Source organism: Microcoleus sp. PH2017_28_MFU_U_A, from assembly GCF_020738035.1.
In the GTDB taxonomy this organism is placed as follows: domain Bacteria; phylum Cyanobacteriota; class Cyanobacteriia; order Cyanobacteriales; family Microcoleaceae; genus Microcoleus.
Map to the genome: position 1 here is coordinate 1 of NZ_JAEQCX010000054.1, position 43,705 is coordinate 43,705.

Here is a 43,705-nt window from a genome sequence, read left to right on the forward strand (position 1 = left end):
AACTACATACCTCATACCTCAATTAATTTTAATATTTGCCGGAAGAGCGCTGAAGCGCAACTACATACCTCATACCTCAATTAATTTTAATATTTGCCGAAAGAGCGCTTAAGCGCAACTACGTACCTGCTTTTTTTTCAAAAGGTGTATAGCAATCCTTAATGATTTGCGATCGCTATCCCAATCCTAAAATTACGATCTCGCAGCATATCGTACCAGCTAATACCTATCGCTCGATCGCATATTTCCTCACCACCGGCTGTAACGTGAAAGCGACATTGCCGCTGACTGTGATTTTCTCAATTAGCGATCGCCATCCCAGAGATTCCAGCGCTTCCATCAAATTCGATGTTTTAACCGGTTCAGAAAGTCCGCCGCGCAATTGAGCTAGATCCATTGGTGCTCCCGCCGTAGCCAACTGCTTGATTACATCTTTTTCTAATACCGAAAGTCGCTGAAATTGCTGCGATAAAATATGGTTAATTTGACCTAAAAATACGGTATTTTCTCTGATAAACTCTGAACTTTTACCATTAAATAACTCTAAAATCATTGCTGAAACAATCCTCAGGGCTAAAGGATGAGCGGCATAACAGTCAATTAATTCGTCCCATTGTTTTTCTTGAATTAAGCCTCTTTCTGTCAGAATTTCTCGCGCTGCCATATTGTCTAAACCTGTGAGTTTATAAGATCGAACGGGACGAGTTTGACCTTCCAACATAGCTATGTCTCTAGATTTTTCTGAACTGGTAAGCAATAAACAGCTTTGATGGTTGGATTCTCCTATTTGTCTGAACAGCCTTTCGTAATCTTCGTAGCCCGATCGATATTTGCCAGCAAAACCGCCCGTATCTAAGATCGTTTCCACGCCGTCAAGCACGATTAAACAGCGGTGCGCTTGCAAATATTCAATCAGAACGGAAATGCCGTCACTGAGGTTTTCTGGCAATTTTTTGCCCTGACAGTCGCAGATAAATTGAATTAAGCCGATCGCCAAATCTTGACAACTCGGCTGATTCGACAAACTCCGCCAGATGACAAAATCAAACTCGTTTTGAATTTGCTTGGCTAATTGCGCGCAAAGTGCAGTTTTACCAATTCCGCCCATCCCGAAGATCGCAACTAACCGACAGCGATCGCCCGAAATCCAGTTTTTCAAGAAACCCAGTTCTTCGCGGCGACCGAAAAACCCCGAAATATCCGGCAATTCGCTGCAATTTTGCGGGGTTTGAGGAGTGGGCGCGGGCGCGAGATTACCGGAAATATCCCCGGAAGTGCGATCGTCAGATTCGAGTCGCAGTCCAAAAGCTGCAAACAAACTCTCCATTTTGGCTGTGTCAGCGGGGGCTCGCCGGTTCAATATATTAGACACCGTATCCGTCGAGACGAAAGACGGAGAATTTCGATTAAGTCCAGGATCGGTTTGTTCAGAGATGGTTTGCAAGCTGGGGCGATCGGTAAATTTGAGATAAATCGCGTCCCAGATTTTCTTCCATCCTTTGTCTGTAAGTATTCTGCCGCGATCGCGCCTTGCTTTGGGTACATTCATTTGGATTTTAGATTTTAGATTTTAGATTTTAGATTTTAAATCGGGCTCTCTGTTAGCACGCGCACTCCGCTTGAGACGGCGGTTGGCGAGGGAAAACCTCGCGAGAGATGGGGTGTACGCCGGAATTAATCGGAATTTGCGATCGACTCGCCAGAAGCCGGAGTTAACAAACTGCGCCTCTTAAATTTTATAACGCCTGAAACCCTTTCCGAGCAAAGGCTTGACAAAAATATTTCTGACTCTTCCTTAACTCCTTGTTTAAGTCCCGCTTCTGGCGTTTCGGTTTTTTTGCGATTCTGCGAAAGTATCAACAGTTAAGCAAACAACGGCAAACAAACAAGGAATCAACCATGAAATTATTTACTTCTTCCTCCAAAATCTCCCTAGCTTTGTTAACTGCTTTCGCCGCCGCCAGCACAGTCGTAACTGCGAGTTTATCCAATATCAAACCAGCCGCAGCCGCGCAATTTTGCCAGTGCGTACACTACGCAAACAATCGTTTTCAACTGCGTCCTCCCTATGTTTGGAGTGCCAAAGATTACGGTTCAGTGTTGCAACGTAACGGCTTCCGTCAAGTTGGGCCTCAACCCGGTGCAGTCGTTGTTATGCAGTCTTCATTCCCCGGTGCCGATCGCACTCACGGACACATTGGAGTAGTTGAAAGAGTTAACGGTAACGGGACAATCGCCGTTCGAGGTAGCAACCAAGGAAATCGCGGTTTGTTCGGGGAATTCAACTGCAACAATGTCAACGTTACCCAGTTTGGAACTTCTGTTAACGGCCGCCGCGATGTCTCGTTTTGGGTGCGATGAAATAAATCCTAAGTTTCGGTATTTATCGAGATTCTTAACTCCTTGCTTAACTCCCGATTCTTCCGTAGCCCTTGCTTTTGGCTTGTGGGAAAGTATCAACAGTTAAGCAAGCAGCCACAAACAACCACAAACAAAAAAACCGGAATCAATACGGCAACGCACCCAATTCTCGCCCCATGCCTTAGTTCTCGGCTGCATCTATCTATTCACCAACGCTTTAACTTTTAGATTTTAGTTGAATACCCATACTCATCTATGAATTCAATCTAAAATCTAAAATCCAAAATCTAAAATCACTTGACAAGGAAGACAAACCATGATTTTTCAACACCAACTGCAAAAAGGATTCGGAAAACTAGCTATTGTCGGAACGCTGTCTGTAATGGCGATCGGCTCAAGCGCCGAAATGAGTTTAGCAATTCCCCTGAGACCAATTCTCCGCCGCGCTGTTGAAGGCATCTTGGGAATTCCATCTTATCCTCAAAATCTCCCAGAAAATCAACAGCAATTTCCCCAAGGAACTGCTGGTTCTCCTGAAAGTTTTCCCGGAAATGCTGCACCTCAATATCCCGGACAACCTAATGTTGTACCTCAATATCCCGGACAACCCAATCAACAGCCAATTTATCAACAACCAACATATCCACCTGCACCTGGATATCCGCAACCAGGTTATCCGGTTTATCCACAACCTTATCCTGCTCCTGTACCGGCATCTCCTCCGGCGCGACAAACCCAACCGATGATTATCAACAACTTTTGATAGTTGTTATTCCCTAGGGCAATCCCCGGTGGTTGCCCAAACTTCGGAATCAATTACCAATTACCAATTACTAATTACTAATTCCCAATTCCCAATTCCCAATTCCCAATTCCCAATTCCCAATTCCCAATTCCCAATTCCCAATTCCCAATTCCCAATTCCCAATTCCCAATTCCCATCCCAATTCCCAATTCCCAATTCCCAATTCCCAATTACCAATTACCAATTACCAATTACCAATTCCCAATTACCAATTACTAATTACTAATTCCCAATTACCAATTCCCAATTCCCAATTACTAATTACTAATTACCAATTATAAATTTATGAATACTCCTCCTGTTTCGTTTCCTGTTAAAGTGGTGTTAGTATCACTGGTAGTCAGCAATGCTGTATTATGTGTCAAACAAGCCCAGACACCAGTACCTGAATCTAATCAAGCAGAAAATACTGTTAAGTCTGGGTTTTAAATGATACGATTTTTCCAAAAGAATGGAGCTGCTTTGTCGGCTCCAAATTCCATTTTTGGTCAAATTATAATATAATTTATAAAAATTAGTGGTACTAACCGAGTTGGTAGTTTGTTTCCACTAGCCCGAAGTGTAAGGTGCGTCGCTATGAGATTGTTCATTGAATTTAGGGAGTTTTAATGGCTACGCACCCTACAAATACTTTATTCCTTCTTCCTTCTTCCTTCTTCCTTCTTCCTTCTTCCTTCTTCCTTCTTCTTATGAGTATCAGAATCTACGGAAACCGCCAAATAAAAACTCTGCCGGGACTGGCAACTCGCCCGACTCTGGCGCGAGTGAGAGAGGCTTTATTTAATATTTGGCAAGGGTCGATCGCAGATTGCAAATGGCTCGATATCTGTACCGGCAGCGGTTCGATGGGTGCAGAAGCCTTGTGTCGCGGGGCTTTGAGTGTCACCGGCATCGAACAGTCGGCAAATGCTTGTGCGATTATCCGCGAAAATTGGGAGCAAGTAGCAGACTCTTCGCAAACGTTCCAAATTCTGCGGGGAAATGCGATCGCCAAATTAGCCTCACTATCACCACAGCAATTCGATCGCATTTATTTCGATCCGCCCTACGCCAGCGACTTGTACGAACCTGTGTTGAACGCGATCGCCAGCCAAGAAATGCTAGCACCTGATGGCGAAATCGCGATCGAACACAGCCCGGAGCGATCGACCCAACCGATACCCGGCCTAGAAATTTGCCGCCAAAAAGTATATGGCAACACAGCATTAACCTTCTATACCCGCAGTTGCTGACAAGCGAATTTCACAGGTGGTACCCGCCACGTGATTTATCCGTGGAATCAATCCCAAATCGAAAATCGAAAATCCTCTCTTCCCCCGAATTTATCCGTGGGGTCTCGTCTCAAATCCGTGTGGAAGCGTCCCCAAGAGCGATCGCCACGATCCTCTTGGCGCGCCCCATAAAAGTTTTTCCCTTAGATACCATACAAATTTTTCTGAAGAAGTTAAACTTGCTCCGTAGCTTGTCAAAGCAAGTTTCCTGAGAAATCCTCGAAATAAATTAACTTTACGCTGAAAAAAAGATCTTTCAGTTGTAACATGAACTGCAAAGTGTGAGTGTGAATATTCCTAAAGGAGTGAATATGGTTCAGACACCTTCGCGCCATCGCGGCAGCGAGTTTTCGGCTACTAACTCGGTACAACCAGTCAAACGCGATACGATTTTGCTGGGAAATACCCTCTCCCTACCAAATACAAAACTTTTCGGCACCGACGGAATTCGCGGGAAAGTTGGAGAATTGCTGACTGCACCCCTAGCGCTGCAAGTTGGATTCTGGGCTGGGCAAGTTCTACGCCAAAATGCCCCCAACCAGGGCCCTGTGATTTTGGGACAAGACAGCAGAAATTCCAGCGATATGCTGGCAATGTCACTGTCGGCTGGTTTGACAGCCGCCGGTTTGGAAGTGTGGAATTTGGGCTTGTGTCCCACTCCCTGCGTTGCTTATCTGGCAAGCATTTCGCAGTCTGTGGGCGGAGTGATGATTTCGGCTAGCCACAATCCCCCAGAAGACAATGGGATTAAGTTTTTCGGCCCCAACGGGTCAAAGCTGTCTCAGCATTTGCAGGAACAAATCGAAGCGGGAATCCGAGGGGCTAAGGTTGCGGTTGCTAGCTTGGCTTTGGGGCATCACTACCACCGCCCGGAGTTGATTAAAGATTATGCTGATTCTCTCTCAGATTCGCTGCAACAGATGAATTTGCGGGGAATGCGGGTGGTTTTGGATTTGGCTTGGGGGGCTGCTGCTGGTTTGGCGCCGGCGGTGTTTGAGCAAATGGGGGCGGATGTGATCTGTTTGCACAATTCTCCTGATGGATCTCGCATTAATGTTAACTGCGGTTCTACTCATCTCGACAGTTTGCAAGCGGCGGTTTTGGAACACCAGGCTGATTTGGGATTTGCTTTTGACGGTGATGCCGATCGAGTTTTGGGTGTTGACAACAAAGGGCGATCGATTGACGGCGATTACATTCTTTATCTGTGGGGCCAGCAATTGCGCGCCTCCGAACAGTTACCGGATAATTTAATTATTTCTACTGTAATGGCTAACCTGGGCTTCGAGCGAGCTTGGGAAGAATTGGGGGGCAAACTAACTAGAACAAACGTCGGAGATCAGCACGTTCACGCTGAAATGCAGCGCACGGGTGCGATGTTGGGCGGCGAACAGTCGGGGCACATTCTTTGTCCGCATTTCGGTATTAGTGGCGATGGTTTGTTGACAGCTTTGCATATAGCTTCGCTGGTGCGTGAGTCCGGGGAATCTTTGTCACAATTGGTAAGTGACAGTTTCCAAACATATCCGCAGTTGTTGGTAAATGTACGGGTGGACGATCGCGAAAAACGCTTAAGATGGCACGAGTGCGAACCCATGCAAAAGGCGATCGATCGCGCTAAAACCGCAATGGGAGAACAGGGACGGATTTTGGTTCGCGCTTCTGGCACTGAACCGCTAATCAGAGTTATGGTAGAAGCTGCCAGCGCCGACTTAGCTAACTTCTGGACTGAAAATTTAGTCTTAGCCGTTCAGCAACACATCGCTATCTAACAGTTGACAGTTGACAGTTGACAGTTGACAGTTGGAAGAAGGAAGAAGGAAGAGGGAAGTGTCAACTTGAGTCTGAAATCCTGTGTATCTCTCTAGGTACGTTGTTGGGCTTTAGCCCTCTTTAGATATACGCCTAAAGAGGGCTAAAGCCCAACAACGTACCTACGGAGGGTGAGGGGGGATCTAGCTCTCGGCGATCGACATTAGGCTAAGACTAAGCTTGAGATTGAGTTGACACCAATGGCAAGAATCCTCTAGTAAAATATAGGGGATATTGAAACCACTTTCTCATGCTTATTCCCTCATCCTTATTACTTATAGACTAAACAACTAAATTCTTCTTTCTTCAATTCCCCATTTCTGATTTTATGAACAGCAAATCAATTAAAAATGGGCGGTTACACCAAACTTGGTTAAAAATTTTAATTGTCGTCATATTAATAACGGGGATATTTTTTAGATTTACAAACCTCGATCGCAAAGTCTACTCCTTCGACGAATCTATCACCTCGCTGCGAATTTCTGGCTACACCTGGACGGAAATGGTACAGCAAGATTTTCAAGGAAAAACAATTAGCGTTCAAGATTTGCAGCGGAAATACCAGCAGATAAATCCCGAAAAAAGTTGGTTGGATACAGTTAAAGGTTTAGCTACAGAAGAACCTCAACTACCGCCGCTATATTTTATTTTAGCCCGATTTTGGGTGCAGTGGTTCGGCCCGGAAGTGGCAACTGTCAGAAGTCTTTCAGCTTGGATGAGTTTGTTGATTTTTCCGAGCGTTTATTGGCTGTGCTGGGAATTATTTCGCTCTGCACGTGCGGGATGGATGGCTGTGACAATCATGGCTGTGTCGCCTTTTCACGTCTTGTACGCGCAAGAGGCAAGGCCGTACATGATGTTTGCTGTCCTCGTCTTGCTGTCGAATGCCATTCTGCTGCGGGCGTTAGCGAAGCCCGCCCCTACGGGGGCTGCGCCAACGAAGAGGATCGCCCTACAAAAATCTACCGCCACATTTAAATCTACATTTAAATCTACATTTAAATCTACATCGAAATTGAGCAAAGGCGTTTGGTTGATTTATGCGATCGCCCTAACTGTAGGACTGTATTGTAGTTTATTATTTTTTATAGTAATATTAGCCCACGGTATCTACGTAATTATAACTGAAAATTGGCGTGTTCGCCAAACATTAATTGCTTATTTACTAGCTTCAGCGGCAGCAACACTCATTTTCGCTCCTTGGATTTTCGTATTAGTTGATAACTCGCCCAGAATCGCTGCAACAGTAGGTTTGCCCCATCTTTCTCTTTCGGCCCTATCTTCACTTAAACCTTTGATTATTATCACCTGTAGAACTTTTATTGACACCCATTGGGCGGGTGGAATCATCAAATTAGGTTCGAGCAATACTACTGATTCAATCAGACTGATTGTAGCAGTTATATTAATATTAGCGATCGCACATTCAATCTACTTGCTTTGCTACTCAACTCCCAGACGAGTTTGGCTGTTTGTCTTGACAGCGATCGGAATTACAGCGATAGTATTGATAGCAGTGGGAGGCGTTGCCGATCGCTATCTAGTTCCCTATATTTTAGGAATCCAGCTAGCTGTTGCCTACCTGTTTACCGCTAAAATTGCCACCGCCCACAATCCCCGACAACAAAAACTCTGGCAGCTCGGTTTAATAGCCATAATATCGAGTGAAATAGTTTCTTGTGCCGTCAGCTCACAGTCACAACTTTGGTGGAACAAGTATCCTTCTAGCACTAAATACAATCCCGCAGTAGCGGCGATTGTCAATCAAGCCCAAAAACCTTTAGTGATTTGTCACGGAGGCAACAACCTCACCGGAAAAATACTGTCTGTCAGCTATTTGCTGAAGCCGCAAGTAGAGCTTTTGCTAGCAGTGAAACCCGAGCAAGTTAAAATTCCTGATGGTTTTAGCGATGTATTTCTCTACAGAAGCACCGAGCTATTGCGATTTGAATTAGAACAAGTGCAAAAATATAAAATTACACCAATTTACCCACCGGGCGATGTGTGGCTTTGGCGTTTAGAGAAATAATTAAAGTGGCAACTGCGAATGATGATTTCTGTTGTGATACCTACCTACAACCGCGAGCAACCCCTGCGAGAGACATTGGCTGACGCGATTCGGCAAAATTACCCGAATTTTGAAGTGCTGGTAATCGATCAAACTCGCACTCACGAATCGGAAACTCAAGTTTATTTAGAGGAATTGGCAACTGCGGGGAAAATTCGGTGGTTTCCGGTAGATTGGGCGAGTTTACCGGGAGCTCGAAATTATGCTGTGCGGCGCGCTGTGGGAGAGATTATTTTATTTATTGATGATGATGTACAATTGCCGGATGGTTTTTTAGCCGCTCATGCTGATAATTATTTAGCAAAACCGGATGTGGGATGTGTGGCGGGCAGGGTTTTTGACAGAATGAAACTGGGTAATTCTGGAGGCGATTTGGCGATCGACTTTTTGCCCCCAGAAGCCATGGATCCGGGCATTGCTTGGTATTTTATCGATTTGGTGCATACAGTCAAACCGCAGCAGGTACTCTCGGCTAGAGGCTGCAATATGTCGTTTCGCCGTCAGGTTTTTGCCGAGTGGGGTTTGACGTTTGACGAGCGGTTTGTAGGGAGTGCGGTGCGGGAGGAGTCGGATTTTTGTTTGAGATTGCGATCGACTGGCATGAAAATTTGGTACGATCCCAGTGCTTGTTTAGTTCACTTGGGGGAAGAAAGCGGCGGATGTCACGATGTCAGCACGCGATCGATCGAATATCAAACCACATTTTATCACAACCACTTCCTGATGGGATTGAAAAATTTAACCGTCTTTCAATGCCTGCGATTTTTTGCCAAACTCTTTGACTGCCACGTTTTGGGGCATCCACCTTGTCATAAAAGCCGATCGCCCCTAAAAATTATCACTAGATTTGCTTTTTATATCCTCGGTTTTATCAGTGCCCTCATAACACTCATCAAATCGCTCTGGAATGACGGACAAATTTACACAAATCAAGACAAAATCAACCCTAAATAATTTATGAATTAATTCGCAATGCCCGATGCCCGATGCCCAATGCCCCATTCCCAATGCCCCATTCCCAATGCCCCATTCCCCATTCCCAATAAATGAGAATCCTCGTTGCCAGCCACACCTATATAGTTGACATAAATCGGGAAAAATTCAAAATATTAGCCAACCTAGAACCCGAGATTGAAGTAACAATTGTAGTGCCGCGACGCTGGAAACCCGGAGGCGTACAAAATAAAATCATCGAAACCGAATTTTATCAAGAAGACTCATTTAAAATAGTTCCCATCTCCAATTTTAGTCAAAACAATCAAGGCTTGCTAACATTTGGTACAGATATAATTAGACTTTTACAGAAATTCAAACCGCAGATTATCCAAGTCGAACAAGGTTCAAAATCCCTAGCCTACAGCCAATTAATTATACTCAATAAATTACTCAAACTCCAAGCCAAAAATATATTATTTACCTGGTGGAATCTATCCTATGAATTGAAATGGCCTATTTCCCTATTAGAAAATTGCAATCTTCAGAATACCGACGGAATTATTGCCGGCAATTTAGATGGCTCTAAAATTTTGCACCAGCGGGGCTACACAGGTGCAATGGCAGTAATGCCCCAACTTGGAGTAGATGAAAAATTGTTTGTGCCTGCTGCTAAAGATATTGAGTTATCTAGAAAATTTGGCATTAAACCAACAGATTTTGTGGTAGGATTTGTAGGGCGATTTGTCGAAGAAAAAGGACTGCTAACTTTAGCTGAAGCATTAGCAGGATTGAAACAACTTTCTTGGAAGTGGTTGTTAGTAGGACAAGGAAAATTGCGATCGCACTTGGAAGAAAAATGTAGAGAATGGGGCATCAGCGATCGAATAATCTGGGTAGAAAGCGTTTCCCATGAAGAAATTCCACCTTACATTAACTTAATGAACTGTTTGGTATTGCCCTCGCAAACCAGCTATAAATTCAAAACTTTGACTACCGTGGGCTGGAAAGAACAATTCGGTCATGTTTTAATTGAAGCGATGGCTTGTAAAATCCCGGTTATCGGTTCCGATTGCGGCGAAATTCCCCACGTTATCGGCGATGCGGGGTTAGTCTTCCCAGAGGGAAATGCAGGGATTTTGCGCGATTGTTTGCAGCAATTGATGGAAGCGCGGGATTTTGCTGTTGATTTGGGCGATCGGGGTTATCATAAAGTTATGACAAGTTATACAAATCAAGCCTTAGCTGAGCAGTTATTGGACTTTTACAAACAACTTTTGTAGCAGAAGATAGAAGTCGTAGGGTGTGTCGCCATGAAAAATTCCTAACTACATATCAACAATCTCATAGCGACGCACCTGGGTTATTCAAGGATTCGTGCAAATAAACCAAACGCTTCTTTTGCCGCAAAACCTTTTAACAAGCGTATTACTTATTGGCAGCAAAGAAGTAGTAATCTGCTGTGTAATCCACGCGGGTAGTGCTATTTTGTTTTGAAGAATCGCATCCGGTAGCTGGGGCTTTGCCACCTTTAGTATTGACGCGCTGGATATAGGTAACTTTGCTAAATAAACCGTTACCTTCATTGCTTTTGGCACTTAGTAGCACCCAAGGAATGGTAGTGCGATCGGGCGAATCTACACGTTCTTTTACTTCGCCAACGACTTTACTCTTGTCTTTAGTATACTCCCAAGTTGGGCCACCGTAATGTTTGCCAACTAATGCGCCACTTGCATTAAATAAATCAGCTTCCGGTGCTTTTAATGTCCATTCAAATTGAGTGCGATCGCCAGTTTTGGGTTGACACACGTAAATTTGCACGCCTTTGGCTGACACTTCGGAGATTAAAGCATTACCAGCAGGCACTTGTAGCTTTGCCGGCACGTCAGGAAGCTTTTTATTCGTGTCGCTGGGAGTGGGCTTCTGTGCGACGGTTATGGCTGATGCTGTTGGCTGTAATGGCGATACTTCGGCGGTAGCGGCTGCATTGGTTGTCGGATAACTAATGGCGGCTAACATCGAAATTGCGATCGGCATAAATGAGAGAGATTGTTTAGCCATTTTTGATTCAACTCCTAAAGTTACTTAAAAATGAACAGTCATTTTTGGTATTCTGCATGATTAATCTTGCTCGATCGTATCACAACACCATTGGGTTAGCCCGATCAGATAAATTTTATCTCGCGTATGGGATACACAGACTCATGGGAAGAAGTCAAATTGTGCTAATACCAAGTATATTTAAGGTATATCGTGTCAAAATTCATCAACTCTTAGGAATAAAACTATTAAGTTCTTCCACTAGCAGATGCACTGTTGTTGAAGGATTATCACTTTCAGGATTAGGGCGATCGTATTCCATTAAAAGCCGTTTTGCGTGTTTAATCGCATCCTGTTGTTTGTTTTTCAGTTCCTCATAAATCGTTTCACTGTTTTTCTGATACTCGTATCCGAGCAACTTCGTCAACATATTTTGATAATCCTTGCGAGAAATTCCAGTATTATAAAAATGGAAGTGTAGTAAATACCAAAGTTCAAAAGCATCATTGGAGTACGCTACTTTAATGCCGTTATTTTTTGCAAGAGTCATAGCTGCATTAAAATTTTGCGCGTCGTTAGAATTTTTACCGTTAATATCGCGATCGAAGACACACCAAAATCGATCGCTTTCGTCGTATTCTGAGTCATTTTTTAACTCAATAGCTTTTTCTACTAAACTCCTCGTGTTTTTCCCTTCTCCCTTGATATCAAGCTTGATTACCTTTGTGTCTACCGCGAAACTTCTAAAATAGTTGGGTTCTGTTTTTTCACCTTCGCACACGATTAAAAACCATCTTCTATTTTTAACTTTTCTTTTAGAGTAATCAATAGTTCTTCTGGACGAACTTTTTTTAGGCATAGAGTTCACCTAGAAGTTCTTTGAAATTACCAACAAAAGGGATAGCACCATACTTTCCGATGATGTAATCGTGTTCAAATGAGGCATTTTTTCCTACTTTATACTCTACTAAAGAGTACAAATCAGTAGCGCCCTTATTGTCTTTCTCGGTAAACCATATTTGATCTCGGCGAAAAGTCTTGCTGCTAAGCAGATTTGTGTCATGTGTCGTGAATATAAGCTGTGCGTTGTGGGGATTAGTCTCGTTAGAATTGAATAAGCAGATTAATTCACGAGTAATCAACGGATGTAGTCGGGCATCAAGTTCATCTATGAATAAAATCTTTCCTGTCCTCAAAGTATCGAGAAGCAGCCCTGCTAATGCAAACAATTTGTTTGTTCCCTCAGACTCATGCTTTTCAATATCGAATATTTCTATAGCAGTCTGCTTACCGTCAGCATCATATTTCCGATGAACTGTTTTCACGGCTGGTTTGCTTTCAGAAATAGGATATAAACTACCGTAGGAATTACCATATAATGCTGTATTATTGGAAATAATAAATACAGGTTGATTTGTGATTTGGATATCAGCAATACCCAAGTCTAATTTTTTAATGAATTCAATAATATCATGCCTGTGGCGATCGTTCTCAAAAGACTCTAAAGTTTCCTTGCGGTATTGCCTATCTTGCAAGCCTGATATCAATTGCAAAGTTTTACTGAACCACAGCAGGATTTTGCCAGAAAGTTTACCATTAAATTGTGCGACAACAGAAAGAAATAAAGCATTGTTTCTAGTTTTATCGCTAATACCTTGCCCTTCCGGGAAATCATCTAATATAAAGCTGTCAAAATCCCGTTCAAAAAGCATTGTTTCTGAATCTTCATCACTTTGAAACAACCACTCAGCAACAACCTGTTCAGAATTAATCTCAAAACCATATCTAAAATTTTTGCCTTCTAGCAAGAAAACTATTTCAAAGAATGATGGCTCTTTTTCTGTCTCTGTGCTTAGCCTGAATGCTTCAATATCGATCGCCTCTGAAACTTGCGTTTCTTTGGATGAGTTGAGGACAAACCACTTCATAAAGTTAACAGCAGCAACAAGATTGCTTTTGCCGCTGGCATTTGCTCCATAAATAGCAGCACTTTTTAGCAATTTTAATCTATGATTGATTTCAAATACATTATTTTCGTCAAGCTCTCGATCGTCCTCCGTAATTGACGAAGCTACCATGCTGAGTGTGACAGTTTCTTTAAAAGATTTGTAGTTGCCGACGCTGAATCCAATCAGCATAACTTGCCTCCGATCGCCTAAATTAGTATAAAGTGCAAATCTTGCAATTTTTTATATAATAACACAACCAGCTACCGCAATTAAGACCAAGGGCTAATCATGCGAATCCTTCAAATTATCCCCTCAATTTCCCTCGTCTACGGTGGCCCAAGTCAAATGGTATTGGGGCTTTCTGCCGCCCTCGCTTCCCAAGGTATTGATGTCACAATTATAACTACAGATTCTAACGGAGATATCGGTCAAGATCCTTTAGATGTGCCGTTAAATCTACCAATCAAACAAAACGGCTATGAGATTATTTATTTCCGCTGTTCTCCGTTTCGCAGATATAAGTTTTCTCTGAGTTTATTGCAGTGGTTAAATCAAAATGCGCGGCAATTTGACCTCGCTCACATTCACGCTTTGTTCTCGCCAGTAACTTCTTTCGCTGCGACAATTGCCAGAGGGCACAAGTTACCGTATATTATCCGGCCCTGCGGTATGCTTGACCCCGCAGATTTGCAGAAGAAAAAGCTTTTAAAACAGGTTTATGCTACACTTTTAGAACGACCTAATTTAGCAGGTGCGGCAGCAATTCATTTTACTAGCAAACAAGAAGCTAAAATTTCAGAAAGGTTTGGTTTGGATAGCACAGGCAAGATGCCTGTGCCACAAGATTGTTTACTATTAGATAGCACAGGCAAGATGTCTGTTCCAAAAGATTTGATAATTCCATTGGGGGTGACGGCAGATGCTTACCCTGAAATATTGCCTGATTCGGAAATACCAATCATCTTATTTATGTCGCGAATCGAACCTAAAAAAGGATTAGAATTGCTAATTCCGGCACTGGAAAGTATTTTAGAAGATGGTCTAAAATTTAACTTTATTTTAGCAGGTTCTAATCCCCAAGATGCCGATTACGAAGCCAAAATTAAAGTCAAAATAAAAAAATCAATTTTAGAAAGATTTACTACAATAACGGGTTTTGTTAGCGGTGATTCAAAAGCTGAGATGTTGAGAAAAGCTGACTTATTTGTGTTGCCTTCTTATTACGAAAACTTTGGTATTGCCGTAGCAGAAGCGATGGCTGCGGGTGTACCTGTGGTTATTTCCGATCGCGTTTATATCTGGGATGACATTCAGCAAGCGGAGGCTGGGTGGGTGGTGCCTCTGGAGGTAGGGGCGATCGCCCGTGCGATCGAATCAGCCCTCCTCGCACCACAGGAAAGGCAGCGCAGGGGCTTTAACGGGCAAGCTTATGCTAAAAAATATTATAACTGGGAGGCGATCGCCCGAAAAACCATCGAAGCTTACCAGCACATTTTGTCATCTATTAACGAATCCGACTAAAATTTACCTTTTACTTCTTCTCCGGCGGCGAGTTTTTGTGCTGCTATCAGAATCTGTCGGCGATATTTTTTCATCGCTGCTTTGCAGTAATGTTATTGCTATTTCACCTACAATACTTGTCAACAAAACTCTTTAATCCAGCTTGATATCCTGCTCCTACCGCCTGAAATCTCCACTCTCCATTCTTTCTATACAAACGACCAAATTCTAGAGCCGTTTCTAGTGTAAAACTCTCTGTTAATTCATACCGGACAAGTTCGATTCCGGTATCCAAATTGACAATTTTGATGAAACTATTTCTGATATTCCTAAAACTTGCATTGATTTTATCTGCTTCGTGAATAGTCACAACAAAAGTTATTTCCACAATTTCAGGATTAACTTTTTCTAAGATAATGCCGTAAATAGTCTTATTTTCTTTAGCTGGGTTGTTTTCAGGAATCGATTGCAGTACCGAACCGTCAGAGGATTGCAGATTATTGTAAAAGATAAAAAAATTATCGTCAGGTAATTTGCCGTCCGAACCTAGCATAAATGCAGAGACATCAATGTCATAGCTTTGTCCTGCCTCCGTTACCTGCCAACCGAGGGCGATCGCCATTTTTTTTAAATCCGGTGCTTCTTGAGAGAGATTAAATCTCTCACCCTTACTTAATTGCATAGCCATCTGCTTATTTGTCAAACATAAAAATTTATCTTATTTATTTTAATAGTAAGTGGGACGAGAACTTTTCGTGTTTAATAAAACTTAATATTTTTATAATATAGTAGTCTTCCCATCATTTGGATATTTTTTGTAGTTGCTCTTAAAGATCCAGGTTGCCCCGATAGATAGGTGGTAGGCACGCACCATCCACTACCGCTACCAATCTTCATCAATCATTTAGGATTGCTATAAATCTTTAATGATCGCAGATATCTTTTTGGCAAGATGTCTATTAAATTTAGGTACGTAGTTGCGATGAAAGCGCTCTTTTTGGATCTCGGAAAGAGCGCTGAAGCGCAACTACGTACCTGCTGCTAAAACTAGCATAATAAAATGCTAACTATTAATTATAGAATAGATTGTTTTTTGCAATAGGTCTAATAGTCTAATTTTAATTTCTCCCTACAAAGGTTCCGGCCTTAAACCAATTATTTCTAGTAAGTAAAAACCGGGTTCGATCGCAAGCCCGGTTTCTATAATTTAACTTAATTTGACATTACTTTTCAGCATTTGCCGAACTAGGTGGGAGGGTAACGAAATTGCCAAAAGCTCCAACCGTTTGATAGCTTTTTTTACCTAGTTGAGTTGTGTAAATGCTGACAACGCCAAAGTTCTGACGTTCCGTTGTATTGTCGAGCAAGTGTTCGATCGAGCCGCGCTGGGAAGTCAGGAAAGTCTCTGCAACGCCACTCAAAGCTTTGGGTACGCGGGAATCATTACGCACGGTGTTTTTAAACTCGGTTTCGAGCACGCCGGAAGCATAAGTTAGGTATTTATCTCTCGGAGGATTTGTAAAGGCCATTCCGGCGACTAGCACGCTGAGGGCGATCGCAATTTTTCCGATATTCCCGAAAAAATTAGAAGTTGGTTTGTGAGTATTCATTGCTTTATCAATAATCATTTTTTTCTTGCCCCGATTGAGTTATAAGCTTATCTAGATTTAAACTACACCTTCTGAGAAACAGATTTCAGAAAAAAGAGGACAGTTTGTAGATTGGAGGGAAGTTGCAAATGCAGGCTATGGCTTTTGGGGACGATCGCACTCTAATATAATTCCGAGGTAGCGGGATGGGAGATCCGCAGCCTGTCTTCCTTTTACTTTCCTCCCTCCCCCAAATCCGGTAAATTTTCAAAGACTTACGCAAACAGTGGTTGAAGGCGCTAATGACAGCCGCAAGGTACTTGCGGCACATCCTCAACTTATTTTTGCTTAGATTTTTGTCGATCGATCTCCCGCTGCAACTCCTCAATCTGACGGCGCAAAGCCTCCGTCTCGCTGTTAGATGTTTGGGACTTCACATCAACCGCACCCTCAGCTACAGCCCGCTTGTAGTTACCCAGCTTAATTTGCCGGTATTCCTCGGAAGCCGCCCAATCTCGCAAATACCGCAGCCTTTCCACCGGGAAAGGGTGACTCAGCATCACGCCTTGGCCACCGTTGTAAAGTAAAAATTTATACACTTGGTTGAGATTGTCGCGATCGAGTTCTTGATAGTTGTCAGACTGGCGGATAAATTCTTGCAAACTGCATTGATCTGCATATTTACTGCTAACTCCCGCAAGTTTCATCATCGTCTTCATCACATTGTTCAAATCATCCGTCACCAACAAAGCTGCTCTATCTGCCGATAATTCAGCCTTCCGCCGCCACTCATAAAAAGCAAAAATTAAACCACTACCGACAATGTTTCCCAGCCCAAAAGTCATCTCGCCAATTGTTGATGCGATGCTCATCGCCCACATCGCCATTTGATTTAAAGTTGGATGACCGCATTTGATGTGTCCCAACTCGTGAGCCAGGACTACTTTGATTTCTGACTCATCCAGCAAATCTAAAAGACCTGTGTTTAAAACTATATAGGGTTGATTTTTCCCGAGGGCATAGCTGTTAACAGCGGGATTCTGAGACACAAACAAACCCGGTTCTGGAAAAATATCTAAATCCTGCACGCACTCCCGAAATATATGATAAATGCTGGCATATTGGCGCGGGCCGACTTGTATGCTATTTCCCATTAGGTAAACGAACTGCGGTCGTTCGTAGACAAACTCTACAAATTTGCTGGCAATTAAGTCAAATCCAGGTACGCTGCGTAATGCGGCCTCGGCCTGGCGATCGAGGGGATGCTGAAAAGCTTCGCTAGAAATTCCTGTATAAGTAGGCATAGTTGTTGCAAAAGTTACATCTAAAATATCTCAGTGTTGCCGATCGCTGCGACTGCTAGCTGGCGGCTGACTTATCCATCCTATTGTGACAAATATTGAACTCTTGTGGAACAGGCCGGAGAGCCTATTCAAATTAAGTTAAAATGGTTTTTCTGCTACAGACGCGATCGACAAGCGTCTTTCGCTGTGTCTGTTAATCAAAAATAGGAACGTGCAAAAATGGCTATCCTGCGACTCGAAAACGGTAGAACCTATACTCAACTGAGCGATATTACCCGCGAACTTGCTCCTTTGAACATTCAACTCAATAGTTGGCCGGTGGGTGACAACCCAGAAATTCGGGAATTGCTGGCTCTCGATGCGATCGACGACAATCAAAAAGAGCAAGTGCTACAAGCCCTCGACGGCTACTTTCAGCAACTCAAGGAAAGCGCAGGCTATCAATCCCGCGACTTAATTGTACTACACCCAGACATTCCAAGCCTCGACACTCTGCTCTCCAAATTCGACAAGTGTCACATTCACGCTGACGATGAAGTCCGCTACATTGTAGCAGGAGAAGGAATTTTCGGTTTTGTGCGTCCCGACGGTAGTCAAGTAGAAGTGACTGTACAGCCCGAAGAATTTATCAACGTACCAGCGAATACGGAACACTGGTTTTATTTGACAGCAGCCCGGAAAGTTAAAGCTGTGCGCTATTTTACCACCACGGTCGGTTGGACACCGGAATATACGGATACTCAAATTCGATCGCAATTAGCTACTGTTTAAATATGCCAGCTAAAGATAAGTTTCACGAACTCGTCAAAACTGCCCTCGAAAATCAGGGTTGGACAATTACCGATGACCCTTATCATATCGATCTCGGATTTGTTGATTTTTATATCGATCTGGGTGCAGAACAGTTATTAGCAGCTACAAAGGATAATGAAAAAATTGCGATTGAAATCAAAACGTTTTTGGCACCATCGACGATTTCAGAGTTTCATACCGCAGTGGGACAATTTATCAACTATCGGATTGCATTAGAATTTGACGATCCAGAGAGAACTCTTTACCTGGCAATTCCATTAGGTATTCACAGAAAATTTTTCAAATACTCATTTATTCAAACGGTAATTGAACGCAATCAAATTCCACTTTTAGTTTACGACACCGAAAAACAGGAGATTTCTGAATGGATAAAGTAAGTTTGTATCGTCAATATATTCAGGAATTGCTAACTGAACGATCTCAGAGGCGATCGCCTCACGATCCAGTTTCCAGCGAGACAATTTTCGATTTAGTCAGCGATCGCTATCAACTGGTTCATGTGGGTTGGAAAGATAGTAACACTCGAATTTATGGCTGCATAATTCATGTAGACATTAAAGATGGGAAAATTTGGGTACAGCATGACGGAACTGAAGAGGCGATCGCCAATCAATTAATAGCACGAGGCGTCCCATCCCAGGAAATTGTGCTAGCCTATCATGCACCTCATGTCCGACAATACACCGAATTTGCAGTTGGTTGATCTGAGATGTTACATCAACAGCAACAGGGAAGATGCCTGTTCCACAAGAAATTTAATCTTTTTGGAACAGGCATCTTGCCTGTTCATAAAAGGCTAATTGACATTGTGCAAAATCTTAGTTAATCCTACCTCAAACTTTGTGATTTGAAGATTGCAATATACTCAAAGCAACCGCCTCCGCTACCTTAATCCCATCAATCCCCGCCGACAGAATTCCACCCGCATATCCCGCACCTTCCCCCGCAGGATAAAGCCCTTCAGTATTCAAACTCTGATAATCGTCTTTGCGCTTGATCCGAATTGGTGAAGAAGTCCGCGTTTCCACTCCAGTCAAAACCGCATCATCCATCGCAAATCCTTTAATTTGTTTGTCAAAAGCCGGAAGTGCTTCGCGGATGGCTGCGATCGCAAAATCCGGCAAACTTTCGCTCAAATCAGTCATCACAACTCCGGGCGTATAAGAAGGCTGCACAGCGCCTAGGGCGATCGAAGGGCGATTCGCCAAAAAATCTCCCACAAGCTGCCCAGGGGCGTTGTAAGTGCCACCTCCTAACTCAAATGCCCGTTCTTCTAGGCGACGCTGAAACTCAATTCCCGCCAACGGATGACCCGGATAATCTTCCGGCGTGATACCCACCACAATCCCGCTGTTAGCATTGCGTTCGTTGCGAGAATATTGACTCATCCCATTCGTCACAAGTCGCCCCGGTTCCGACGCCGCCGCCACTACCAAACCGCCGGGACACATACAGAAACTGTAGACAGAACGACCATTTGCACAGTGGTGAACCAGTTTGTAATCGGCGGCACCTAAAAGCTTGTGGCCCGCCCGATCGCCAAAACGACAGCGATCGATCGCACTTTGGGGATGTTCCACCCGAAAACCAATCGAAAAAGGCTTAGCCTCAATGTAAACACCGCGCGAGAATAACATCTCAAAAGTATCGCGGGCGCTGTGTCCCACCGCCAGAACTACATAATTACTAGCAATATATTCTCCGCTGGCTGTAGTAATTCCCTGCACTTTGCCATTTTCGATATGAATATCTTCCACACGAGTTTGAAACCGAATCTCACCGCCTAAGGATTCAATTTGGGCGCGAATACTTTGGACAATTCCCACCAATTTAAACGTACCAATATGCGGCTTATTAATATATAAAATTTCCGGTGAAGCGCCCGCATTTACAAGTTCTGTCAGCACCTTGCGCCCGTAATGCTGAGGATCTTTAACTTGGCTGTAAAGTTTCCCATCCGAAAAAGTTCCCGCACCGCCTTCGCCAAACTGGGCGTTAGATTCTGGGTTGAATTCAGTTTTTTTCTTCCAAAATCCAAAGGTGTCAGCCGTGCGATCGCGCACAGCTTTGCCACGTTCCAAAAGGATCGGGCGAAACCCCATTTGTGCCAGCATCAGCCCTGCAAACATACCGCACGGCCCCGTACCGATCACAATGGGCCGAACTGTCGTCAAATTGCTGGGGGCTTGGGCTACATAGCGATAACTCGTGTCTGGCGTCACCATGACATGAGGGTCTTTTTTGAAGCGTTGCAGAAGTTCGTTTTCCTGTGTTGTCTCGACATCCACAATATAGACAAGAACAATTTCGGCTTTTTTGCGAGCGTCGTAGCTGCGTTTGAAGATGGTATAGCTGAGCAATTCTGCGGGGGGAATTTGCAGCTTTTTGAGAAGGGCGCTGGCGATCGCATCTTCAGGATGATCGAGGGGAAGTTTTATTTCGGTTATTCGTAACATATAGGGCAAAGAAGTTCGGCAACGGATTGGGTAATGGATTTAACTGAGATGTTGTAACATTCTCAAAAACAGGCAAGATGCCTGTTCCACAAAAACTCAATTTTATTGTGGAACGGACCGGAGAGCCCGTAACATTCTCAAAACAGGCAAGATGCCTGTTCCACAAAAACTCAATTTTATTGTGGAACGGGCCGGAGAACCCGTTTCTAAACAGATTTAAACTGTAGATTGCAGAAGCGTTATAATAAACAAAAAATTAAGTTTTGTAAAGACCCTTGACTGCAACATTTACACCAAAAAACAGCCAAACCTGGCACGCTCTCAACCCCCTGTGGGAAGGAGCAGAAGACGCAGTACAGAAGGGTTTACCCCACACCAAGCTAGCACCGGCATGGCAAATACTGCTCCTCGGCGACGGTTCCCCCACCCGTCACCTGCAACTGCTGACAGGGGAACCCACAGAAGTAGATGTGATCGATATGTCCTTAGTGGGTGAGGATGCAGACGGCGCGCCGCCACAAATTGTCGCGGTTCCCGGGCCGCGCCTGCGCCGCCAAGTGTGGCTGCGGACTGCTTCGGGACAGCGCCTCGCCTACGCGACTTCTTGGTGGGAAGCGAGTCACGTAGATGAATATTTGGAAAATAAATCTTTGCCAATTTGGGCAAGTTTAGCGCGCCTGCGGACTGAATTGTATCGCGATGTGCAAGGCATTTATTGCGGTGAGTCGGTGGCCTTGGAGTCGGCTTTTCAAGAGTCGGGGCCTTTTTGGGGGCGACACTATTTGTTTTGGCATCACGGGAAGCCGCTGACACTGATTTATGAGGTGTTTTCGCCTTATTTGACTAAGTATTTGGGGCCGATGGAGTTGTAATATTGTAGGCGATCGCAGGTGCATCTGGGTTTGTCAAATATATTTGTAGGGGCGAAGCATGACCGCGGTCAATATGAGATTATAACTAATAACTTATCTGCGGTCATGCTTCGCCCTCTTCAAAAACCAAATGCACCGGAGCGTGATGACTTTAGTCCGCATCTATCCGAGGACTAAAGTCATCACGCTTGGGAGCATCTCAATTTTGCAAAAAGCATTTTTTTTATTATAGTGCGAGCGTCCCCGCTCGCGATTTGTAGCATACGCGAGCGGGGACGCTCGCACTATAAATGCAAAACTGAGATGCTCCCCTCACTACGAACCTGAATGCGGACTAAAGTCCTCACTACGAGCCTGAATGCGGACTGAAGTCCTCACTACGAACCTGAATGCGGACTGAAGTCCTCACTACGAACCTGCAATTTTTTGCCGGAACTTCACTCGCAAACCGTCACGCGGGTGTGGAGTCGGTACTCGGATTAAATTCAAATCTTGATCCGGTAACAAATCCCATTCGCACTCTCGAACCATCCTCGCCGCAAACAGTTTCATCTCTAACCGCGCGAATTCTTTCCCCAAACATTCCCGCAAACCGCCGCCGAAGGGCACGTAACTGAAAGGTTTAGCATTTGTCGATCGCTCCAAACTAAATCGATCGGGGTCAAAGCGATCGGGTTCGGGATAAACTGAGCTATCCTGATGCGTCTGATTGATTTCGTAAAGCACGCTCCAACCCTGGGGAATTTCGTAGCCGCCGAACTCGCAAGCCTGAATTACCCGCCGAAAACCGCCTCCCACCGGCGGAACCAACCGCAGCACTTCTCGCATCACCTGCTCCAAATAAGTCATTTGTTTGAGCTGTTCCAAGTCTAGCGGTTCAGTTGCCGAAAACTGCTGTTGTTCCGCGCGAACTTTTGCCATCACATCGGGGTTTTGAGCTAGGAGAAGGCAAAAAGAGGCGATCGCCGAAGTCAAAGTCTCGTGTCCCGCAAACAACAGCAGCAGCACTTGATCTTTCAACTCCTCCAAACTCAAATTGTTTCCGTCATCGTCGCGAGCCGAAATCAGCAAACTCAAAGCATCATTCCCTTCTCCCATATCTTGTTGGCGATCGCGAATAATCTTTTCAAGTTCTGATAACAGTAACTTTCGGCACTTTTTCGCCTTTCCAAACTTAGTCCACGGCACATCTAAAGCAATCGAAAATAAACCCTCGCACCAAGTTTCAAAATAATGTCCCAGCGCCGTCTCCGAACCAGCATCAATCCCAACTAACAACTTACTAGCAACATCAAAAGTATAATTTCTCAGTTCGGGATACCACGCAAACTCGCTCATCTGCGTCCATCTTTCCAAGTAGCGCCCAGTGATATCTTCCATCCCGCCGATGTAGCCCGCCAGAGCTCGCGGTTGAAACGCTTGGTACAGCAGCTTGCGCCGATTTTGATGTTCCGAACCCGTTTGCAGCGCCAAGGAAAGCGGCCCTAAAAGCGCTTTCATGCTCGGAGGCCAACTCATAACAAAATATTGATTTTCATGGCTTAAAACAAACAAATTCGCCTCTGAGCCGGACACAAACACGGTAGGCTGTCCGAAGATGCTGGTTTTGAAAATTGGCCCGTACTGCTGGTGTCGTTTTTTGGCGAATTGGGAATCTTGCAAAAAGTTGAGGGTATCGCCAATTAGCGGTAAACTGAAAGTGCCTGGAGGTAATGCCATTTTAGATTTTAGATTTCAGATTTTAGATTGTTCATATCATATTAACTGAATTTACGCAACTGTATAAAGGTACGTTGTTGCGCTTCAGCGCTTTTATACATATGAAAGAGCGGGTGCATCTGGCGCAAGGAAGAGGGCGAAGCATGATCGCATATAAGTTATTAGTTATCATCTCATATTCACCGAGGTCATGCTATAGCCCATACGGATATATTCGCCTTGCGCCAGATGCACCCGAAAGAGCGCTGAAGCGCAACTACGTACCTAAGAGTTAACCCTATAGAACCTATTTAATTTTCTCTTCTTTGAATCGGAATCTTGATCGTAAATTCAGTGCCTTTCCCCACCACAGAGAAACACTTGATTTCACCTTTGTGTTTTTCGACAATAATAGAATGAGAAATCGCCAAACCCATTCCCGTCCCCGAACCGATCGGTTTTGTAGTATAGAACGGATCAAATATCCGCTGCTTGACTTGATCGGTGATACCTGCACCGTTATCAGCAATTCTAATCGCAGCAAAATTACCTTCTACCTCTGTAGAAATGCGGATAATTGCTGAATTTGGAAGCGGTTCTTGTAAAGCGTCAATTGCATTCGCTATAATATTCATAAACACCTGATTCAATTGTCCGGCGTAACACTCTACCAGCGGCAATTGTCCGTATTCTTTAACGACTTGAATTGCTGGGCGATGGTACTCCGTACCCGCTGCGCTAACGGGCTGAACTTTCAGACGGTGTTCTAAAATCATTAAGGTGCTGTCGATGCCTTCATGAATGTTAACTTTTTTCATCTCAGATTCATCGAGGCGAGAGAAATTTCGCAAACTCCGCACAATATCCCGGATGCGAGTGGCTCCCACCTGCATCGAAGACAGCATTTTGGGCAAGTCGTCTAGCAAGAAATCTAGTTCTAAAACGTCTATTTCGTCCTGAATAGCTTGAGGTGGTTCTGGATATTCATCTCGATACATTTGCAGCATTTTCATCAGGTTTGTGGTGTATTCTTCTGTGTAGGTAAGATTGCCAAAAATAAAGCTGACTGGGTTATTGATTTCGTGGGCAATTCCTGCTACCATCTGACCGAGACTCGACATTTTTTCTGCTTGCACGAGCTGGGTTTGAGCAAGCTTAAGTTCGCACAGAGTTGCTTCTAGTTGGGCAGTTTGTTCTCGCGCCATTCGGGCTGAATCGACGCTTTGGGTGTAGAGTTCGGATTGGCTGATGGCGATCGACAATTGATCGCCAATTGCCGATAGCAAATCCACTTCGTCTTGTGTCCACCTCCGCATCTCGCGACAAGCCACGCAGCCCACAACACCAATTAAACCCCCTGCACTTTTGACCGGCAAATCCAAGACAGACTTGTAACCCAACTGCAAAAAGAACTCTCTTTCTATGGGATCGCTCAAATTTGCAACATCATCTATTTGGTAGATTTCCGATTGGGCTATTTTTTGGGCCAGACTCCCCGTTACGTCAGCAGGATAATAACCCACAAGCGAGAACAAGTCATCATTTTTAGCTTCGTGGACGACATCCCAAGCGGGTATCTCGACATCGGATACATACCAAATAAACAAGCAGCGATCGAGTTGTAGCAAGTCGCGAATTTGGTGTACAGTTGTTGCCAATATAGTATCTAAATCGAGAGAAGCGCGGATTTGACTGCCTAACTGGTTGAGCAATTTTTGCTTCATGGCTGCTGATGAAGCTTCGGCGGCGACGAGGCGAGATGTTTCGTAAAGTTCGGCTTGATTAATGGCGATCGCCAATTGATTGCCCACAGCCACTAACAGTTCCACTTCCTCATCGCTCCAACACCGGATGCTGCTAGAAGCGCTACAGCAAATTACCCCTATTTTACCTGAAGATGTCTGAATGGGAATGTCCAGCATAGACTGTAATCCTATACACATGAAAAAATTCCGCTCTACTGGATCGGTAACATTTTTAAAATCATCCACCCGAATTATTTCAATATTGGCAATTCGCTCGGCTTTAGAACCAGTCAAGTTAGCCGGAAATACACCCAGCAAGGAAGGTAGTTCATCATTTTTTGCCTCGTATTCTACATTCCAAAATGCTGATGTTTCGTTGGTTATATACCAGATAAATATGCACCGTTCGAGCAGCAGCAATTCACGTATTTGCTGCACAGTTGTGGCCAAAATAGTGTCTAAATCGAGAGATTTGCGGATGTTGCTAGCTAGTTGGTTAAGCAGCGCTTCCTGCTCTGCTAATTTGCGGAATCTCGCTTCCGACTCTTGCAACTGTCTTTGAGCTTCTTTTTGTTTCGTTACGTCCAAACCCAAACCGATTAAGCCGATCGCATTACCGCAATCATCTTTGACCTGAGTTTTAATTATCTCCAACTGGTGGTATTCACCGTCAACCAACTGGAGCAATTCTTCAGAATAACAGGGAGGATCTTGGCTCCAGGCTTGTGCATCTGATACCATGCAGTTAGCAGATGCTTCTAATCCAAAAACTTCGGAATAGTGAGAGGCTGCTAAGAACTTCTCTTCGGGAATAGCTACATCTTCGCAGAAAGTTTTGTTGGCTAATAACATCCGCCCGCTAGCATTTGCCATCCACACCCAGATGGGAGCATTGTCAATAATTCCCCTCAAAGTTTGCTTTTGGGCGGCGAGAGCAAGTTCTGTTTGTTTGCGCTTGATTCCCAGGGCGATCGAATCGGCAATTGACGCAAAAGAAATCAGTGTAGATTCCGTCAACTCCTGGCGAGCAAACATGGCGATTACTCCCACCAACTGATTGTCAACAATCAACGGATATCCAGCAAAAGCCACCATTCCTTCTCGTTTCGCCCATTCTTTGTCGCTGACTCGGGCATCTTCTTGCACAGAATTAGTGAGGTGAGGTTGTCGATCCCGGGCGATTAAACCAATCTTGAACTCGCCGACCGCAATGCGGCTGTGAGCGCCGTCAATGTGAGTATAAATCCCCGCACTTGCTTGCAATTCCAAGACATTTCCCTCTTCATTGAGCGTCCAAATCCGAGCAAACGCAGCATCCAGATGGCGCACAACTGCATCGGTACATTTTTGCAAAGTTGCAGGTAAAGTGCGGTTTTCAGTCAGAGCAATTCCCACATCTGCTGTGAATGAAGAAAGTTTCAATTGTTCTGCTAAAGCTTGTTCTGCGAATTTGCGATCTGTAACGTCGGCAGCAACACCGAGACGCTGCTGGATTTTGCCCGACTCTGTTCTGCTAAATACAATATCGCGACTGACTAACCAGCGCCAACTATTTTGTCTGTCGAGTACCCGATATTCGTACTCAACCACCTCGCCGTCGGGAGCATTTTCTATTTGCTGGATATATCTGGGAAATTTAGCTAAATCTTCAGGGTGGATAATTGTCGGCAACAGATTGCTGCCCATTTCTTGAACTTCTGCCACTGTATAGCCCAGGAGGTCGGTGATTTCGCGGTTGGCATACACATTTCGCTGCTCGATTTCGTCGTAAACATAGAGAATATTCGGACTGGTATTGGCAATGCGCTCAACAAAGTGCTGACTAGCTTGCAGCGCTGCTTCTGCAAGTTTTCGAGCCGTAATGTCGGTGGAATTACCAATAATTCGGTAGATGCTGCCAGAGGTATCGTGCAGGGGCGTCAGAGTTACGATAAACCAATTTTCTACACCTGCCAATTCGGCGCTATTTTCGTAAGAAATCGAGCTGTCTGCGGCCAAACAATCGAGGTATCTTTGCCGAAAATTTGCTGCTACTGCTGGGGGAAACACTTCTTCGGGAGTTTTGCCTTTGACATCAGCACTCAAAATGCCTGTAGATGCTTCTGTAGCTGCATTCCAGCCTGCATAGCGGAACTCTCCGGCGGCGACATCTACCACGAAAATAACTTGATTCGATCCGTTATAGATGCTGTTTAAAAATTCTTCTTGTTCGCGCAATTGTGCTTCGGCTTGTTTGCGTTTTGTAATGTCGGTAGCACTTCCCACAATGCGACAAATTTTCCCAAATTCGTCTCGCAGCGGAGTCAGAGTTGTGATAAAGCAGACTTCTTGAGTCTCAAGACTAACAGATTCTTCGTAAGAAAGAGAGCTATTTTTTAGCAGGCATTCTCTTAATTTCTGCCGGAAAAACGCTGCCGTAGATGCTGGGAAAAGTTCTTCTGGAGTTTTGCCGCATCCTTCCTCCTTGCTGATGTTACTGAGTAACTCTGCTGCTCGATTCCAGCCGGCGTAGCGAAATTCTTCGTCTGCGCCGACATCTAGTACGAAAATACTGTAGTTCACACTGTCGTAGATGCTGCTCAGAAATTCTTTTTGCTGCCACATTTCTGCCTCGGCGCGGCGGGCTGGGGTAATGTCGGAGTGGATGCCAACCCACTCGCGAACGCTGCCATCTGCATTCAATACGGGTATACCGCGCACGGTCATATACCTGTACTCGCCGTCGTGCCGCAGCAAGCGGTGTTCTATTGCGAATAAGGTGCGATCGGCAAGTGCCTCAGACCACATCCTGGCAGTATATTCTCTGTCGTCGGGATGGATGTTATTGAGCCACCCCCATCCTTTAATTTCGTCGTAAGTCGCTCCCGTAAATGCACTCCATCCTGTTTGTTCGGCGACAACTTCGCCTGCGGCGGTAGTATCCCAAATAATTTGGGAGGTGGCTTCAGTTAAACACCGATATTTTTGCTCGCTTTCTTGGAGAGCTTTTTCGGCTTGTTTGCGATCGCCAATATCAGAAATAGTGCCAATCATTCTCACCGGAGCATTATTTTCATCTCTTTCTACGACTTTCCCCCGCGCCAAAATCCATTTAAATTCGCCGGATTTAGCTAACATTCTATGCTCAACAGCATAGCCATTTTCTGGATTTTCCAAATAGGCATTTAATTTCTGGTTCAATACCAGTAAATCGTCGGGATAAACTAGCTGTGACAAACCGATCGCATTTGCTTGTAGTTCGTCTGGTTCGTAGCCCAACAAAGCACTGTACTCGTGGTTGCAATACATTTCGTCAGTAACTATATTCCAATCCCACATTCCGCTGTCGGAACCCCAAAGAGCTAGCTGCAACCGCTCTTCGCTGCGCCGCAGGGCGGCTTCTACCTGTTTGCGATCGCTAATATCGCGAGCAACTCCCACCACGCCCGTGATGTTTCCAGAGCGATCGCGCAAAGGGCTTTTGGTAGAAAGAAATGTCAGGATGTTGCCCTCACTATCTTTTACTAATTCTTCGATGCTTTCCTCAATCCCAGATTGCCAGATCCGGCGGTCATTTTCCGCCAGCATATTTGCAATCTCCAGTGGAAATAATTCGGCATCATTTTTGCCAAAAATTTCTGATTTTGGCTTGCCAATCATGCCCGCAACCGTAGAATTGACCAATAGGTAGCGGCCCTGAATATCTTTGACAAAAATGCTGTCGCCTGTACTTTCGATGACGTTTTCAAAGAGGATGTTACTTTCTTGTAGTGCTGCTTCTATTGCTTTCCGATCGCTGATGTCGCGTGATATACCAATGATGCCGATCGCATTTCCTTCCGAGTCGTACCAAGGGCATTTTGCTGTCAGAAATGTTTGCATTTGTCCATTTATATGGAGATTTTCTTCCTGATTGAAATGTATTCTTGATGCTAGAATTTCGATGTCTGAATCTATCATTCTTTTGGCTATTTCAGCGGGAAATAATTCTGTATCGTCTTTGCCTATAATTGCCTCAATAGGTTTTTCAAAAAAATTAGCTAGGGCAGAATTTCCGATCGCGTAGCGGCCTTGAATATCCTTGACAAAAATGACATCCGGCGTGCTTTCAATCACGGAACGCAAGATTGAATTGCTGTGCTGGAGCGACTCTTGGGCGAGTTTGCGATCGGTAACGTCGCGGGCGACAGCATAGATCAATTCTTCTTCGCAGAAAGGGCTAGCAGTCCAGGCTATCCACTTGTAAGACCCCTCGCGACACAGCCAGCGGTTTTCAAACCCAACGATATTATTCCCCGCAGCAATCCTTTCAGCTTGTTTTAGAGTAGCTTCGCGATCGCCTGGATGGACGAATTCAATGAAGAGTTTGCCCACCATTTCGGCTGGGGAATAGCCGAGGATTTTTTCGGCTGCTGGGTTGATGTGCTTAATATAACCGTCAAAAGCAACTACGCAGAGCATATCTGGCGACAGGCTAAAAAATCGATCGCCCTGGTTGAACTTGCTCTCTTGGCGATCGTTGTAGGCCCAGACAGCAGAGGCGTGCGATCGCGCGGACACCACCAACATGACAATATTGGCTACAGCCAAACATCCCAGGGCGAGTTGGCTCTTGCACAAACCATCGCCTCCGCCTGTTACCAGCAACCCGTTTAATACAAGCAGTACCACACTCGCAACTGAGAATACACTGCCTGAGGCGATCGTCGCGAGGCTGATTGTTTGTTCATACTGCATACTGCATTCTGCCTTCTGTCTGCTGGTGACTGCTGCCGTTAATTTTATCAATAATAGTTGCAGGAATTTAAACAATTTAGTGTTTTGTGATTCTTCTATATGAACTAGATCTTTCATTTTTTTGAATAAGTTTAATTTTTGATGAGTTAAGACTTAAAAACAACTCTAAAGATGTTAAAATACTTTCAACAGTTGACAGTTGACAGTTGACAGTTGACAGTTGACTATTTGAGAGCTACCTCTACCCTTAAGTCCGAGGATTGGAGTAATGAATAGTCTGATTTTAATTTCTCCCGAGCAGGCTTGGGGCTTTCAACCAATTCTTTCGGGTAAATTTTTTCTAGCTGGCGAAATCAAGCATTGGCATTTTTTCCTTATTTTATGCAACACAACCATAAAATTAAGTGTATTTACGGAATTAGCGAGTAATATTTTTTTAGCTGCGGTGCGGCTTTTATCATTTTTTGTAAGGGCATAAAGGGTTTATCTTTAATAATGGACTAGATATTGCTGTTGGTCATTGGACATTTGGCCTAATCTAGCTAGTCCAGCACGCAAAATTTAATTATCTAGAGTGCGCCTGAAGCACATTACCGCGTAAGAGTATCTTGTCAAACCACTTTTTGCGTAAGTTATGACCCGGTTTGATGTACTAAAATACTGCGGGGAACTCTCTGACTGCTGGTTGAAAAACCCGCACTCTCCGTCAAATTCAACCAAATTTCATACTACCTATTAATTGTGAAGTTAAAATGAAGATCGACTGTTGATTTATGAAAAAAAAATAAAAAGATGTTGGTAGGAGTTGTTAGTTAAACTCCTATGTTCCCGGGTAATTGGGAATTGGGAATGGATCCGTTGTACTTCGCGAGTGTTGCAAATTGCTATAACCGGACATTCTCCATACCGAAGGCAGAATCCAGTGTTAAGTGTTTAATTTGGATTTTGATTTTTTTAACTGTATTAATACAAGTTCACAAAACTCTTGCTACAATTATCAATCTGGTATTAATATCGTGTCCGGTTGATTACCATCACAAAAACGGTTTGTAGTGCGGACTTCAGTCCGCAGTATAAAGCGGACTGAAGTCCGCACTACAAACCTTGGTACAATCCATGTGTAGGCTTAATTCTGGGATTTGGTTAGAATTGTATCCCATCAAACCACCACAATCAAATTGGTTGGATGAGGCATTTAGTCCGATGCTGCCAAAGGCTCGGGGTTAATTTAGCTAGCTAGATAATATCACATTTATTGCGATTCATCCCCAGGCGATAGGGGCGCATTCGCAGCAGACAAAGCAGATTGGCGACCTAATTGCTGTTGCCGAATGCGCTCCAAATTCCCCGCCGGAATAGCAGCTATCAGTTGCCGCGTGTAAGCTTGCTGCGGTTGGCGGTAAATGCGCTCGGCTGTGCCAATTTCCTCGATTTTACCTTTGTTCATGACGATCGCGCGATCGCTCATAAACTTGACCACGCTCAAATCGTGAGAAATAAAAATATAAGTCAGTCCAAACTCTGTTTGCAACTCCTTGAGCAAATTTAAAACTTGCGCCTGCACCGATACATCCAATGCAGAAACCGATTCATCGCAAATAATAAACTTAGGATTCAAAGCCAAAGCTCTAGCAATACAAATTCGCTGCCGCTGTCCCCCGGAAAATTCGTGGGGGTAGCGCCGCATAAAATCGGGATTTAAACCCACTCTATCCAACAAATAAGCGGCGCGATCGCGCTTTTCTTTCGGGTTTTTGCCAAAGCTGTGAATCACCATCGGTTCCATCACCGCTTCCCCAACACTCAGGCGCGGATCGAGAGAACTATAAGGGTCTTGAAAGATAATTTGCAAATCGCGCCGCAGCCGGCGCAATTGGCGATCGTACTCTTTTTTGAGCCGATAATTAGCCATCCACTGCCCTCGGGAACTACTTTTGGTAGGAGGGGTAATTTCTTGACCTTCAAAAAACACTTTGCCGCTGGATATCGGAATTAATTGCAGCAATGCTCTCGCTAAAGTTGATTTACCGCAGCCAGATTCGCCGACTAAACCCAAAGTTTCGCCCGGGTAAACCTCAAAAGAAATATCGTTTACCGCCATAAACAAGCGTTTAGTTTCGCCAAACATTCCTTGCACCGGAAAACCGACTCGCAAGTTATTAACAGCTAGCAAAGGCTCGGAAATATTCGGCAGCCGAGGGGGTTTTCCGGTGGGAAAAGTGGAAAGTCCGCCGCTGCTGTCGCCGTCTAAATCGACATTTTTCTCGACAATTACCAATTCGCCGCTAGCATTTGTGGTGACTTCCATAAAATCGGAAACTGTCGGTAAGCGGCGCATTTGGCGTTCGAGAGTTGGGCGGCAAGCTAAGAGACCTTTTGTGTAAGGATGTTGGGGATTGCTGAAAATTTGCTCGATCGCACCGCATTCAACAATTTTACCTCGGTACATCACCGCCACCGTATCGGCAATTTCAGCAATGACGCCTAAATCGTGGGTAATAAAAATCATTGCCATGCCTCTAGAGTCCCGCAACTCGCGCAGCAAAGCTAAGATTGTTGCTTGCACGGTTACGTCTAAGGCCGTTGTCGGTTCGTCAGCAATTAATAAAGTGGGATTGCAAGAAATGGCCATCGCAATCATCACGCGCTGGATTTGACCGCCGGAGAGTTCGTGGGGATAGCGATCGAGCATAGCTTGTTTTTGGCCGTTGACTTGTGGCATGAAATCGCGATCGTCCTGGGCACCTGCTTCTTGCCGCAAAGCCAAACAGCGCTGCCGCAGTTCCTCGTCCCCCGGTAGCAGCTTCACCTCTTGCAATAGCGAAGCAGCTTTGCGCCGCGCTGCTGTCTGGGATATCTTTTGGTGGAGACAAATGGCTTCTGTGAGTTGAAAGCCGATCGTAAAAACGGGATTTAGCGAACTCATCGGCTCTTGAAAAATCGTCGCAATCTGGCTTCCCCGGTAGGTTTGTTTTTCCCTATCCGGCATTTCCAGCAGATTCACAGGCTGCTTGGTAACGCCGTCTGCTGTCGGAGAAAACCAAATTTCGCCCTGGATTTTCGTTAACGAACTTGACAGCAAACCCATAACAGCGAGGGATGTTACCGATTTTCCCGAACCCGACTCTCCGACAATTCCCAGAGTTTGCCCTCGCTTCACCTCAAAGGAAATGCCGTCAACAGCTTTGACTGTTGCGGACGCATTGTCTGCGTCCGCAGATTGAAATTCAACCCGCAGGTTGCGAACTTCTAGGACGGTTTCACTCATGGAAGTCTATGGCAAAAGTTAAAAGGAGATTAAGTGGATTGTAGCAGGGCCTGTTAAAGACAGAAGGCAGCGGGAAACTCTTAAATTTTCAGTTTTAAATTTTAAATTCTTTAACTGATGGTGATTTTCACGCTTAGTAAAAAAAATACAGATGCTACGGTAGGGACACTGCACTCCCTCCGCTACGCTTCGCCCAAGGCGTGTCAACTTAAGGCTGAAACCCTTGAGAAATATGGGTTTTATGCCAAGTCTAGATCCCCCTAAATCCCCCTTAAGAAGGGGGACTTTGAGTAACTTCTTGTCCCCCCCTTCTTAAGGGGGAGTAGGGGGCAAGCTAAGGGGGGATCTAAGTTTAATGGTCAAACAGCCATCTGTGACTGGGTTTGACCTGGTTGTTGACACCAATGTGCACGGCGCGGTGTCCCTACTATATTTCATAGAATTGAAAACTGCCTATAACAACACCCAAAACTCAAAACCCAGAACTACTTAACTGCCGAATGCGGGGGAAGAATTTTCCTCAATAACCGATGACTTGAGTGCCAGCAGGCAGTGCAGTGGTCTCGGAGACCTTTTTAAACACGGTTGCCTGGTCGTTTAAGGAATTCGGTCTTGGCAGTCCGGGATTGGTGCCTTCCACCTGAAGGCGCATTTGACCTTCGGGAGTCAACTCAAAAACAGTCTCAACGGTTTCGGTCTTGTTGAGGCTGACATCCAGGTGCATCGGTTTTGCAGCGAGATTAACTTTATACCTCGTTTCTTTGGCGCAGGGGGCTCCGTCGGGGCATTTACCCATCATGAACAATTTGCCTTCTGGGGCAAAGACGAAGGTGAAAGACTGACCGGAGGGGATTGTACCTTGCCATTGACCTAGAAGTTGCTTGTCGATATTGCTAGCGGCGGGGGCTGCTGCTTCGGCAATTGTTGGTGCTGCTGCGGATGCTGGGCCTTGCGCGCCGTTGAAGCTGCTGGCGAGGATGCCGAAGCAAATGCCACCTGCGATCGCTTTGCCAATCATTTTTGAATTAGACATGAGACCGATCTCAAAATTGGTTGTTTGTTCTGTACACTGTAGCTATAAAACCGTACTTTGTTTAATTTAAATCTCTTTGGGTAAAATAAAATATATTGAGGTAAAATGGCATAAAAACCGCTGCAATTTCGGGAATCTGCCGAAAAAGTCGATTCCAATGTGTTCGAGCGCGATGATTGTGATGGTTCGCCGGTGCGCGATCGATCGCTTTTCTGTAGATGAAAGCAATTGCGCTGTTTTCGCAGCGGCGGATGTCTAAGATTCTGGTTGAGATTCTGGTTGAGATTCTGGTTGAGATTCCGGCGTAGCTTTCTGTTCTTTTCGATCTCGTTTTGTTCGCTCCAATGCCTCTGCGTAAGACCAAGCCACGCTCACAATCAAAGCTTTCCCAATACCGTCCAAATTTTTTTGTACATCGTCGTTATCCGGCGCTTGGGCTTTTGGGTTGCCATCGTTCGTCATATTTTTGTTTTCTCCCGGGCTGGTTTTTCTGGCGACTTTTTGCAATGTGCGATCGATACCCACAAATTATAATTTTTACGAGAAAAAATTGGTTGAAAGCCTCTCCCTTTGAGGGAGAAATTAAAATCAGACTATTCATTATTCCAATTCTCTGACTTAAGGGTAGAGGTCGCTCCTAAACTGTCAGCAGTCAGCAGTCAAAATTCAACTGTCAACTGTCAACTGTCAACTGTCAACTGTTGAATGCACCCTACTTATCTCTGAGGGTATGACCTTGATTACTAGGAATAATATCATAAAAACGCTGATTGGATGAGCTAATCAGAAAGAAACCTTAACTTCGCTGGTCGTTCGCAGCACTGACTCCTGCTGAAACCTGCGCTTGTAATTTTCGATAATTTCCTGAATAGCTCGATTTTTTTCCTGGCTACTTTCATAAATCAAAATAACTATTTTAGAGTTTTCTCGAATCAATATTCCGCCCTGGTTGAGAAACTGCCCGGAACCGTCTAATACAGTTAGCCCTTCCCGAAAACGAGGGGTAATAACTTCCTTGACAAACTCCTGCCATTCTGACTCAGAAATTGTCTCGCCTCCGGGTTTAGTTAAGCCAAAATACAGTTCATCTTTGAGGAAGGTTTTTGGACTGGCGTTAGTATCGGAAGTTTCGGAAATTTGAGCGCGGGCAATTGTCCCCGGACAAATCGGCACGAGCAACAGCAGGCCTGCCAAGCAAAGACTGTTAAGATGTTTGTTCTTCATGTCATTATTTTCTATAAATAAAACAAGTAGTAGGGTGCGCCAGTGCGATAAATCTTTAACTACCGACTATGAGACTATTGGTACTGAGGCACCGCCCGAGCGATCGCACAATACCGATGCTACCGTTCGCGATATAATTTAACATAAAATGTGCAGATTAGTTTGTATAGCCTTTCTTAAAAAGATTCGCGGACGTAGTTGGGCTTCAGCCCTCTTTGTTTATTATTATATAAGCTGTCAGTCATACCTCATCTTTCTGAAAACCTCTATACTGCGGACTTAAGTCCGCACTACAAACCTTTTTTGTGATGGCGATCGATCGCAAATGATACCAGTCAACTAGCTTTTTCAAGCACAAATATCACCTTAACAGCAGCCAAATACTTATACCTCTTACTACAGTCATAACTTAGTTAAAAGCAGAAATAGTATTTTTCAGCACAGGGTTAGACTATTTTCAATCGATCGTGTTATACAGGCCAAATTTTCATTTCAAGCGATCGCCAGTTTTGACATCAAACCAGTGCAGCAACTGAGCCGGAAAAACCAGCTCGACAATTTCGGAACTCCATTGGCGGTCATTTGGGAGCAAAGCGCGCACCGTTACTGACTCCAAACCTTTAACTCGGACGCTAACTAAATTTTGCATTCCCAAGTTTTCTACTAAATAAACCTCACCTTTAATTGCCTCTGGATCTGGCTTCTTCCTGGCCTCTACATCTGCAAAGCTGAGGTGTTCCGGGCGAATTCCCAAGACAATCTCTGGTGGGACTGTCGGCAGATTTGGTAGCGGAACTCCAGAATCGCCCAACATCGCAAAATTTCCCTGGCATTTAAGCACTAGCAAATTCATTTGCGGGCTGCCTACAAAACCCGCTACAAACTGATTTGCCGGACGGTTATAAATTAAGTGTGGCGGGTCTAATTGCTGGATGCTGCCGCTGTTGAGAACTGCGACTTTTGTAGAAAGTGTCATTGCTTCGGTTTGGTCGTGGGTAACGTACACTACAGGGGCTTTTTGGGATGAAAACAATTGTTTGAGTTCTGCCCTCACTTTTTCTCGCAATAAGGCGTCGAGATTGCTTAAAGGTTCGTCGAGCAAAAATACTGCTGGTTGGCGCACTAAGGCGCGTCCGAGGGCTACTCGCTGCCGCTGTCCGCCTGATAGTTTACCCGGTTTGCGATCGACTAATTCGGTCAATCCGAGGGATGCTGCAACTTCTGTCACTAAGCGATCGATTTCGCTGTCGGATATTTTTCGGAGTTTGAGGCTGGATGCCATATTGTCGTACACTGTCATGTGCGGATACAGCGCGTAACTTTGAAAAACCATTGCAATATCCCGATCGCCCGGTCTGAGATATGTCACATCGCGATCGCCAATTCTAATCTCGCCTCTAGTCGGCTGTTCCAACCCTGCAATCAACCGCAGCGTGGTAGATTTGCCACACCCGGAGGGCCCCAGCAAGGTCAGAAATTCGCCCTCGCTGACATCTAAGCTAATGTCTTTTACTGGTACAACTTTGGGGCTGTAGGTTTTATTGAGGTTTTTTAGTTGCAGTTTTGCCATGATTTTTTATTGGTTATTGGTTATTGGTTATTGGTTATTGGTTATTCGTCACTAGGAATCAACTTAGGAATGATAATTAAATAACTTACAATCTTTATTGTTCTTGTGGAATGGGCGTCCCGCCCGTTCTTTCTGGACGGGCGGGACGCCCATTCCACAAACTTGTGTAAATTATTTAATTCGCGATCCTTAACTATTTGACTGTTTTATTGACAAATTCACCACTCAAAACTCTCCTTACTATCCCTTGACAGCCCCGGCTGTTAAACCCTGAACGATGCGCCGTTGGAACACCAAAACCAGCAAAACCAAGGGTAAGGTTCCTAAAACTGTGGCTGCTGCGATCGGGCCGTAGGGAATCTCAAAGACTGATGCACCGCTGAGTTGAGCCGTGGCGACGGGAATTGTTTTTAGAGATTCGCGAGTCATAAATGTCAGTGCGAAAATAAACTCGTTCCAAGCTGAAATAAATGTCAAAATTCCGGTTGTGACTAAGGCGGGAAATGTCATCGGTAGCACGATTTGCCACAGCATTTGAAAGGTGTTGTAACCGTCAACTTTAGCTGCATCTTCTAAATCTTTTGGCAGTTGCTGAAAGAAACTCCGCATTACCAAAATTGTCAGCGGCAGATTGATGGCGGTGTAAGGGATAATTAAGGCTAAATAATTATTTCCTAAATCCAAAGCTTTGACTATTTCCAACAGTCCTAAAAATAACAACACCGCCGGAAATAGCGTCACAATTGTCACACTTGCCAGAATAATTCTCTCGCCCCACAGCCGCAATCTGGCTAATGCGTAAGCTGCGGGAGCACCTACTGCTAAACACAGCAGTGTGGAAGTAATGGAAACAAAAGCGCTATTTAAAATGTAAAGTGCAAACGGACGGCGCTGGAATAAGGACAGGTAATGATCGAAGGTAATTCGTGCGGGAATGTAGACGTTGGGAATTGCTGAGATATCGCCGTTTACTTTGAATGATGTCAGCACCTGCCAGATGATGGGTGCGAGGAAATAGGCGACAATTAATATCGCTGATAGGGGCAAGATTAATTGCCGGATGTTAAAGGGTTTTGTGGTAGGTTGTTCGCGGGCGATCGACATAGTTTATACCAATGAAAGGAACGTTTCATTCAGTTGACAGTTGACAGTTGACAGTTGACAGCTACCTCTACCTGGAAGGAAGAAGATTGAAGCAATGAATAGTCTGATTTTAATTTCTCCCTCAACGTATCTGATTCATTAACTACCACCAACCTAAAATCCCCAATCCCAAATCTAAACTTGAGTGGTGCGGGCTCTCGATAATAGGTAACTGGCGATCGCAACTGCGGCCACTAACAGCAAAAAAGTACACACCACCAAAGCCGCCCCGTACCCAAAGTCTAAATACCTCATCACCGTGCTGTAAATGTAGATAGAAACCGTCTCAGTCGCCCCAGCCGGCCCCCCTCCCGTCATCACCTGAATCAAGTCAAAAATGCCGAAAGCTTGGGCAAATCGAAACAGCAAAGCAATCACAATTTGGGGCATCAGCAGCGGCAAGGTAATTTGACGGAAACTCTGCCAACTACTGGCGCCGTCAATGGCGTGGGCTTCATACAAATCACCGGAAATCGATTGCAATCCCGCTAACAAAAGCAGACTGACAAACGGCGTAGTTTTCCAAACATCGGCTGTAATCACTGCCATCATTGCCAAAGTCGGATCTCCCAACCAGCTAATGCTCTTTTGAATCAATCCCAAGCGCAGTAAAATGTCGTTAATTACGCCGTATTGATCGTTAAAAATCCACGCCCAAGCTACACCCATCAATGCAGTAGGTAGCGCCCAAGGCAGCAGGGAAATTGTCCGCACAATGCCGCGCCCCGTGAAAGATTGATTTAAGACTAAGGCAATGCCCATGCCGAGAATTAATTCCAGCACAACAGAGGCAAAAGTAAAGACTGTGGTGTTGCTTAAAGTTTGCCAGAAACGCCCGTCGCCTAACATTCGACTGTAGTTAGCAAAGCCGGAAAAAACCAGTTTCAATTCAGTACCGAGGTTTTGGGTGAATAAACTCAGCCAAAACGCGCGCAAGATTGGGTAAGCAAATACTAGCAGCAGAATTATCAATGCTGGTGCTACTAATATCCATCCGGTTCTTTGTTCGCGCTGTCGCATCTTGTCTGATTGCATATTTTTTAGCCCTAATTTATCCCTCATTTACGGCTTTAGGACTGTCAACTGTCAACTGTCAACTGTCAACTGTCAACTGTTCAAGAAGCTTTTGGTTGTTTCAAACTTCCTAATAAATTGCGAGTTTCGCTAGCCGCCGCTTTCATTGCTTGTTCCGCAGTCATTCTCCCAGTAAAAGCTGAACTCAAATAGCGCTGCAAAATATCAGAAGCTTGAGCGTATTGTGCAATGGGCGGGCGCAAGGCTGGGCGTTCCACTACTTTTAAAAGTTGCGGGTAGTGGGGATATTTGGCGACTATTTCTTTGTCGGTAAATAGGGATTTGTAACTGGGAATTAAACCTGTTTCTAAAATAAATTTGCGCTGGGTTGCCTCGCTGGTGAGGTATTTAATTGCTTTCCAGGCTTGTTCTGGATGTTTTGATGTTTTGGATATTCCCCAGCCCCAGCCGCCCAAGCAAGAACCGCCTGTTTTACCGATACTGCTGAGCATTGGCTCGATCGCAATTTTGCCTCTCACTTTAGATCCCTCGGCATTTGCTAGCTTCCAAACATAGGGCCAGTTTCGCAAAAACAGCGCTTTGCCGTTTTGAAACAACAGCCTGGTTTCTTCTTCGCCGTAGGTAGTAACACCCGCTGGAGAGATGCCGGAGGCGATCGTATTTTTGAGAAATTCCACTGCTTTAATGGCCTCGGGTTTATCTAACCCAACTTCAAAAGTTTGAGGATTAGCCCAGAAGCCGCCGAAACCCGAGAGCACTTCGACAAACATCGCAGATACTCCCTCATATTGTTTACCTTGCCACAGATAACCCCAAGTTGCTTTTCCTTGTTGCTGTAAGTTTTGAGAGATTTTTACCATCTCTTCAAAATTTTTCGGTGCTGGAATTCCGGCTTGTTTTAAAATGTCTTTGCGGTAATAAAGCATTCCGGCATCCGAAGCGTGGGGAATTCGGTAAAGTTTGCCCCGATACCTTCCGCCTTCAACGTTACCGGGGATGAATTTTGCAAGTTGTTCGGGGGGAATTTTGTCGGTTAAATCCCTTACCCAACCTGCGGCGGCAAATTTGGGAACCCAAACGATATCCATGTTGATGATGTCGTAGGGCGATTCGCCTAAAAGAAAGGCAGATGTGTAAAGATTTTCTACGAGATTTGTGTCAAAGGGGCCTTCGACGAGGTTGATGCGAATATCGCGGTTTTTCTGTTCAAATTCTTTGACAAACGGTTTCCAGTTGGCAATGTCTTGGCCTTGCATTAACATGGTGAGCACAACTGGCTGCTGAGTCAGTGCGGGCAGAATAAATAACAGCAAGACGGCTGCTAATGTGACAGCGAATAAGGCTACAAGACGGGGGCGCTTTTGCCTTCGCTGGGGCGGGGAATTTATTTTGGGCATTGGCTTTTGAGATATGACTGTGCGATCGCCTTACTGATCTCATAACTCGCTTTCTTTCGTTTCGCGGGATTTACCGAGTTTGTGCAATGAAAATTTAAGTAAACTTTAGCTTACTTAATAATTGTTGAGTGAAAATTACAAATTTTGAGGTCACGAGTTCGATCGCAAGTTAAGTCAACATCTATCTACAGGCAGATGTTGAGATGAGTGTCTAATATCGTTGACGCTAGCATTGATATGATTCAATCGTTGGGGCGGTGCGTGAGTCATAGTCTCGAAGTGTGGATGTAAAGATTTCTCGCCCTCACGCACCCTACCAAGAAATCATTGGGAGCATCTCAGTTTTGCAAGAAGCATTTTTTATGGTAGTGCGAGCGTCCCCGCTCGCGTGCTTGTACAAGCACGCGAGCGGGGACGCTCGCACTGTAAATGCAAAACTGAGATGCTCCCTAAATCATTCTTCTTCCCTCGGAATTCTTCCTGATGACCAATGACTAATGACTAATAACGTTCGCGAGCGGGACGCTCGCACTAATGACTAATGACTAATGACTTCACAGACAAAAAACACCGCTCCTCAAAATAGGAGAACGGTGTATAGGGGGTGTTATGGGTTGTTGTCTGAAACTAACCCTAACAAATCGCCATTTGCTCCGGGTAGGCCTTGTGATGGTTAAAAAATTGGCACAAACCCAAACACCTACCGGGATCGCGATCGACATTTACGATTAGCCCAACCATTCCACAACAGAATCTTCCTTAGTGTTGGTGCGACGTTCAGGGGTTTCGCGCTCGAATTTCATGTGGACAGCGCGGTTTTGTTCGCCGTCTGCTGCTACTGCAAAAATCGGATAGTCGATCAAGCCGTCTTGGAAAGACATCTGGAAGCGGAAAGTGCCGTCAGCATTCAGTTTGATTGGCTGTCCGCCTACGTAGACGGTAGCATCGGGTTCGGTGGCGCCGTAGACGATCAGTTCGGCATCAGCAACTAACCAGAACTGGCGGGGGCGCATCGGGGCGGCAAAGCCAACTCCCGACATACCGACACCGGAGGACATACCGAAACCGGACATGGTGAGGCCGGACATACCCACACCTGACGCAGTGAGGCCGGACATACCCACACCTGACGCAGTGAGGCCGGACATACCCACACCTGACGCAGTGAGGGCAGACATACCCACACCTGATGCAGTGAGGGCAGACATTCCTGCCCCAGCCCACATTCCAACACCGGAGGGGAATACGTAGGAACTCAAAGCTTGTTCGTGGATTGCGGATTGCTGGATCGAACCTGCAACGTGCTGCATGGAACCGAACATCGAACCTGCTACGCGCATCGATTCTGCCGATTCTGCCATGCCGAAGATTTGTTGGTAGATGGCGTTGCCGGTGCTGTAACCGACGCCGTTGGTTGCTTGTGCGATTTTCTTGGCCGGGGGAACCAGTTCGGCGAAGGTTTGGCCGCGCAAGTCTTCTTCCCAGTCGAGGGTGATGAATTGGTCTTCAATCCAGTCGCTGGGATAGATGGGTGGGACTCGGACTTCTGCCGATCGCGCCAACACCAACCAACGGCCGTCTGCACAGCGGTAGCCAATGTCGATCGCATAATCGCGATCGCTTACGGGGATTGGCACGTACCATTCCCGCGCCAGTTCGTCGCAGGGATATTCTTGAATGCTGTGGGGGCTTTGGATGTCGAGGTTAACATCTGTAACGTCGTAGATCCGCAGGGCGAGTTGCTGTCCGCCTTGGCGGCGCATTTCTTGTTTGCGATCGTTCGGGATATCCCAGTAGGTGTAAGCCCATTCTGGATCGCGGGGCATCAAAACAACCCGGCTTTCGCCGTAACCGTTGGGCAAATCTGCTAAACCTTCATCTACAGACGCCAAAGAACCGCCTGTTCTATCTTCTTGACCTAGTTCAAACTTTGCTGCTTCCACTGCTTCTTGTGCCTCTAGTTTGCGAGATGGACTGTATGAAAACTTGTTGCGCTGAATTTCTTGAATTGATGCCAGAAGTTGCGATTTCCGCATCCGGCTGTAGCGAGAGACTCCACATTCGCTAGCAACTCTGCGGAGTTGTCGCAAAGTCATCTCTTCTAATGGTGGGCGTTCTTTTGCCATGAGTTTGTTCTCCACTAATTTGGATGGCGGGTTAGATTTTTCGATTCAACACTAATGTGTTGATTTTTTGAGTTAGAAACTCTTTTAAATACAATTACGATCGAGCTTCTGAATCTCTCCAACCTTTGAAGCCTTGCTGGTTTTTACCTTGTCTTGTCCCCAATTGCGATCGGGGTTTTTGACTTATTGGCTTCTGCGCGCACCGTCCGATCTAAATAAAGCTTTATCTATCGATTCTTGATTGACAAGATCGATTTTGCGAGTGCGATCGGTGCTGCTAGCAACGCTGTGCCGGCAGCACACGCGCTATCTGACTCCCAAAGTTGCTCAATCAAAGCATTTCTTTGGGATCGCTTTGTCATGACTTAATGTTGCAGACAACTCCCGGTCTGGTCAAGGGGTCTTTTGCCTTAATCATGGGTACTTATACGCATTTTCGGGGATTCGGGGATCAATATGTCAGGGAATATTGATATTTTAGAGCGTCAGGGGATCGATGTTCGGACAAATATCAGGGTTTGATGACATATTCTGGGACGGGGCTGGTGATGGGTTTGGAGGGTTTGGTGGGTGAGGGCGGCCAGAAACCGGGTTTCTACGAGATTTTACGCATCCTCACGAGATATTCGTGAGAAACCCGGTTTCTAAATCCCGCGCGCAAACTTACGATCTCCATCCATCTGCTCAACCTCAGCAATAATTTCCTTCACTATCTCCGCATCGGGCGATCGCAAATGCTGTAAAATCTTCAAAGATTGCTGTAAATAATTCAAAGCTTGGTCAAAATCTCCCTGCGCTGCTAACAACTGTCCAAGCATTGCGAAAGTAGCAGTTTTCCCTTGAACATCGCCAATTTTTTCCTTAAGTTCGAGAGATTGTTGATAAAATGCGATCGCCTTTTCTACATCCCCTTGATTGGCATAGATTATTGCTAGACAGTGCAAAGTAGCAGCTTTCCCTTGAACATCGCCAATTTT

General features: G+C 45.0%; 38 protein-coding genes. 17 read left to right on the top strand and 21 right to left on the bottom strand.

The features are described 5' to 3' along the window. Positions 1-226: 226 nt before the first annotated feature. Positions 227-1,549 carry an NB-ARC domain-containing protein gene (locus JGK14_RS13440; protein ID WP_325315171.1) on the bottom strand — a complete coding sequence of 441 codons (1,323 nt, stop codon included), beginning with the start codon at positions 1,547-1,549 and terminating at the stop codon, positions 227-229. Between the two features lie 350 nt (positions 1,550-1,899). On the opposite strand from JGK14_RS13440, the gene JGK14_RS13445 reads away from it, so the two are divergent. Further along, on the top strand, positions 1,900-2,361 hold the full coding sequence (locus JGK14_RS13445) for a CHAP domain-containing protein (protein WP_293182636.1): 462 nt from the start codon (positions 1,900-1,902) through the stop codon (positions 2,359-2,361). Positions 2,362-2,677: 316 nt separating this feature from the next. Beyond that, positions 2,678-3,124: a hypothetical protein gene (locus JGK14_RS13450; protein WP_293182634.1), complete on the top strand. Its 447-nt coding sequence runs from the start codon at positions 2,678-2,680 to the stop codon at positions 3,122-3,124. Between the two features lie 70 nt (positions 3,125-3,194). Here JGK14_RS13450 and JGK14_RS13455 read toward each other — a convergent pair whose 3' ends face one another. Beyond that, positions 3,195-3,350, bottom strand: a complete 156-nt coding sequence (locus JGK14_RS13455) for a hypothetical protein (RefSeq protein WP_325315172.1) — start codon at positions 3,348-3,350, stop codon at positions 3,195-3,197. Between the two features lie 101 nt (positions 3,351-3,451). On the opposite strand from JGK14_RS13455, the gene JGK14_RS13460 reads away from it, so the two are divergent. The 6 genes from JGK14_RS13460 (at position 3,452) to hpsO (ending at position 10,533) form a co-directional block, all read left to right on the top strand. Next, positions 3,452-3,595: a hypothetical protein gene (locus JGK14_RS13460; protein WP_293182630.1), complete on the top strand. Its 144-nt coding sequence runs from the start codon at positions 3,452-3,454 to the stop codon at positions 3,593-3,595. A 260-nt stretch (positions 3,596-3,855) separates the two neighbouring features. Then, positions 3,856-4,398, top strand: coding sequence for a 16S rRNA (guanine(966)-N(2))-methyltransferase RsmD (gene rsmD / locus JGK14_RS13465; RefSeq protein ID WP_293182628.1), 543 nt, complete (start codon positions 3,856-3,858; stop codon positions 4,396-4,398). A gap of 350 nt (positions 4,399-4,748) precedes the next feature. Beyond that, entirely contained in the window at positions 4,749-6,209 is a 1,461-nt protein-coding gene (gene glmM / locus JGK14_RS13470) for a phosphoglucosamine mutase (protein WP_293182640.1), read from the top strand. A 368-nt stretch (positions 6,210-6,577) separates the two neighbouring features. Next, the gene (locus tag JGK14_RS13475; protein ID WP_325315173.1) at positions 6,578-8,278 is read left to right on the top strand and encodes a glycosyltransferase family 39 protein; all 1,701 of its coding nucleotides are present in this window, start codon (positions 6,578-6,580) and stop codon (positions 8,276-8,278) included. A gap of 18 nt (positions 8,279-8,296) precedes the next feature. After that, positions 8,297-9,271: a hormogonium polysaccharide biosynthesis glycosyltransferase HpsN gene (gene hpsN / locus JGK14_RS13480; RefSeq protein ID WP_293182624.1), complete on the top strand. Its 975-nt coding sequence runs from the start codon at positions 8,297-8,299 to the stop codon at positions 9,269-9,271. 92 nt (positions 9,272-9,363) lie between these two features. Next, positions 9,364-10,533, top strand: coding sequence for a hormogonium polysaccharide biosynthesis glycosyltransferase HpsO (gene hpsO / locus JGK14_RS13485; protein ID WP_293325363.1), 1,170 nt, complete (start codon positions 9,364-9,366; stop codon positions 10,531-10,533). 145 nt (positions 10,534-10,678) lie between these two features. Here the strand turns inward: hpsO and JGK14_RS13490 are convergent, their stop codons facing one another. The 3 genes from JGK14_RS13490 to JGK14_RS13500 form a co-directional block, all read right to left on the bottom strand. Beyond that, positions 10,679-11,311, bottom strand: coding sequence for a DUF3455 domain-containing protein (locus JGK14_RS13490; RefSeq protein ID WP_293182620.1), 633 nt, complete (start codon positions 11,309-11,311; stop codon positions 10,679-10,681). A gap of 205 nt (positions 11,312-11,516) precedes the next feature. Next, positions 11,517-12,149: an RloB family protein gene (locus tag JGK14_RS13495; RefSeq protein ID WP_293182618.1), complete on the bottom strand. Its 633-nt coding sequence runs from the start codon at positions 12,147-12,149 to the stop codon at positions 11,517-11,519. Next, complete coding sequence (locus JGK14_RS13500; protein ID WP_293182616.1) at positions 12,142-13,428, bottom strand: AAA family ATPase; 1,287 nt, start codon at positions 13,426-13,428, stop codon at positions 12,142-12,144. Before JGK14_RS13500 ends, JGK14_RS13495 begins: the two co-directional genes overlap by 8 nt. A gap of 99 nt (positions 13,429-13,527) precedes the next feature. Between JGK14_RS13500 and hpsP the strand changes: the two genes are divergently transcribed. Further along, positions 13,528-14,760: a hormogonium polysaccharide biosynthesis glycosyltransferase HpsP gene (hpsP, locus tag JGK14_RS13505; RefSeq protein WP_325315174.1), complete on the top strand. Its 1,233-nt coding sequence runs from the start codon at positions 13,528-13,530 to the stop codon at positions 14,758-14,760. 103 nt (positions 14,761-14,863) lie between these two features. Here hpsP and JGK14_RS13510 read toward each other — a convergent pair whose 3' ends face one another. The 3 genes from JGK14_RS13510 to JGK14_RS13520 all read right to left on the bottom strand — a co-directional run bounded on the left by JGK14_RS13510 (position 14,864) and on the right by JGK14_RS13520 (position 17,632). Then, entirely contained in the window at positions 14,864-15,421 is a 558-nt protein-coding gene (locus tag JGK14_RS13510) for a TerD family protein (protein ID WP_293182612.1), read from the bottom strand. 541 nt (positions 15,422-15,962) lie between these two features. Further along, positions 15,963-16,367 carry a DUF4359 domain-containing protein gene (locus JGK14_RS13515; RefSeq protein WP_293190418.1) on the bottom strand — a complete coding sequence of 135 codons (405 nt, stop codon included), beginning with the start codon at positions 16,365-16,367 and terminating at the stop codon, positions 15,963-15,965. A gap of 299 nt (positions 16,368-16,666) precedes the next feature. Next, a complete protein-coding gene (locus tag JGK14_RS13520) occupies positions 16,667-17,632 on the bottom strand; it encodes a M48 family metallopeptidase (protein ID WP_293229320.1) in 966 nt (321 codons plus the stop codon). A gap of 219 nt (positions 17,633-17,851) precedes the next feature. Between JGK14_RS13520 and JGK14_RS13525 the strand changes: the two genes are divergently transcribed. From JGK14_RS13525 to JGK14_RS13535, 3 genes are read left to right on the top strand one after another with little or no spacing between them, the layout of a single operon-like run. Then, entirely contained in the window at positions 17,852-18,403 is a 552-nt protein-coding gene (locus tag JGK14_RS13525) for a 1,2-dihydroxy-3-keto-5-methylthiopentene dioxygenase (protein ID WP_293182608.1), read from the top strand. A 2-nt stretch (positions 18,404-18,405) separates the two neighbouring features. Beyond that, a complete protein-coding gene (locus JGK14_RS13530; RefSeq protein WP_293182606.1) occupies positions 18,406-18,822 on the top strand; it encodes a XisH family protein in 417 nt (138 codons plus the stop codon). Beyond that, on the top strand, positions 18,810-19,148 hold the full coding sequence (locus JGK14_RS13535; RefSeq protein ID WP_293182604.1) for a XisI protein: 339 nt from the start codon (positions 18,810-18,812) through the stop codon (positions 19,146-19,148). The genes JGK14_RS13530 and JGK14_RS13535 overlap by 13 nt, the downstream gene beginning before the upstream one ends. 130 nt (positions 19,149-19,278) lie before the next feature. Here the strand turns inward: JGK14_RS13535 and JGK14_RS13540 are convergent, their stop codons facing one another. Next, on the bottom strand, positions 19,279-20,901 hold the full coding sequence (locus tag JGK14_RS13540; protein WP_293217237.1) for an NAD(P)/FAD-dependent oxidoreductase: 1,623 nt from the start codon (positions 20,899-20,901) through the stop codon (positions 19,279-19,281). A gap of 275 nt (positions 20,902-21,176) precedes the next feature. On the opposite strand from JGK14_RS13540, the gene JGK14_RS13545 reads away from it, so the two are divergent. Next, positions 21,177-21,773, top strand: coding sequence for a chorismate lyase (locus JGK14_RS13545; protein WP_293196730.1), 597 nt, complete (start codon positions 21,177-21,179; stop codon positions 21,771-21,773). Positions 21,774-22,181: 408 nt separating this feature from the next. On the opposite strand, the gene JGK14_RS13550 is transcribed toward JGK14_RS13545, so the two are convergent. Then, a complete protein-coding gene (locus JGK14_RS13550; protein ID WP_293205021.1) occupies positions 22,182-23,492 on the bottom strand; it encodes a cytochrome P450 in 1,311 nt (436 codons plus the stop codon). 290 nt (positions 23,493-23,782) lie between these two features. Next, positions 23,783-30,049, bottom strand: coding sequence for a PAS domain S-box protein (locus JGK14_RS13555; RefSeq protein ID WP_325315175.1), 6,267 nt, complete (start codon positions 30,047-30,049; stop codon positions 23,783-23,785). A 151-nt stretch (positions 30,050-30,200) separates the two neighbouring features. Here JGK14_RS13555 and JGK14_RS13560 point away from each other — a divergent pair, with 151 nt between their 5' ends. Beyond that, complete coding sequence (locus JGK14_RS13560; protein ID WP_293182595.1) at positions 30,201-30,410, top strand: hypothetical protein; 210 nt, start codon at positions 30,201-30,203, stop codon at positions 30,408-30,410. 774 nt (positions 30,411-31,184) lie between these two features. On the opposite strand, the gene JGK14_RS13565 is transcribed toward JGK14_RS13560, so the two are convergent. Together JGK14_RS13565 and JGK14_RS13570 are read right to left on the bottom strand one after the other, a co-directional pair. Then, complete coding sequence (locus tag JGK14_RS13565; protein WP_293229317.1) at positions 31,185-33,200, bottom strand: ABC transporter ATP-binding protein; 2,016 nt, start codon at positions 33,198-33,200, stop codon at positions 31,185-31,187. Between the two features lie 520 nt (positions 33,201-33,720). Next, on the bottom strand, positions 33,721-34,233 hold the full coding sequence (locus tag JGK14_RS13570) for a hypothetical protein (protein ID WP_293190424.1): 513 nt from the start codon (positions 34,231-34,233) through the stop codon (positions 33,721-33,723). 76 nt (positions 34,234-34,309) lie between these two features. Between JGK14_RS13570 and JGK14_RS13575 the strand changes: the two genes are divergently transcribed. Next, positions 34,310-34,492 (top strand): hypothetical protein, encoded by a 183-nt coding sequence (locus JGK14_RS13575; protein WP_293182589.1) that lies wholly within the window; start codon positions 34,310-34,312, stop codon positions 34,490-34,492. Here JGK14_RS13575 and JGK14_RS13580 read toward each other — a convergent pair. Together JGK14_RS13580 and JGK14_RS13585 are read right to left on the bottom strand one after the other, a co-directional pair. Then, complete coding sequence (locus JGK14_RS13580; protein WP_293182587.1) at positions 34,489-34,758, bottom strand: hypothetical protein; 270 nt, start codon at positions 34,756-34,758, stop codon at positions 34,489-34,491. The genes JGK14_RS13575 and JGK14_RS13580 overlap by 4 nt on opposite strands. 258 nt (positions 34,759-35,016) lie before the next feature. Beyond that, the gene (locus JGK14_RS13585) at positions 35,017-35,457 is read right to left on the bottom strand and encodes a DUF3574 domain-containing protein (RefSeq protein ID WP_293182585.1); all 441 of its coding nucleotides are present in this window, start codon (positions 35,455-35,457) and stop codon (positions 35,017-35,019) included. On the opposite strand from JGK14_RS13585, the gene JGK14_RS13590 reads away from it, so the two are divergent. Continuing rightward, positions 35,456-35,599: a hypothetical protein gene (locus tag JGK14_RS13590; RefSeq protein WP_325315176.1), complete on the top strand. Its 144-nt coding sequence runs from the start codon at positions 35,456-35,458 to the stop codon at positions 35,597-35,599. The two genes, JGK14_RS13585 and JGK14_RS13590, sit on opposite strands and share 2 nt — an antisense overlap. Before the next feature lie 345 nt (positions 35,600-35,944). Here the strand turns inward: JGK14_RS13590 and JGK14_RS13595 are convergent, their stop codons facing one another. From JGK14_RS13595 to JGK14_RS13615, 5 genes are all read right to left on the bottom strand, one after another. Further along, a complete protein-coding gene (locus tag JGK14_RS13595) occupies positions 35,945-37,027 on the bottom strand; it encodes an ABC transporter ATP-binding protein (RefSeq protein ID WP_293269756.1) in 1,083 nt (360 codons plus the stop codon). A 240-nt stretch (positions 37,028-37,267) separates the two neighbouring features. Further along, the gene (locus JGK14_RS13600) at positions 37,268-38,131 is read right to left on the bottom strand and encodes a carbohydrate ABC transporter permease (protein ID WP_293182581.1); all 864 of its coding nucleotides are present in this window, start codon (positions 38,129-38,131) and stop codon (positions 37,268-37,270) included. Positions 38,132-38,305: 174 nt separating this feature from the next. Next, positions 38,306-39,205, bottom strand: a complete 900-nt coding sequence (locus JGK14_RS13605; RefSeq protein ID WP_293182579.1) for a carbohydrate ABC transporter permease — start codon at positions 39,203-39,205, stop codon at positions 38,306-38,308. Between the two features lie 80 nt (positions 39,206-39,285). Continuing rightward, on the bottom strand, positions 39,286-40,602 hold the full coding sequence (locus tag JGK14_RS13610) for an ABC transporter substrate-binding protein (RefSeq protein ID WP_325315177.1): 1,317 nt from the start codon (positions 40,600-40,602) through the stop codon (positions 39,286-39,288). A gap of 728 nt (positions 40,603-41,330) precedes the next feature. Further along, positions 41,331-42,728, bottom strand: a complete 1,398-nt coding sequence (locus JGK14_RS13615) for a DUF4912 domain-containing protein (protein ID WP_325315178.1) — start codon at positions 42,726-42,728, stop codon at positions 41,331-41,333. A 237-nt stretch (positions 42,729-42,965) separates the two neighbouring features. On the opposite strand from JGK14_RS13615, the gene JGK14_RS13620 reads away from it, so the two are divergent. Beyond that, a complete protein-coding gene (locus tag JGK14_RS13620; protein WP_325315179.1) occupies positions 42,966-43,097 on the top strand; it encodes a hypothetical protein in 132 nt (43 codons plus the stop codon). Positions 43,098-43,372: 275 nt separating this feature from the next. Here the strand turns inward: JGK14_RS13620 and JGK14_RS13625 are convergent. After that, positions 43,373-43,705: tetratricopeptide repeat protein (locus tag JGK14_RS13625; RefSeq protein WP_325315180.1), on the bottom strand; the 333-nt coding region annotated here is incomplete at its 5' end.

Excerpts from the sequence above, each read along its gene's own strand:
- JGK14_RS13440 (WP_325315171.1), bottom strand. The coding sequence starts at position 1,549 with ATGAATGTACCCAAAGCAAGGCGCGATCGCGGCAGAATACTTACAGAC.
- JGK14_RS13445 (WP_293182636.1), top strand. The coding sequence starts at position 1,900 with ATGAAATTATTTACTTCTTCCTCCAAAATCTCCCTAGCTTTGTTAACT.
- JGK14_RS13450 (WP_293182634.1), top strand. The coding sequence starts at position 2,678 with ATGATTTTTCAACACCAACTGCAAAAAGGATTCGGAAAACTAGCTATT.
- JGK14_RS13460 (WP_293182630.1), top strand. The coding sequence starts at position 3,452 with ATGAATACTCCTCCTGTTTCGTTTCCTGTTAAAGTGGTGTTAGTATCA.
- rsmD (WP_293182628.1), top strand. The coding sequence starts at position 3,856 with ATGAGTATCAGAATCTACGGAAACCGCCAAATAAAAACTCTGCCGGGA.
- glmM (WP_293182640.1), top strand. The coding sequence starts at position 4,749 with ATGGTTCAGACACCTTCGCGCCATCGCGGCAGCGAGTTTTCGGCTACT.
- JGK14_RS13475 (WP_325315173.1), top strand. The coding sequence starts at position 6,578 with ATGAACAGCAAATCAATTAAAAATGGGCGGTTACACCAAACTTGGTTA.
- hpsN (WP_293182624.1), top strand. The coding sequence starts at position 8,297 with ATGATGATTTCTGTTGTGATACCTACCTACAACCGCGAGCAACCCCTG.
- hpsO (WP_293325363.1), top strand. The coding sequence starts at position 9,364 with ATGAGAATCCTCGTTGCCAGCCACACCTATATAGTTGACATAAATCGG.
- JGK14_RS13490 (WP_293182620.1), bottom strand. The coding sequence starts at position 11,311 with ATGGCTAAACAATCTCTCTCATTTATGCCGATCGCAATTTCGATGTTA.
- JGK14_RS13495 (WP_293182618.1), bottom strand. The coding sequence starts at position 12,149 with ATGCCTAAAAAAAGTTCGTCCAGAAGAACTATTGATTACTCTAAAAGA.
- JGK14_RS13500 (WP_293182616.1), bottom strand. The coding sequence starts at position 13,428 with ATGCTGATTGGATTCAGCGTCGGCAACTACAAATCTTTTAAAGAAACT.
- hpsP (WP_325315174.1), top strand. The coding sequence starts at position 13,528 with ATGCGAATCCTTCAAATTATCCCCTCAATTTCCCTCGTCTACGGTGGC.
- JGK14_RS13510 (WP_293182612.1), bottom strand. The coding sequence starts at position 15,421 with ATGCAATTAAGTAAGGGTGAGAGATTTAATCTCTCTCAAGAAGCACCG.
- JGK14_RS13515 (WP_293190418.1), bottom strand. The coding sequence starts at position 16,367 with ATGATTATTGATAAAGCAATGAATACTCACAAACCAACTTCTAATTTT.
- JGK14_RS13520 (WP_293229320.1), bottom strand. The coding sequence starts at position 17,632 with ATGCCTACTTATACAGGAATTTCTAGCGAAGCTTTTCAGCATCCCCTC.
- JGK14_RS13525 (WP_293182608.1), top strand. The coding sequence starts at position 17,852 with ATGGCTATCCTGCGACTCGAAAACGGTAGAACCTATACTCAACTGAGC.
- JGK14_RS13530 (WP_293182606.1), top strand. The coding sequence starts at position 18,406 with ATGCCAGCTAAAGATAAGTTTCACGAACTCGTCAAAACTGCCCTCGAA.
- JGK14_RS13535 (WP_293182604.1), top strand. The coding sequence starts at position 18,810 with ATGGATAAAGTAAGTTTGTATCGTCAATATATTCAGGAATTGCTAACT.
- JGK14_RS13540 (WP_293217237.1), bottom strand. The coding sequence starts at position 20,901 with ATGTTACGAATAACCGAAATAAAACTTCCCCTCGATCATCCTGAAGAT.
- JGK14_RS13550 (WP_293205021.1), bottom strand. The coding sequence starts at position 23,492 with ATGGCATTACCTCCAGGCACTTTCAGTTTACCGCTAATTGGCGATACC.
- JGK14_RS13555 (WP_325315175.1), bottom strand. The coding sequence starts at position 30,049 with ATGAAAGATCTAGTTCATATAGAAGAATCACAAAACACTAAATTGTTT.
- JGK14_RS13560 (WP_293182595.1), top strand. The coding sequence starts at position 30,201 with ATGAATAGTCTGATTTTAATTTCTCCCGAGCAGGCTTGGGGCTTTCAA.
- JGK14_RS13565 (WP_293229317.1), bottom strand. The coding sequence starts at position 33,200 with ATGAGTGAAACCGTCCTAGAAGTTCGCAACCTGCGGGTTGAATTTCAA.
- JGK14_RS13570 (WP_293190424.1), bottom strand. The coding sequence starts at position 34,233 with ATGTCTAATTCAAAAATGATTGGCAAAGCGATCGCAGGTGGCATTTGC.
- JGK14_RS13590 (WP_325315176.1), top strand. The coding sequence starts at position 35,456 with ATGTCATTATTTTCTATAAATAAAACAAGTAGTAGGGTGCGCCAGTGC.
- JGK14_RS13585 (WP_293182585.1), bottom strand. The coding sequence starts at position 35,457 with ATGAAGAACAAACATCTTAACAGTCTTTGCTTGGCAGGCCTGCTGTTG.
- JGK14_RS13595 (WP_293269756.1), bottom strand. The coding sequence starts at position 37,027 with ATGGCAAAACTGCAACTAAAAAACCTCAATAAAACCTACAGCCCCAAA.
- JGK14_RS13600 (WP_293182581.1), bottom strand. The coding sequence starts at position 38,131 with ATGTCGATCGCCCGCGAACAACCTACCACAAAACCCTTTAACATCCGG.
- JGK14_RS13605 (WP_293182579.1), bottom strand. The coding sequence starts at position 39,205 with ATGCAATCAGACAAGATGCGACAGCGCGAACAAAGAACCGGATGGATA.
- JGK14_RS13610 (WP_325315177.1), bottom strand. The coding sequence starts at position 40,602 with ATGCCCAAAATAAATTCCCCGCCCCAGCGAAGGCAAAAGCGCCCCCGT.
- JGK14_RS13615 (WP_325315178.1), bottom strand. The coding sequence starts at position 42,728 with ATGGCAAAAGAACGCCCACCATTAGAAGAGATGACTTTGCGACAACTC.